Below are 57,671 nucleotides of genomic sequence, written 5' to 3' on the forward strand. Positions count from 1 at the left end.
TACATCTGTATTGATCCGGGAGAAATTTATGCGATTAATGCACTTCTGACACAATATAATCAGACGAATGTTGTAGTAAACTCCTATTGTTCTTTTACACCCGGAGGAAATTCTTATCTGTTTCAGGGGACTGCAAGATATGACCAGAACGGAAACGGATGCGATGCCGGAGATCCTTCAAAACCGTTCCAGAAATTTAATCTTGTGAGCTCTGTCGCAGGATTATCCAGTGCTATAGCTAATGGCAGCGGCTCTTATGCAATGTACCTTCCGGCCGGAATCAATATCATTACACCGGTTTTGGAAAACCCGTCGTATTTTACGGTTTCGCCAACTTCAGTAAATATTACATTTCCTAATCAGCCTGCTCCTGTTACTCAAAATTTCTGTCTGGCAGCCAATGGAACCCATCATGATCTTGAAACAGTCATTATGCCTATTACCATTGCGCGTCCGGGGTTTGATGCTCAATATAAAATTATTTATAAAAATAAAGGGACATCTGTACAATCAGGGACGCTGGTATTCAATTACAACAATAATGTAGTGAATTACCTGACTTCAACCGTTGCTCCGAATTCACAATTGCCGGGAGCGCTCAACTGGGGTTTCAGCAATCTTCTTCCATTTGAAACCAGAGAAATAACCGTAAGTTTACGCTTAAATACTCCAACGCAAACTCCGCCTTTGAATGGTGGAAGTATTCTTCTGTACAATGCCCAAATCAATGGAGCAACGGACGATACCCCTGCTGACAATCTGTTTACACTGAATCAAACGGTTGTGAATTCGTTTGACCCTAATGATAAAACCTGTCTGGAAGGAACTTCTATTTCACAGGCACAGGTAGGAAATTATGTTCATTATCTGATCCGATTTGAAAATACGGGAACTGCCAATGCTCAGAATATTGTGGTGAAAGATGTTATAGATACTTCAAAGTTCGATTTATCAAGTTTAGTTTCCCTGAGTGGAAGTCATAATTTTGTAACAAAAGTGAACAGCCCGAATGTAGAATTTATTTTTGAAAATATTCAGCTTCCTTTTGATGATGCCAACAATGACGGGTATGTTTCGTTTAAGATTAAAACCAAATCTACTTTAACGGTTGGTGATACTTTCAGCAACACCGCTCAAATTTATTTTGATTACAATGCACCTATCGTGACCAATACCTACACTACTTCAGTACAAAACACACTGGCAGCCTCTGAAGTGAACCCTACTAAAAATGATTTCAGTATTTATCCTAATCCGGTACAGGATATTCTTTACATTCAGTCTAAAGATGAGGTGATAAAAGCAGAAATCTATGATACCTCAGGAAGAATTCTGAATACTGCAGGAGTAAAAAACAATTCTATCCCTGTTTCTGAGCTGGCGAAAGGAAATTATATCATCAGACTCTCTACAAAAAATAAAGTGATGATGCTTAAATTCATTAAGGCATAGAAATAATGAATCCGATATATTTTAAAAGCTGTGATATTCTCACGGCTTTTTTTGGCTGTCTTTATTATCCATGTCAAGGTTTTGAAACTTGACAAGGATGGGTGGATCAATTTTGGCTAAAGCCGATTGGTATTGATTTTATTATCATTAAGCGGGCTAAAGCCTGCTCTTATTCACGCCATATTTTTGTACGCACAACCATTTATGTAAATAAAATTAACACAAAACAACTATTTAAATAATATAATTAAACAAAACTCAATAAAATCAATTTTATATAAAATAATAAAAACTAAAAAGTAATTATTTTTCATAATATAATTTTTTATATATTTATCAAAACAAATATCACTAAACCATGAAAAATTTCTATTTTTTTGTGCTATTCCTGGCGCAATTACCTGTCACGGCACAGATTGTGAACATTCCGGATCCTCAGTTTAAGGCTTTATTGCTTTCAGGAAACACCAGCAACCATGTGACGCAGAATATGGCCAACAGTTGGACGAATATTGACACCAATAATGACGGTGAAATACAGCTTTCAGAAGCCGCCAACATCAAGAGCATTAATATTTACAGCTATACCAGCGGCACTTTTATTCAGCTCTCTTCCATTGTGGGTATAAAATCATTCACCAATCTTCAAAATCTGGACATATCCGATACTCAGAATCTTCTTTCCGTAGACGTTAGTGGTATGCCAGCACTCCGGTCAGCCACTTTTAATAACAATATCAACATGACTTCTGCTAATTTTGCGGGTTGTCTCTTACTGGAAAACATAGGAGTAAGAAAAGCCAACATCGTCAATCTGGATGTCTCCAATCTTCCGAAAATGAATATTCTGGACTGTACGGGAGGAAAAGTACAAACCATCAATTATTCGGGAAGTACAACCATGAAATCTCTGCTTTGCAGTGACAATAAAATTTCCAGTATTAATCTAAGCCCGCTGGCTGATTTACAAACACTTAATATTTCCGGGAATTTACTGACCACTCTGAATGTAAGTAATTTAACAAAGCTTGAAAATCTGACTTGCTCGGCTAATCAGCTTACCTCCATCAATCTTCAGAATACACCTAAATTGAAATCGCTGGAAGCCAGCTATAATAATCTGTCTACTCTCAGCATACCTCAGAGTCCGCTGTTAAATTATATAAGGGCTATCAACAACCAGTTTACGAGCATTAATCTTTCGACTGTCCCTTTACTACAGGTAGCTGCCCTTAATAACAATCAGCTTACTACACTTGACATAAGCCAGAACACTATTTTGAATTCGCTCAGTATTTCCAACAACAATCTACAGAGTTTGTTTATAAAAAACGGAAGGCTTACAAGCGCGACTTATCAAAACAACCCTAATTTGAGCTATATCTGTTGTGATGATTCGGAAGTGAATAGCATCATCAGTCAGAATGCAACCTACGGATACAATAATGTGGCGGTTAATTCTTACTGCTCCTTTACTCCCGGCGGGACTTTCTATACCGTGAAAGGAAACATCCGATATGATATGAACGGAAACGGCTGCGATCCTGCAGATCTGAATATGGCATTCCAGAAATTTACGATCGCCAGCGGAACCACTACAGGAAGCCTGGTTGCAGACCAAACAGGAAATTATACGATTCCATTACAGGCAGGATCTCACGTTCTGACTCCTATTCTTGAAAACCCGGCTTATTTTACTATTTCTCCACCGTCTTCTACGGTAAATTTCCCGACGCAAGCGAGTCCATTAACCCAGGATTTCTGTATCACTGCTAATGGTTCGCATCCTGATCTTGAAATTGTCATTATTCCACTTGATTCTGCAGTACCAGGATTTGAATCGGATTATAAAATTGTCTATAAAAATAAAGGAACCACCACGCAGTCCGGAACCATAGTATATAGTTTCAATGATAATGTGATGGATTTTATGAATGCTACAGTGACGCCAAATTCACAATCAACAGGAAATCTAAGCTGGAATTTCACAGGACTTCTTCCTTTTGAAACCAAAGAAATCAAGGTTAAATTTGAAATGAATACGCCTACGGATACTCCGCCTTTAAATGATGGTGATATTCTTCATTATACAGCTCAAATCAATGGAGCAACGGATGATACCCCTACTGACAATACATTTACACTGAACCAGACGGTAGTCAACTCTATGGATCCTAATGACAAAGCCTGTCTTGAAGGAACTCTGATCGCAGAAAACCAGGTAGGAGATTATGTACATTATCTGATCCGATTTGAAAACAACGGTACAGCCAATGCAAGAAATATTGTTGTGAAAGACGAGATTGATGCTTCAAAATTTGATATGTCTACGCTGGTTCCTTTAAGCGGAAGCCACAGTTTTGTAACAAGAATGTCCGGAAACAATGTAACGGAATTTATTTTTGAGAACATCCAGCTTCCATTTGATGATGAACACAACGACGGATATGTTTCTTTCAAAATCAAAACAAAATCTACTTTAACGTCGGGTGATATATTCAGCAATACGGCTAAAATCTATTTCGATTATAACGCTCCGATTGTTACCAACACATTTACAACTGCCGTAAGAGGTATTCTGGCCACAGCAGAAACCAAAGCAGATCAAAATAGTATGATGCTTTATCCAAATCCGGTACAGGATATCTTATACATCAAATCTGCTGAAGAGATTATTAAAGTGGAGGTTTATGATGCATCAGGAAGGGTCCTGAATACAACAGGTGTAAAAAACAATTCCATCAATGTATCTGAACTGGCCAAAGGAAACTATATCATTAAGCTGTTTACGAAAGGTAAAACAATGACTCAAAGGTTTATTAAAAATTAAGCTAATAACCGTGATTTATATGGATAGGGCTGTGAAAAATTTCACAGCCTTTTTTATTTCTTACGATCCAAATCCGAAAATAAGTGACACCAAAACGTAAAAAACAAAAGCAAGCAGAGGACATCCAAAAAATGCAGCAACTGTGAATACAAAGATGTAAGTCCCGTAGTTTTTAGCTGACAAAAACATCCTGGTAACCATATTATGAATAAATAAAAGAAAAAAGGCATAAACGACCAGCAAAATATTGGAAAACAGAAGAAAAAGAAAGAAGTCTCCGATATCATTTACCAGATCATCAGAATGTATAAGACTCAAGAATATGGAAGTTACCAAAAGAAAAGCCGAGAAAGAAAGTATTACAGACAACATCTTACTTTTCCAGTTAAGATTATCAGAAAATACGAAATAATACAGATTGGCTGCAGCGAATATAAACAGTATGTAAATGATGAATCCCAGCATAGTTATAAAAACCTTGATTGTAACTTCGTTTACTGTCAGCTAACTATAAAAACCATTAATTTAAAAACAAGAATCATATAATTATTCTTTAATATTATGGTCTTTGATAAAACTTTTATAGCTCTTTTCCCATACCGGAGATTCTTTAAATTCCGCTTTCCTCTGAACGACAAGGGATGCCCCTTCATTAAAAAGTTTTTCATCATTCAACATTTTCACGCCTTTCATGATAATGAGAATCCCATAGGCACTTTCATTATTTTTTATTCTGTCCAGGATCAGATCTTTATTTTGCAGGATCACATGATGGTCTTTCATTTGGGAAATAAAGTTATCAAAGTCAAGATCATCCATATTCTGAAGTGAATTTTTCACCGCTTTTTCATAGACTTCCTGAGAGATTCTTTTTGTTTTTTCTAGTAATGTGACAAGTCTTAGGGTGCTGTCAAAAGTCATTTCACCGGATACATAATCTGCAACATGGTCCATATCATATGCGTTTACGGCAATAATTTCCGCTTCTCCCGGTTTCATAAACCCATCTAACAGAAATTTTGCTGTTTCTTTTTGAGTATGTGTTTTTTCATACTCCTCCAGAATATGAAAAGAAATAATCTTATCCGTTATCCAAAGATCTGCCAGTGCAGCATTATACAACGGACATTTTTTCATAGAAATCTGCTGATAGAGGAAAGACAGGCAATTGCCGCCGCAATCTCTTCCTTCATTGATTTTCTTATTATTTTCAATTGCTTTGATGACAATTTCTTTAGCTTCTTCACTGCAGAATTCGGCTAATGCAAACATGTAAGGAAAATCGGAAGAATCGGTAATATGCTCCTTCATGAACGGTAAAAATTTCGGATCCGGAAACTCTTCAATAGCCCGGTAAGATTGATTCCCAAAGCTTTTAATAAGGTCTATATCATCAGGATTTTTGTATTTCGCAAGATTCACAAGCAGTATCGGTGACTTCGTATCTATTACTATCTTTCTGATTTTCGAATAGGTATCATTATTCGTAGGTAAATCATAGGTTAAAGCTTCCAAAAGATCCTCATTAACAGGACTGGAATTCAGAGCAGCAGATACCATTTCACTGTGAAGATCATCTTTTTCTTTTTCTGAAAAAACATCGCCCACAGAGACTGCTTCAAAAATATAGGCAGGTAAAAGATGTTCACCTACCATACAACCCGTTCTATAAGTTAACTTCTCCTTTGAATGAAGGTTTTTCTTAAAAATGTACAGTATTTTTCCACTTTCTTTTTTATTAGCCAGAACATCAATGGCTGCTACTTTTATGTAAACATTTTTCCCTTTTTCTGCTAAGAATACAAGTTCTTCCGGAGTTGCTTCTTCAAAAAGTGATTTTTCAATCTTTTTTATTTCTTCATCATCACTTGAATAGGCTAATCTTGTTTTTTCGAGAGGTTTAATGATCGTTGCCGTTCTCTTTGAAATCTGGGAACAGGCGCAGAAAAAGAACAGGAATAATAACAGGCTGATCGGTCTTTTCATGGAATGGTTTTGCTAGTTTGCAAATGTAAAAGAATTTTCTTCCAATCTCTTACTTTAATGTAAAACAGAAGGCATTCTGTTCTTTAAAGCTTCCTGAAAAAACTGAATCTGCTCAGGGGTAAGGTTCTGTAGATAAATAGTCCGCTTTCCATTTACCAAAAAGTTCGGATAGGATAATAAAGTAACTGTATTTTTGTGTATGCTGAAAGATCTTAATCCAGTGGGGCTTTTTGTATTCTTTTTATCGAAATAAAAGGTCAGGTTAATAAAACGTGCCGGAATAAAATAAAAGTCTTTCGGGAATAAAAAAACAGAATTTTGATTCAAAAGGATATCAAAACGGCACCAGCGAAAGCTCTTTTTCAAAACCCCTTTATCTGTAACAATCTTTCCATTAATGTTTTTTAATATTCTGGAATCTGGCTGTTTATATTTAGTGATTATTTTTTTATTCTGAAAATAGAAAAAGATTCCCGGTATAATTAGAGATGCAATACAGATGGGAATGAAGTAATCGAAGATATGATCAAACATTAGAAATAAGGTAATCAAATTATTTTTCAAGCCTCCAATTGTCTAGAACTAATGTAATAATCACATCATTCCACATCTCAAAACTTTTAAGCTTTGAACGCACCGGAATAATAGAAGTTTTGATCCATTCATTTCTACCGACAATATACATCATAGCATCATAATGTAGCATTTTATTGAAGGGATTACTTACTTCAAGAGTCATTCCTGTATTTTCCTTCTCTTCAGTATTTTGCAAAAATTCTATTTCTATCGTTTTGGATGGATTTTTATTTTCTCTCACAACCTTCATTGATTCTATTATTCCTTCTTTTATTTCAGCTTCTACAAAAACATGCTCACCGGGATAAATCTGAAGTGTATTCTCTTTTACAAAATATTTGGATTTCTTAACCTCCTGCTGATAAAACCTAACAGAGTCTACAGCCAGTTTTAGGGTAAATGCTTCTCGAGATTCTCTGTCATTTTGAGCAAAACAAATATTAGCTGACAAGCACAGCAACAGGATAATCAGATCTTTTATTTTCATAGCTAATGTTGAAACCCAAATATATAAAATTTCCACCTTTAACTATTATGCTACCGGCAGCCTGAAATAAAAAGTACTTCCCTGATTTGGGGAGCTCTCCACTCCTATTTCGCCGTCCTGTTTTTCTATAAAATTTTTGGAAATAGCCAGTCCCAGGCCTGTTCCGTTCTGATGTTCTCCCGGGACCTGAAAATAACGTTCAAAAATCTGGCGATGGTATTTTTCATCAATTCCGCTTCCGGTATCGGTAATGCTGAACCGGATCATGGAATCTTGTTTTTCCACCTTAATTTCTATGTTTTCATCCTGGAAGGAATGTTTTACCGCATTGGTTAAAAAATTATTGATTACCCATACGGTTTTGTCGAAATCCGCATTGACGAAATCATCTTTGCTTGTAAGGTATTCCGTTTTGATCTGAATATTTTTCTGTTCAGCCAGCTTTTCTACGTTTTTCACAGCGGTCTCTACCATTTCTTTTGGGGAACATTTTTCAACGGTCAGGCGGATATTTCCGGTTTCAACCTGTGACAGATTCAGAAGTTCTCCTGTAATGTTAAGCAAACGCTGTCCGTCGTCATTAATTCCTTTCAACAATTCTTTCTGCTGATCATTCAGTTCTCCAAATTTTTGATTCCCAAGAAGCTGTACACCCATTTTTATGGCAGATATTGGAGTTTTCAATTCGTGTGAAATAGTCGCTATAAAATTCGTTTTAGCAAAATCGAGTTCTTTGAAAGGGGTAATATTTCTCAACAGAATTACTTTTCCGATATATTTTGTCTCTTTTTCTCCGGTTTTTATAATGTTGATGGGAACAATATCCTGTTCAAAATAATTTTCTTTATTGTCACGAACTATTTTGATAGGCTCTTTTACCGGATGGTCAATATTTTTAAGCAGTTCACGCATCAGATCATTATTGACAGCCACTTCATGAGCAGTTTTACCAATAATGTCTTCTTTATGGAGGCTGGTAATTTTCAAAGCTTCATCATTAATCATATAGATAAAATGGTTTTCATCCAGTCCAATAACGGCATCGTGCATATTATTCACCAAAGTTTCAATTCTCTTTTTATCCATTAATTGTTTGGACAGGCTGCTGCTTTCGTATTCCTGAAGTTTTTCCGCCATAGTATTAAAAGAATCCGCAAGACTGTTGAATTCCTCACTGCCTTTAAAATGAACCCTCTCATTATAGTTTTTAGCAGCAATCTGCCGGATACTGAATGTGAGCTGATTGATAGGTTCTGCAATGGTCTGCGGAAGATTAAACAACAGAATAAAAGCGATCAGAAAACATACGGTTCCCAGACTTACGATCCAGAAATTGGCATTTTCGGCAGTAATGATAGCAATATCACTTTTCCGTTCTATCCCTTTCATATTCAGGGACATGATTTTAGATAAATCTTCACGGATCAGTTTCTCTTTTTCCGGAGAAGGATGTTCCAGATAACTTTTGAAATGCAGGTTCAGATTTTGGGTAGCTTCTTTCTCTCCGAATTCTGTGAGGTTTTTTTCCTGCAAATTACTGTTTTTCTGAAAATTGGCAACCGCTACAACGCTGTCCGTACTTATTTTATCCAGAGCCAGCAACATATTTTTAGAAAATTCAAGGCTGTTATAATTGGCTGTGAGGATTTTTTCCGTGTCAGACTTCAGTTTATGGATATAGACGGATCCTATGACCGACATGAGAACGATCAGTAAAAATAAAAGACCTACGCCTAGGGTGAGTTTTGTTTTAAGTTTCATTATTTCTAAGATAAAATAATAATATCTGTCTGTCTTTCATTCAGCCTGTTCATCAGTGTGTAGATCCAGCTATAGCCGGAAAGACGCTGCCACAGCTGTGCATGGGGTTTTCCGATGCAGACGGTTGTGATATTATGGGCAATCACATATTCCAGAATTCCTTTATGAATACTGCTTTCTTTTATACGGACTACTTTAGCCCCTAATTCCTGTGCTAAATTAAAATTATTAATCAAATACCGCTGTTTATCGAGGGCAATTTTTTCAGGATTTTCCGAGGGACGCTGAACATATAAAACCGTCCACGGACTGTTGTAATAACTTGCCAGACGGGCTGTTTTACGGATAATATTTTTAGCAATCTTTTCATTACTGCTGATGCAGGCCAGAAATTTTATAGGTTTAAAATTTTCCGTTTTAATCTCTGTTTCTACTTTTCTTTCCACATGAGCTGCCACTTCTTTTAAAGCGAGCTCCCGGAGCTGCAGGATATGTCCGCTCTGAAAGAAGTTCGTAAGGGCCATCTGAATCTTTTCCTTTTTGTAGATTTTTCCTTCTTTCAAACGGGTCAGCAGTTCATCGGCGGTAAGGTCTATATTCACCACCTCATCGGCAAGAGCGAGAATTTTATCCGGAACACGTTCGGTGACTTCTATTCCTGTTATTTTTTTTACTTCCTCATTCAGGCTTTCGATATGCTGAATGTTCATCGCGCTGATGACATTGATTCCGTTATCCAGAATTTCCAGTACATCCTGCCATCTTTTTTTATTTTTGGAGCCTTCCACATTGGTGTGAGCCAGCTCGTCTACTAAAACAACTTCAGGGTGCTCATTGATGATGGCCTGAAGATCCATTTCTTCAAGATTTTTGCCTTTATAGAAAACCGATCGTCTTGCAATTTCAGGGATTCCGTCTGTAAGGGCTACCGTTTCTTCCCGGCCATGGGTTTCTATATAGCCGATTTTTACATCAATGCCGTTGCGCAGAAGAGACTGCGCCTCCTGAAGCATGCGGAATGTTTTTCCCACACCTGCGCTCATCCCGATATAGATTTTAAATTTACCTTTCCGGGATCTCTGAATCAATTCTAAAAAATGTTTTGCTGATGACATTGATTTCTACTTTTACAGTATTATATTGTTATTTTTTACTACAAAAGGCACAAAGGTTTCTGCTGGTTTGAAATGCATAAGTAAGTTACTACTATTTCTGATATTTTTTCTGCTGAACTATCTTGAACTGCCCCGTCAATTTTTTTTGAATTTTCGACATTCTCCCCTGGAAGGGAATTTCTCTGGGCTCAATCATTATTATTCAGCAATATAAAAATCTTTGATTTTTTAAGAACTTATGTGAGCTTTATCTACTTAAAAACATTCAACTTAAAAAACTTTTGTGACTTTTGTAGTTAATTAATTATTTTTCACTCTTCATTATTCACTTTTCATTTCCTAAAACCATGCTGCCAAACTCGTTGTAATAAAGAAATTCCCTTGTTTCAACTCATCGTTTTTCGCAAAAATGGCATCTTTAGAAGTGAATCCTCTGGCTTCTGTACGGAATATTACATTTTTCAGAATAGCATAATCTACGTTCAGTGAATATCCGAAAGTCTGGAATCCGTTGGGGGTTTTGGTGTTAATAATTACTCCGTTTTTATCATTATAATATTCTACTCTTCCTGCCAGAGCCCATTTGTTGTCTAACTGGTATTTCATCAGGACATTAGGCGTATACCAGATGTTATAGCTGCTGCTTCCTTTTGTTTTCTGTTCGGCTCCGATATCAAAGCCCAGCAAAGCAATAAATTGGTCGGTCAGCTGAAAACTCCCGTAAAGGTCGTGGAAATAGCGCATTCTTTTCTCGTCCTTTGCTTTATCGTTTCCAATGAACGAGCTGCTATTCAGCGTAATTTTTTCTGTCGGTTTGTAAGTCACCTGATGTCCGAAAGAAATGGTTTGATTTCCTTCCGGTTTTGCAATTCTTTGCCAGCCGTTAAGGATCAGTCCGCTTAAAAACCATTTTCCGTTATCTGATGTGTAAGAAACTTTGGCTCCTGTTTCAAAATAAGGAGAGTTGTCGGCGGCAAAGCTTCTGGTAAGGTTCATATTGTCTTTTCCTATGGCGCTTTCCCAGCCGATGTGAGAAGGCATGATTCCGGCATCTAACCAGAGGTTTTTATTTCTTGACAGTCTGATTCCTATGTTCGCTTCATTGACGTAGCGCAGTGCTTCCTGCTCGGCTGCCATATTATCCTGTGCGTAGGTTCCGGCCATTAAGGCTACGTTTGCTCTCAGATTCTCACTTTGATAATTGGCTTTGATCAGTCCTAAATTGAGATTCAATTCGTTATGTCTGTTATAGGAATATAAAAAATTCTGACGGAGATGGTTGGCAGGCTCATTAAAATCATAGGTGTAAAAAAGTTCTGCATAGGCAGAAAAAGTTACTTTATTTTCTGTTTTTAATGAATCTGACGATTGTGCTTTCGGGAAAACTATTCCGAATAATACGGCACATGTAATACTATATCTTTTCACGGTAATTTCTCAGTTATTTTAATTGATCCAAAGCGATATTAAGCTTTAATACATTTACTTTTGAAGGCCCTAAAATTCCTAAAAAAGGTTTTTCTGCCTGGTTTTTTATTAATTCTTTCAATTTTTCTTCAGAAAGATGTCTGACTTCTGCAATTTTTTTCACCTGATACAAAGCTCCTTCTTCAGAAATATCGGGATCAAGACCGCTTCCGCTGGCGGTTACAAGCTCTACAGGAACTTTTGTATTTTCCATTCCCGGATGCTCCATTTTCAGGGTATCTATTCTTTTTTGTACAATTTCAAGGTATTCCTGATTGCTCGGGCCTTTATTGCTTCCTCCGCTTCCTGCTGCATTATAATTAACGGATGAAGGACGGCCGTGGAAATACTTTTCCGATTTAAATTCCTGTCCGATATTCGCATAGAATTTCTGCCCGTTTTGGGTGATGATTTCTGCATTTCCTTTTGTTGGTAATATTTTCGAGCCTCCATACACGATAAGCAGATAAATTCCAACGACAGCCAGCATTACGATAGTCAGTCTGAATGCTGTAACAATATGATTTTTCATTTTTAAAATTTTAATAGAATAAACTAATCACTAAATCGATGATTTTGATTCCAATGAACGGAACAATCACACCGCCCAAACCATAAATCAAAAGGTTTCTTCTCAACAGTGCACTGGCACCAATAGGTTTATAGGCAACACCTTTTAACGCTAACGGAATCAGGAAAGGAATAATCACGGCATTGAAAATTACGGCTGATAAAATAGCAGTTTCCGGGCTGTGAAGATTCATAATATTCAACTTCTGAAGAGAAGGAATAAAAGTGATAAAAAGTGCTGGAATAATGGCAAAATATTTAGCCACATCATTCGCAATACTAAAGGTGGTAAGTGTTCCGCGGGTCATTAGCAATTGTTTTCCAATTTCCACAATTTCGATCAGTTTCGTAGGGTCGTTATCAAGATCTACCATGTTTCCGGCTTCTTTGGCAGCCTGTGTTCCGCTGTTCATGGCAACACCCACATCGGCCTGAGCCAGTGCCGGAGCATCATTTGTTCCGTCTCCCATCATGGCAACCAGCTTTCCTTCCTGCTGTTCTTTTTTAATGTAGTTCATTTTATCTTCAGGTTTAGCTTCTGCAATAAAATCATCTACGCCTGCTTTTTCAGCAATGAATTTTGCCGTCAGAGGGTTGTCTCCGGTTACCATTACCGTTTTCACCCCCATCTTTCTCAGTCTCTGGAAACGTTCCTGAATTCCTGTTTTAATGATATCCTGAAGCTCGATAACACCCCACACTTTTTCATTCACAATAACGACAAGAGGTGTTCCTCCGTTTTCAGAGATTTTGGTAACGGCATCCTGGGTTTCTTTCGGGAAGGTATTCCCGGCTTTTTCAGTCAGTTTTTTTATCGTGTCATAGGCACCTTTTCGGATTCTTGTGTTTTCAAAATCTATTCCTGAGGTTCTTGTTTCAGCTGTAAAATCAATATAAGTAGGATTGGGAACCAGAAGATCTTCCGATTTCAGCTGGCTCAATTCTATGATGGATTTTCCTTCCGGTGTTTCATCCGCTACAGAACTCAGGGCAGCCGCTTTAATGAAGTCAGGCAGCCTGATTCCGTCCGCCGGGTGAAATTCCGTTGCTTTACGGTTTCCGATGGTAATGGTCCCTGTTTTATCAAGCAGCAATACATCAATATCTCCGGCAGTTTCTACTGCTTTCCCGCTTTTGGTGATTACATTTGCTCTCAAAGCTCTGTCCATTCCTGCAATCCCGATTGCAGAAAGCAGACCTCCAATGGTTGTGGGAATCAAACAAACGAAAAGTGATATAAATGCCGCAATGGTAATTGGAGTCTGCGCATAGTCTGCAAAAGGTTTTAAAGTGAGTGTGACGATAATAAAGGTCAGGGTAAAACCTGCCAAAAGTATAGTTAATGCGATTTCGTTAGGTGTTTTCTGTCTTGATGCCCCTTCTACCAGCGCAATCATTTTATCTAAAAAAGATTCTCCGGGTTTGGTAGTGACTTTCACTTTTATTCTGTCCGAAAGAACTTTTGTACCGCCTGTTACAGAGCTTTTATCACCTCCTGATTCACGAATAACGGGAGCACTTTCGCCGGTGATTGCAGATTCATCAATGGTAGCAAGCCCTTCAATGATTTCGCCATCCATTGGGATCTGATCTCCTGTTTCACAAAGAAAGATATCGCCCAGCTTCATCTCAGCAGACATTCTCAGAACGGTTTCTACCTGAAACCCAGGTTTATTATCCAAAACCACTTTGGCCGGAGTTTCTTCACGCGTTTTTCTAAGGGTATCTGCCTGAGCTTTTCCTCTTGCTTCGGCGATGGCTTCCGCAAAATTAGCGAACAGAACGGTGAAAAATAAGATGATAAATACGGTAAAGTTATAAGCAAAGCTCCCCTGTGAACGGTCACCTGTAAGACTGAAAAGACTTACGATAAACATCACGACGGTTCCGACTTCTACCAGGAACATCACGGGATTTTTAAACATAATTTTCGGATTCAGCTTAATAAAGGACTGTTTGATCGCTTCATTCACCAAATCTTTTTGAAACAATGTCTGTGATTGATTTTTCATTTTTTTGAAAGAGTTATATAATTGTAAATCAATGGTAACCATTAAGATCAACTGAAACAGTAAGGAGTGGAAATGGATTATTATTGAAGTGAATGTTTCGATGAGATGTAGACTAGTTTCCCGACCCTTCAATCTTCCTAATGGTTGACTATTGATTTTAATTTTAATGTTTATTTAGAGAAATACTGGATCTGTTCTGCAATAGGCCCCAATGTTAATGCAGGGAAGAAAGACAATGCTGCGATAAGAAGGATCACTGCCAGCGTCATAAAGCCGAAAGTAGCCGTATCCGTTTTCAGGGTTCCTGAACTTTCCGGGATGAATTTCTTCTGGGCCAATAATCCTGCAATGGCTATAGGTCCTATGATAGGAATAAATCTGGATAACAGCAATACAATTCCGGTTGAGATATTCCACCACGGGGTATTGTCTCCAAGCCCTTCAAATCCGGAACCGTTGTTCGCAGAAGAAGAGGTAAACTCATACAGCATTTCGCTGAACCCGTGGAAGCCGGGATTGTTTAATGTTTTGGCTCCAAATTCCGGCAGATAGGCTGTTAATGCCGTTCCTACAAGGATCAGGAAAGGATGGAACAAAGCCACAATCATGGCGATTTTCATTTCTTTGGCTTCAATCTTTTTACCCATAAATTCCGGTGTTCTTCCCACCATCAGACCGCTTATAAATACAGCCAGAATAATAAAGATGAAATAATTCAGGATCCCTACTCCACAACCTCCGTAGAAGCTGTTGATCATCATCGCCAGCAGCTCATTCATTCCTGAAAGCGGCATTGTACTGTCGTGCATGGCATTCACGGAACCCGTTGAAATGATAGTCGTTGCAATACTCCAATATCCTGACGAAGCACTTCCGAAACGGATTTCTTTCCCTTCCATGGCACCAAGACTGCTGTCGGCACCCATCTGTGTGATAAGAGGATTCCCGTTCGTTTCATTGATGATATTCGGAACGGCAAGAACAAGAAAACCTACGGTCATTACAGTGAAAATCACCCATGACAGTTTTCTTTTTTTCAGATAAAACCCTAAAGCAAAAACCAAAGCAAACGGAATAATCATCTGGGTGACCATTTCGGTCATATTTGTTGCATAGTTTGGATTTTCAAGCGGGTGTGCGGAGTTGGCTCCAAAAAAACCGCCTCCATTGGTTCCCAGATGTTTGATCGCTACAAAAGCAGCTACAGGACCTCTGGAAACATCTACTTTCTGGCCTTCCAGTGTTGTAATATGGTCTTTTCCTTCGAAAGTCATCGGACTTCCATTTACAGAAAGGATCAGAGCGACAAGGATGCTTATAGGAACGAGTATTCTGACCACAGATTTAGTAAAGAAATCATAGAAATTCCCTAGTTCTGTCGTGGCTTTTTCTTTAAAAGCTTTGAAAAGAACTGCCATCGCGGCCATTCCGGTTGCTGCGGTTACAAACTGCAGGAACATCAGATAAAGCTGGCTGAGATAACTTACTCCTGTTTCACCTGAATAATGTTGAAGGTTACAATTGACCAGGAAAGAAATTGCTGTGTTAAAAGCAAGATCCGGTGACATATTCGGGTTTCCATCCGGATTTAAAGGCAGCCACGACTGGGTCAGCAGGATGATGAATCCTATAATGAACCAAACCAGGTTAATTGTCAGCATGGCATACATGTTCTGTTTCCAGTTCATCTGACGGTTTGGATTGATCCCCGATATTTTATAAATTAATTTTTCGACAGGTTCAAAAATAGGGTCTAAAAAGGTTTTTTTATACCCAAACACATTAGCAATGTATTTACCGAGAAATACTCCGATCACTAATGTAATTACAAACATGGCAATTACGCCTAAAATTTCTGTTTTCATGACCGATTAAAATTTTTCAGGTTTCAGCAAAACGTAACAGATGTACCCGAAGGCCAGAATGGAAAGGAAAAATAAACTCCACATAGTTTTATATTTTATCAAAAAATTCAACGGATTTATAAAGAAGCCAGAACATCACTGCAAAAAGCAGGATCAAACCAAGAAGCATCATATCATTATTATTAAGGTTAATAGAGTCAGCAGTACATACGATACCAGCAGCAGGCTAAAACCTGCGTGCTCCCGTTTTTTGAACGTTTTCTTTGAAATTGTCATTTTTAAAATATTTTATTCGTGACATATAGGCCAAAAGAAAGTCCAAATTCAAAATAAAACCAATAAGATACTGACAAACAACATATTAATACAAATAACTCAATCTTATAAAAACACGAAAGCCTATCATTTTGATAGGCTGGTTTATTGAAATGATAGGGGTTAGATATTAGATATTAGATGTCAGACATCAGATTTCAGACATCAGACATCAGATTTTAGATTTTAGATTTTAAATATATTGTATGTGAGGATTTTTTGTGGTAGTGGTGGCTTCGAGGACCTCAGCCACCGGGGTATTTGTTGTTTATTTAATATTTCTGGATTTGTGGATGCTAAGTCTGTATTTGGTAGTTTATGGTCTTAAAAGATTAAAAGATTAAAAGATTAAAAGATTAAAACATTAAAACATTAAAACATTAAAACATTAAAATATTAAACCCTCGAAACACGCATCATGAAACCCGAAACATGCCCCCCGGAACATGCCTACCTCAACCCATATTCCTCCAACTTACGATACAGCGTCGCAATACCGATTTCCAGGAGTCTTGCAGCTTCGGCTTTATTTCCTTTTGTGTAATTCAGTACTTTTTGAATGTGTACTTTTTCCAGAGATCTTATGCTTAAAGAATCGCTTTCGGGAATGGCTTTATCTGAATAATGAGGTAGGCTTTCAACATCCAGTGTATTATTTTCCATTAAAATAAGGCTTCTTTCCACCGCGTTTCTGAGTTCCCGGATATTTCCTTTCCAGTCGTTTTTTTCCAGAGTTTTGTAATAGTCCGGGCTTACCTGCAAAGCGGATAGGTGTAATTTTCGGGAGAAAATATCAATAAACCCTTTTGCCAAAATTTTCAGGTCTTCTTTTCTCTCTCTGAGTGGCGGAAGATGGATCTCAAAAACATTCAGGCGGAAATAAAGGTCTTCCCGGAAATGTCCCTGCTTTATTTCATCTTCCAGATCTCTGTTGGTGGCCGCAATCAGCCTGAAATCTGATCTGGAAACTTTTGTTTCACCCATTTTGATAAATTCTCCGGTTTCCAGAACACGAAGCAGTTTGGCCTGCAGCTCTATTGGCATCTCTCCTATTTCGTCTAAAAATAAGGTTCCTCCGTTGGCTTCTTCAATCAGTCCTTTTTTATCTTTTACAGCACCCGTAAAAGCGCCTTGCTTATGACCGAAAAGTTCGCTTTCCAGTATTTCTTTACTGAATGCGGAACAGTTGATGGCTACAAAATTATTTTTATTTCTTTCGCTTCCGTCGTGGATTGCGTTGGCAAAAACTTCTTTTCCGGTTCCGGTTTCTCCTGTCAGAAGAACTGCAGCATCCGTTAAAGCTACTTTTTCGGCCAGCTTTTTAGACTGAAGAATCAATGGAGAAGTTCCGATGATCTGTCCGAATCCTTTTGTGACAGCCGTTTTTTGAACAATTTTAGACCGGTTGTCTTTTACTTTTTCCAGTGCTTTGTATACCAGCGGAATAATCTTCTCGTTGTCGTCTCCTTTCACCAGATAATCATAGGCTCCATTTTTCATAGCCTGCACCGCATCGGTAATATTTCCGAAAGCGGTCATGAGGATAATTTCAAGATGCGGATATTTGCTTTTGACAGAGCGTACCAGTTCTACCCCGAAAGCATCAGGAAGACGGACGTCACATAAAACAACATCAAATTCATACTGCTCCAGCATTGTCATTGCAGACCGTGCTGTAGAAGCTTCTTTGACATTAAAATTTTCTTGGGTAAGGATCATTCCCAGTAATTTCAGGAGCTTGATCTCATCATCAATGATCAGAATGTTTCCGGACATAGTGGTTGTTTTTGGAAAACGTACTGCAAACTTATTGAATTTTTTGAGCAAATGAGTCGTGGGATCAGGAAAATTAGTATTTGTTTTGAGTAAAAGGCGAAAAGATAAATTTGCTTATTTGTTTTTTTTGTTGCTTGTTGCTTGTTATCTGATCCTTGTTGCTATTATTATATTTAAAAGTTTGTATTTTATTTCCTTCCCTTCAACTTCTTCGCATTTTTCGCTTCTTTGCTTTCTTTGCTTTTTAGCCTTTTTACTTTTTCACTTCCCTATAAAACATCTCCAATGAAAGTTATAGACGCAATAGTAACAAAAACCCGCCACTTTCTTCCCCGATTCCTTACATTTGTAATGCATTCGGATCTAAAAGAATGGAATGAGTTAGCTTATGATTGACAAAAGATACAGAGAAACGGTTCATACAGATAAAAACAACTACGAATATATTACGGTAACCCAAGATGAAAACAAGGTAAGAATCTATACGCTGAAGAATGGTTTAAAGGTTTTCCTGGCCCAGAATTTTGATGCTCCAAGAATACAGACTTATATTCCCGTAAGAACGGGAAGCAATAATGATCCTTCTGATAATACGGGACTTGCGCATTATCTGGAACATATGATGTTTAAAGGAACATCGAAGATCGGAACGCAGAACTGGGAAAAGGAAAAGGAACTTCTTGAACAAATTTCATCGCTGTATGAGGAGCATAAAGCAGAGCAGGATCCTGAAAAGAAAAAGACGATTTATAAAAAGATTGATGAAGTATCTCAGGAGGCCAGTCAATATGCCATAGCCAATGAATATGACAAGGCAATCTCTTCTCTGGGAGCCAGCGGAACCAATGCCCATACCTGGTTTGATGAAACGGTTTACAAAAATAACATTCCGAATAATGAGCTTGAAAAATGGCTTAAAATAGAGAAGGAAAGGTTTTCGGAAATTGTACTCCGACTTTTCCATACGGAGCTGGAATCGGTATATGAGGAGTTCAACAGAGCTCAGGATAACGATTCAAGACTTGTGAATTATGAGCTGATGGATGCCCTGTTTCCTACCCATCCCAATGGTCAGCAAACGACGATAGGAAAACCCGAGCATCTGAAAAACCCTTCCATGAAGGCTATCCATAAATATTTTGACGAGTATTACGTTCCGAATAATTATGCTATGGTTTTAGTCGGAGATCTTGATTTTGAAGAAACAATTCAGCTTGTGAATCAATATTTCGGAGCGATTCCTTACAGAGAACTTCCGAAAAAAACACCGGTCATAGAACAGCCTTTAACCGAAATTGTAAAAAGAACGGTAAAAAGCCCTACAACTCCGAGAGTTCAGCTGGCATGGAGAACTGACAACTACGGTACAAGAGAAGCTATGCTGGCCGATATTACAGCTAATATTTTAAGCAACAGAGGCGAGGCCGGACTTCTTGATCTTAACATCAATCAGACTCAAAGAATGCTTTGGGCACAGGCCTTTTCTGTCGGTTTAAAACAATACGGATATTTTTCCATTGTAGCTGTTCCTAAGGAAACTCAGACGCTGGAAGAGGCTACCAATATGGTTCTGGAGCAACTGGAACTGATAAAAAAAGGAGATTTTCCGGACTGGATGCTTCCTGCCATCATCAGCGATTTCAGACTTCAACGTTTGAAAGGTCTTGAAACAGCAGACGGACTGGCGACCAATCTTTATGACACTTATATCAAAGGAAGATCATGGGAACAGGAGCTGAATGAACTGGATGAATATCAAAATTTCACCAAAGAAGATGTGATAGACTTCGCCCGTACTTTTTTTAAAAATAATTACGTTGAAATTGATAAGGAAAAAGGGATCAATGATCAATTGGTGAGAGTTGAAAATCCGGGAATTACGCCTATCAAAATCAATCGTGATGCACAATCTGACTTTTTAAAGGAAATTGTTGCAGAAAAAACGGAAGATATCAAACCGGAATTCATTGATTATGAAAAGGAAATTGTAAAAGATACCATCAAGGATAAGAAGCTGAATTTTGTCAGAAATAAATACAACGACATTGCCCAGGTTCATTTTATTTTCCCTTTCGGAAGTGATCACGACAGGGATCTTGGAATTTCCACACAATTATTGCAGTATCTCGGAACTGAAGATCTTTCCCCTGAAGATTTAAAAAAGGAATTCTTTAAAATCGGGGTCAGCAATGATTTTAAAACCACCAATGATCAGCTTCTGATCTCCCTGAGTGGACTGGAGGAAAATATAGAGAAAGGTATTGCTCTTCTGCAACACTGGATGTATGATGTAAAGCCGGATCAGGATATTTACGGACAATTTGTGGAGACTGTTTTAGAAAACCGTCAGGCTACCAAAAAGGATAAAAACCGGATTATGACCGCCCTTACCAATTACACCAAACTGGGCAGTTTCTCCCGTTACACGGATATTATTTCGAAAGAGGAACTGGAAAGCAGCCGTTCCGAAGTATTTACAGATAGAATGAAAAAGCTTTTCAAATATCCTTATCAGATATTTTTCTACGGAAAAGATCTTGAAACCTTTAAAAAGTACATCGGAAATTATATAGAAAACGAAAGTTTTTCAATTCCCGAGCCTAAACAATATCCTGAGCCTGAAACCAACGGAAATGTCTATTTCACAGGGTATGACATGGTGCAGATGGAGATGAGCAAAGTAGGAAGAGGTCATCAGGTGGATATCTTAAACTTCGGAAAAATCAATGTTTTCAATGAGTATTTCGGAAGAGGACTTTCATCTATTGTTTTTCAGGAGATCCGTGAAAGTAAAAGTCTGGCGTATTCTGCTTATGTTTCTTACGCTGCCAATTCTGAACTGGGCCATCCCGATTACATCACAACTTATATCGGAACCCAGCCGGATAAACTTCAGACTGCGGTAAGTACGATGAGTGAACTTATGAGTGAACTTCCTGAGGTTCCCATCCAGTTTGAAAATGCCAAGAATGCAGCTCTGAAGCAGATAGCCTCTACCAGAATTACCCGGAATAATATTTTCTTCAATACCTTGCGTCTGCAAAAGCTCGGAGTCTATCATGATTTCAGAAAGGATATTTACGGGCAAATTGAAGATCTGAAATTTGAAGATCTGAAGAAATTCTATCAAACAGAAATCCAGCCGATACACTTTAACACAGCGATTATTGGCAAGAAAGAGAATCTGGATATGGATGCAGTGAACCACATGGGAACTTTTAAAGAATTAACGCTGAAAGAGATTTTCGGACATTAAAAATAGAAACCGCTTCTGTAATAGAGGCGGTTTTTTTTATTTGGTTTTATTGGTGGGCATGTGGCTTCGAGAGCCTCAGCCACCAGAATTTCGCACCCCGTACTTCGAATCTCGCATCTCCGGACCCCGAAACTCTAAAATCTAAAATCTACGTCATCATACAATCTCCGTCTCCGTCCTGATATTCCGGATCAAATCCTGGCGGAAGATTTTGTATCAGGCGGGTTTGAAAGAGGTATCTTCGTTCAAAATCCCGTTCATAGATCTTTGGAAATGTTTTAGATTTTGCCAGTTCTTTATTTAAATCTTTCTGATAACTGGTCAAAGCTTTTACTTTATTTTTAACAATAAAATAGCTCAAAAAATCGGCAAAGTGATCCAGGCCGGTCTCACAAAACAGGTATGGAATTTTAAGATACCCATCTCTTAAAAGCAACAGAGAGCAGGCTGTGAGGGTATTATTGTGATCATAAATCTTTACCCAGAAATATTTGAAAATTTGAGCATAGCTTGAGAAAAGATACTGATCTTCTTTTCCTTTATTTTCAAGTACCCAGGGATTTTTTATGAAGACATTAATTTCTTCCGCGTTGCGTCTGCTTTTGAATTTTGAAATAAAAACAGAGCTCTCCGGATCAATCTGGTCCAGGATTTCGAATCTGAATTCAGTTTTTTTGGCTGTGATGTTTTTTAAAGAAATCAGAGAGTTCGCTACCATATCTCCTATTTTGAAAAGAGGAGTCAGTGCTTTTGTTTCCGGCTTTTTCTCAGGAATCATTTTAGAGGCATCTGTCCTGAAATAATACCGTTTTCCCTGTTTGGGATAGGCATAATCGAAAACGCCAAGCATATTATAAAGGGCTTCAGCTTCTTTGGTAAATTCTGTTGCTACAATATTTCCATCAAATTCATCAAATGCTTTATTCAAGAGTTTTTTTGCAATTCTTTTCCCCCGGAATGCCTCACTCACATACAGTGTACTCAGCCATGCGTAACGGAATATTTCTCCATTGATGAAAAAATTATCAGGCAGACATCCCACATATCCGGCCAGTTTTCCTTCATAAAAAGCAAGGATGAGAAGCACCTGATCATCTGAAGCTTTCAGGTTCTTGATTTGGGATTTTGCCCTGTGTTCTGAAATAGGAAGAAAGTCAAAGCCTTCAAAGCCTCCTGACGAGATGAAATCTTCAAGTTGTTTTTTATTAAATGTCTTCAGCTCTGTCATCTTCTCACTATTTTATTTTTGTGTATTATCTTTTTCATTCTGAAATAGGCCATTTCCCTTTTCAATATTTTTTCTCCGCTTTCTCCCATTTCCATTGGAATTCTCTGGAAATTTTTCTCAACGCTGTCGAGTTTTATTCCGGCACATCCAAAGCTGTAAAGAATGTCTTCATTTTTAAACAGTTCATCAAAAAAAGCTTTCTTCACTCCGAAATCGGTGAACGGAAACGCAAAGGTTTCATGTAAGAATCCATTTTCTTTGAGATAGTTGAAAGTCTGGTCTGTTGTTTTCATCTGATCTTCCAGAGACAAATCTCCATATTTAGGATGATCCCAGCTGTGAGCAGCAATTCCATAACCTTTTTCGGTCAGTGTTTTTAATTCTTCAGTACTGAGATAAGGTTTGTACTCTTTTGAAAATGCTTTATAATCCACATCAAGCTTTTCGGCAAGAATTTCCAGAACCTCTTTTTCCTGATAACTGATGTTTAAAATTTTATTTATTAAAAACTCTTTATCTGCTTTATTTTCAAGTGACAAAAGGCTGTAAACTTCATGATTTATAATATGTATTTTCTTAATTCTATCAATCAGCAGGCTTGCCTTACATCTGAACATCATATCTCTGTTATCAATAAAGGCCGGATTTATAAAATTACAGGCATAAATTCCTTTCCGCTCCAGAACAGGAACCGCGACTTCATAAAATTCTCTGAAACCATCATCAAAAGTAAGCAGTGCAATCTTTTTCCGGGGCCTAAAATTCCCCTGGACAAAATCTTTAAATTCCGACCAGCTGACCAACTGGAAGTGTCTGGAAAAACAGTCTAAATCTTCTTCAAACTGCTTTGTATTTTTATAGTTGATAACGTGCTTGATATGGGGCAGATCGTCATCGGAAACACAATGATAAAGGGGTAAGCAGTAGTTCAACGGAAAAGAATCCCCGATATTTTTGTTTTCAAAAGCGGCCAGTAAATTGATGATCTTTTCTTTCATCTCTGTTAAATAAAAAGAATCTATTCAAATGGTATTTAAATAGATTCTTAAAGGTATTACTTTTATGGATTATTTGATCACCTTCATTTCATCAATAAGCCATTTAGAATCAGCAAATTTATCGATAATGAAAAGGATATACTTAGTGTCCACCATTATATTTCGACTGAAACGTGGGTCGTAGTTGATGTCACTCATCGTTCCCTCCCACTGTCTGTCAAAATTAAGACCTACAAGATTTCCGTTGGCATCCAGAGCCGGACTTCCTGAGTTTCCACCAGTAGTGTGGTTGGTAGCAGTGAATCCTACCGGAACATCTCCCGATTTATCTTTATAGAATCCGTAGTCTTTTTTGTTGTAAAGATCAATCAGTTTTTTAGGAACATCGAATTCATAATCTCCCGGAACATATTTCTCGATCACTCCGGCAAGATGGGTCTGGTAACCGTAAGAAACAGCATCTCTAGGGGTAGAACCCTTTACTTTTCCATAGGTTACACGAAGCGTAGAGTTAGCATCCGGGAAGAATTTTCTTTCTTTATCCGTAGCCAGCTGCTGCGCCATAAATTTCTTCTGCAGATCATCAATTTTTCCCTGAAGAGCAGTATATTGAGGATCAGCCGTTTTCATATACGTCTCTTTCATAGAAACATACAGCTGAAAAATAGGATCTTTTTTCAATGTTTTGATCAGTTTGTCCTGATTGGAAAATGCCTTTTCAATATCTCCGGTAAGAGAAGCTCCGTTTACCTGAGCTCTTCCTGTGATAATTGAATTCTTAGACATCTCTTCTATCATCGGGATATTCTGATTCTCTTCTTTGTACTTGTTGAATCCAAGAGGCAGGAACTGAGCACCCGTTTTATTGGCATACAGAGCCAATAGTTTTGCGGTTACTTTAGCATCAAGTTCTGCACTGTAATCTTTATAGAATGATGTTAACTTTGTCTTTAGTTTGGCAAGGTCTTTTTCTTCCATTTTCCCTGCTTCTACAGAGGCAATATAATCGTAGTAATCGCCTGCCAGTTTCAGAGTTTCAGCATTTTTTACGACTTCTGTATAATAGGCATTGTTCAGTGCATAAGGAGCCTGATCGTTATACAGTTTATTCATCTGGTCTAATGTAGCTTTGATCTCAGGGTTCTTAGCGACCAATGAACCTTCGTACATTACTTTTTTCTCTACAGCATTGGATTTTTTCAATCCTTCTACTTCACCGATCCATTTTTTCCAGTAATTGGCTACTGATGCATATTTTGAAGCATATTTGATACGCGTTTCACTGTCTACACGCATTTTTTCGTCTAATGTTTTCAATGCTACATCACGTACGGCAATTCTTGCAGGATCGATATCCGTCATGATCTTTTCTACCGCTACAGCAGGAAGATATTCCGTAGTTTTTCCCGGAAACCCGAATACGAAAGTAAAATCGTTTTCAGCTTTATCCTTAATAGAAACCGGTAAATAATGCTTAGGAACGTAAGGAACATTGTCTTTTGAATATTCTGCAGGCTTGTTGTCTTTACCCGCATAAATTCTGAACATAGAGAAATCCCCAGTATGTCTTGGCCAAACCCAGTTGTCTGTATCACTACCGAATTTCCCAATACTTTGCGGCGGTGCCCCAACCAAACGGATATCTTTGTACGTTTCCGTAGTAAATGCGTAATATTTGTTACCGTAATACATTGATTTTACAACGATAGACTGGTAAGGTTCTATTTTCTGAGTATTTTTATAAACCTCAATATTTTTACTGATCTTTTTAGCCAGTTCCGGCTCTACCAGATTATCGGTACCTTCCAAAATCTGATCGGTAACCTCTTTGATATCTACAATGAAATCTACTTTTACACCAGGATTCGGAAGTTCACCTTCAGGATTTTTAGCCCAGAATCCATTGGAAAGAAGGTCGTTCTGAACGGTAGAATGTGCCTGAATCTGCCCATAGCCACAGTGATGGTTGGTAAGCAGCAATCCTTTCGGTGAAATGATTTCTGCAGTACATCCCCCGTTAAACTGTACTACCGCATCCTTTATGCTCGGCTTCTGAGTATTGAAAATGTCTTTGGCAGAGATCTTCATTCCCAAATCCTTCATTTCCTTTTCATTCAGTTCAGTAGGAATCCACATTCCTCCATATTGTTGTGCAAATGCCATTGCAGCCGGCAAAAGAAATACGGATAAAAGTATCTTTTTTGTCATAATCAAAATTTTGCCCCAATTTACAAAGAATATTGTACATATGCCTTACGTGGGTGAGGAAATGTGGGGTGAGGGGTGAGGAATCAAGAATCAAGAGCCAAGAACCAAGAGTCAAGATTTTAGATACCAGACTTTAGACATCAGATTTCAGACATCAGACTTTTAGGTTGAGGCTGGAAAATGTGAATGGTGAATTTTACTGCGTAAGTGAAATGTGAATTTTAAGCACTGGGAATTACTACTGGGGCTGATATCAGGTGGCTGAGGCTCTCGAAGCCACCGGATACTAGGTTTCAGGTTTGAGACTTTTAGGTTAAGGTTGGAAAATGTGAATGATGAAGTTTGATGTATAAATACAAGGTTTCATTACTACTGGTGGCTTCGAGAGCCTCAGCCACCAGATGTAAGTCAACGTATAACTATCCTTCATTTAATATTTCGGATTCACGGCCCAAGAATATCTCATAATTTCCTCTTATACCCTTTCAATCCTCAAACTCCAAAACTCTCAAACCTGAAACCTCGCATCCTGTACCTCGCATACCATATCCCGCATAAAAGTCATCTCCGAAAACCCGCCAATGGCTCAATTTTTGTTTCTAACAGAGCACTTAAATATCACTATATCTAAATTATTTCATTATGACGAATAGCAAAATATTCATGTTCGCAATGGCATCGGCAGCCTTGCTAGCATCATGTAATCAAAAAGAAAAAACCGTTGAAAATACAGTTGCTACAACAGATTCTGCTGCAGTGCAGACAGCACCTTCGGACAGTATTACCAAAGCAACTCCTACGGCTGCCGGAGATACTTCCGAAAATGCCCTTGACTGGCCGGGAACTTACGACGCTGTAGTTCCATGCGCAGACTGCCCGGGAATCAAGACGTCTCTGACAATCAATAACGATAAAACATTTAGCATTACTGAAGAATATATCGACAGAAATTCGAAAAACCAGGATAAAGGAACTTTTGAATGGGATGCAACAGGAAGTATGATCACTTTAAAAGGAAAAACCGCTAATTATAAGTATAAAGTAGGCGAAAATATTCTGATACAGCTGGATATGGACGGTAAAGAAATTTCCGGTCCGAACAAGGATCTGTATGTTTTCAAGAAAAAATAGAGGCTCAGGCCTTTATTTTTTTGCCTTTATCTTAAAACTGATAGGCAGTAATTTTTGGATCGTTGATAAGACTTCTGACCAACTCATCATGTCTTGTATGCCTGCCTGTAAGTCTCCAGATTATAGAAAGGCTTCCCTGTGTATACTGCATTTTCAGCATAAAATGTTTCAGGTGATGTTCCTTGAATATTTTTTCACAATGTCCTATATCTTCAGATCCCAACACCGTTATTCTATATTCTCTGATCTTATGGCTGCTGTCTATAAAATTCTGAAGATAAATCAATGCACTCAGGATCAGAAGCACCAGAACGGTTCCCAGCAAGGAAAGATAAACATAGCCAGAACCTACAGCCATTCCTATCGAAGCAGTAGCCCAGATGGTAGTTGCCGTGGTGATGCCGTCAATTTTATTATCTCCTTTAAAAATAACTCCTGCTCCCAGAAAACCAATTCCGGTAATGATATTTGCAGCCAAACGGTCCGGATTCTGTACTCCGATTTTAATGGAAAGAATAGTAAAAAGACAGGATCCGAAACAGACCAGAATAAAGGTTCTAAGTCCTGCAGATTTGTTTCTGTATTCGCGTTCCGCACCAATCAGCAGTCCCAGCAAAACTGAGATGAGTATCAGGAGCAGTTCGTTCTGAATCGCATAATGATCCTGGAGAAAATCCATTGTATAAAGTTTATCTGAATAAAATTACAATAAAAAAGCGTATCCTCATACTTTCTGATACCAGACTTTGTACCGTTCAAAATTCCGATTTAAAGGAAAAGTTTTGTAATATTACAGTTTAATATCAATAAAAAGATTCATCATGACTCCTATTTTTTTTGCTACAAAGGAAGAATTCAGACAGTGGCTGGAAAAAAATCACATGAATGAAAAGGAAATTGTGGTAGGATTTTACAAAAAAAGCACTGGAAAACCTTCCATGGACTGGCCGGAATCAGTGGATCAGGCTTTATGTTTCGGATGGATAGATGGAGTAAGAAGGTCTATAGATACTGAAAGCTTTTCTAACCGTTTTACCCCCAGAAAGCCCAACAGCATCTGGAGCGTAATCAATATTAAGAAGGTGGAAGAACTGACGAAAGCAGGCCTTATGAAACCGGAGGGACAAAAGGCATTTGAAGCCAGAAAAGAGGGCAAAACAGGGATTTACTCACATGAGAATGCCCTTCTACTCGATCCTGTGTATGAGCAGCAGTTTAAAGCCCATCAGAATGCCTGGGATTTTTTTGAGAAACAGGCTCCTTCTTATAAAAAAACGATCATTCACTGGCTGATGAGTGCCAAACAGGAAAAAACAAGACTTTCAAGACTGGAAAAAGTGATTCATGAAAGCGAACATTTACGAAGATTAAAATAAATAGACAGTATACTTAAAAAATAATTTATGGAGAAAGAAATTTCACACTTTTGGCTGGGGTATTTTAAAAATGAGGAGGATTTCGATGATTTTGCTGAAGAGAATGAAAGCTATTATACAGAGGAGGAAAACGAAGATTTATATGTCTCCAAATTTGCACAGTCTCAAAATATACAATGGTTTGATTATGATTTTCTGGAGTATGGTTTTGAAGAGGCCAGTTTAGGCATTTATGAAAAATTCGCAGATTATTCTTATGCAGACCAATGGCTTCCGGCTGTGGAACAGAAGATCAACGAACTGGGACTGGAAACTCCGGTGAACGCCATTATTTTTGCAAGCAGACATGTGATCCCAAGACCTGTTTCCGTGAACGATGAGGAGTATGCGCTTTACTACATCGGCGAAATTGAATATAACATCTAGTTTTTGTGAAAAAGACATCAATAAAGGATCATGGAAATCTGCTGAAGGTTTTTATGATCCTTTTAAATTATGACGCAATCCGGAGAGACATAATCATGCTCTGGGCAGATTCTGTTTTGGCCTCAGAAGAGGAATCTGAATATCCGTTTATTGAACTTTCTACCTCTAACAATACACTTGATACCATACAGATCTTAAACAGAAATTCCACCCATGCGGATAGCGAAATCACTTCCAGAGCTGTATTAGGTATTTTGTATCATATGCTTCAGGAAGAAAAGGTGGCTTTAAAAACGGCTTTTGAGGTTGCAACCTCTATTTCTTATGAAAAGCAACTTACCGATGCTGAACAGTTTCTTCTTTATCGTTTTGACGAATATATTGAACTCGGTCTGCATGAAACTAATGAAAAATTAAGGCTTTTCAACACTCATTTTGTGGATTTATTAAGGGTATATCAAGATTTCAGGCTTGAAAACCACAGCAACTGGCCGATTATCAATGAAAAAATGAAAATGGGTCTGGAAATTCAGCTTGAAACTGTCAGGAAAAAATATCCTTACTATTAGAAACCATGACTATTCCGGATCATACAAAGAAGGAAAAAACAAAGGAAATTTATGGAGTATCGGCAGAAAGTCTTATTTTTAAGTAAGTAAAGATTTCTGATATGTACAAAAAACTCATTGCCATCAATTCGGCTGTCGTACTGCTGTTGGCTGCTGTGTATGTTTTGGGATATTATGTGATGAACTATCCTATGCGGTTTGATTTATGGTACCTGTTGAAAGAATGTCAACTCCAGTATCTTATAGCCGTTCTGTGTATTACGGCACTGGCTTCTTATCTGATCAGCAGTCTGGATTTTAAAAAACTGAACTTTAAAAGTAAGTTTTTAAGTGTGTTTCCTGTGGTTAACATTCTGGCTGTGGCATTTTTCGTTTATATAGCCGCCGATGGATTTATAAAAAATAAAAGAAAGCTCACCAATCAGGAAAATTATTACATCCGGGAGGCTAAAAAGGACATCCAAAAAGACCAGATTATGATGAGATACACAGGTGGATTTTCAGTTTCCGGCTATGATCAGAAAACACTCAGCAGAATTGACAGTGTTACCAGAAAATACGGCATTATTTCACAAAATACAGGCTGCACCGTTGATATGACAGATATAAAAGCCCAGGAAAAATATGACGAAATCACCAATCCTTACCTTGAAAAAAGGAATGGGAAAGGCTGGAAAGAGAGAATGAAAAAAGAAATTGATGATGTGAAAAAAACTAAAAATCAGGGAACGGAATAAACAAATTTAAAGATGAATGAAGATCTGCAAAACGAAATTAATCTCCACTCGGCCGGAGCCACAGTACGGCACCGTTCTGATTTTGATCATTTGAAAAGTCATAAAAATGAATTTCAATTAGACAAAGAATTTATCGACAAATGGGTGTTACCATTTTACATGACCATACGCCATACTTCCGGCTTATGGATTGAAGAAATAAAACAACTCAAAGATGAGATCACTGAAGATATTACCGCTGCTCTTCTTGGAGATTTTAACTGGAGAACAAGAACTGTGGGAGCTTATTTTTCTGCTGTAAAAAACTATGAGAGTCAAGTTGACATCATTGGTGTACATCTTCTTAAAAGTGAAGTATGCTATGCAGGCGATCTGTATGCTCTTGTTTTTGCGTTTTATAATAATGAGAAAACTGTTCGGTACCTGAATCAGTATCTTGATTATTATTTACAAAAACCTGAACTTTATTTTGATCAGGAAAGAGTGATGGAAACTGTTGTTTATCTGGATACCATCAATGGCACCCATAATTTTGCAAAGCATCTTATTTACTGGGAAAAAATGCTGGAAAGAAGGAAGGAAATTTCCAAGATGAGGAATATACAAACCGCTAATTTCATTGAAAAGCAGGAAGGAAAAGCCAGAGCTGAAGAATTTCTGGCAGCTGTAAATAATTTTAAATCTCAGTACAATCTAGATACGGAATGGATTAGCGAACAAATTCAACTCTTAAAAGAATTGAGAGACTATTCTATTTAATAAAAAAACCATTGAAAAAAATTATACCTGTACTCGTTTCCTGCTTTTTGCTTGTTTATTCCTGTAAAAAGGATAACATAACTGCTACTGATCAGAAAAAAGATCCACTTACAGAAATAGATATCCAAAAAGATTCGTTAAACAATAAGAGTCTCGGACAACAAATTAACTCTTTTAAAATTGGAAAAAAAACTTCTGATCTGGTTCCGAACGGCTATGATATTCAGTATGATGCGGAAGGTGACCTGAATCAGGATAAGCTTCCCGACATCGCGCTTGTTATTAGGAAGAAAGCAGATACGCTGGCTGGCAGAAAAATGATGATCCTTTTAAAAAATCCGGATCAAACTTACCGCTTGGATAAAATTTCAGACACCGTACTTCCGGATGAATACAACGAGTCCGGATATAAAATGCATGACCCCGAAGATATTTCCATACAAAACGGTGAACTGAGCATTAATTTATATGATACAGGGCCCTACGGAAATCAATTCAGTAGGTTTAAATACCTGAACGGAGATCTTATCCTGACTTATATTGAAACCTATAATATGGGAGCAGGTTCTCATTCTGCGTTGTTTTATACACCGATGAAAGGGAAATTAACCCTTGAAACCTTGAATACTATGGAGGAAGAAATGCCTTCGGAATCTAAAAACTTTCAACTTAAAAGAGAAAGGTATTTATTTGAAAAAACGTCTCCGGATCATGTAATACGAAAGGTTTATGAATCTATTAGTGATTAACAGGCTTTTCCTTTAATAAGCCTATCTCAAAATAGCGAAAATGGGTAATTGATGGGTGTGTATAATTATTCGAATTTTGTTGGAACAGATTTGAAAAGATCTGTATCAAATCAATCGAAAAAAAAACATTAGCATCATGAAAACTCTACATTTCGGACTTTTAGGAAAGGAAAATACGGGTCCTTTTATTGTTACGGCTATTCTTTATAGCATTATTTTATGTCTGCCTTTTATTTATTTTCTGTATCTGAAGGGGCAGCCACATTATTCCAGACATGAAAATATAGATGAGGCAGGAAAAACCATTGTGGTAAAAGACTGGCGGGATGATGCAGAATCCAGACAGTTTATATTGCTTACAAGAGCATCTATTTTCAGTGCCGCTTTATCTTTCGGAGCGCTTGGAGCAGCGGTAAGCCTTATCACGCGGGCAAGAAAATCCAGCGCCTTCAACCCTAAAATAACCATCAAAGAATTAATTTCTATACAGACTATAGGTGCTGTTTTTGCTTTTATCCTTTCTTTGATTTTTATGGGCGAAATGATTGGCGGAACCTTATTCCCCAATGCTGATGAATTTTATTACATTCTCTATATTCCCGCAGCAATGGCAAAGCTTATGGTTTGGTCTTTCCTGGCAGGTTTTGCAGAAAGATTCGTTCCTAATATTCTTGAGAATTTAACCAAAATAAAAGATTCCAATGAGGATTCCTGAAACAATTTGTCTTTTTATTTTGAAAAATATTACAAAACTTGTGTTTCACAGAATATTTATATTTCATATCTTTAGTCAGTATTGATTTTGAATGAATGATCATTCTTAAAAAATACAGATGAAAAAACCAAGAGGAAGGTAAGATGAAGTGGTGAAAAATGATTATAAAAATTTCCTGCATCACACAGAAAATTTTGGAAGGCTAAAGTTTTAGTCTTCTTTTTTTTGGATAATAGAGAAGTGAAAAAGAGTAATAAATCCTTGATTTATCTAACTTATAATACTACCTGATTTCGGAATAATGAACAGCATGATTGATTATTAAAATGTTATCATTTATCGCAAGGGGAAACAAGATTTTTATACTTTTTTGAATGTTTCTAAAGCTAAACAAGGCCACTTCGTTTATTAAAGTAATACAAAAATAGGCTATTACTTAGATTGGCTTTATGTCCTTATGTATCTTAAAAATGAAAAATCATCGTACAAACCTTTCTGTTTAGCTTTTCGATTAGGAAACCTTATTCCGGGTTCAGGTTAAAACAAAAAAAGGTGAGCTTCAAAACTCACCTTCCTTTTTATCTTTTATTTGATTAATGTGCTTCCAGCCAGTTGTTGCCTACTCCCACTTCTACCAATAACGGCACTTGTGTTTTCAGGGCACTTTCCATTTCTTCTTTGATCAGTTTTGACGCTTTTTCAATCTCGTCTACGGGAGATTCAAATACAAGTTCGTCATGAACCTGAAGCAGCATTTTGGTCTGAAGTTTCTGCTCCTGAAGTTCTTTATCAATTTTAATCATGGCCAGCTTTACCACATCTGCAGCACTTCCCTGAACGGGCGCATTCACCGCATTTCTTTCAGCGTGACCTCTTACCACAAAGTTATTGGAATTGATGTCTTTCAGATGGCGTTTTCTTCCTAAAATGGTTTCCACATATCCTATCTGGCGGGCTTTGCTTACCTGCTCTGCCATATATTCCTTTAATTTCGGATAAGTTTCGAAATAGGCTTCGATCATCTGTTTTGCTTCGGTTCTTGAAAGTCCGGTCTGTTCTGCCAGTGCAAATGCTCCCTGCCCGTAGATAATTCCGAAGTTGACGGTTTTGGCCTGGCTTCTCTGTATTTTGGACACTTCTTCCAGAGGAATTTTGAACAGTTTTGCCGCTGTTGATGCGTGGATATCTTCGCCATGCTGGAAAGCTTTGATCATATTATCTTCTCCTGAAATCTCAGCAATCAAACGAAGTTCAATCTGTGAGTAATCGGCAGAAATAATCTTTTTTCCTTCTCCTGAAACAAAAGCTCCCCTGATTTGTTGTCCGCGAAGGGTTCGGATCGGGATATTCTGAAGATTTGGATTTACACTTGCCAAACGGCCTGTAGCAGCGGTAGTCTGCGAGAAATTCGTATGGACTCTGTTGTCCTGCTTATCTATCTGCGAAGGCAATGCATCTACATAGGTAGATTTCAGCTTCTGATAGGTTCTGTATTCCAGAATATGCTTGATGATCTCATGTTTTGAAGAAAGCTTTTGCAGCACATCTTCCGAGGTTGCATACTGTCCTGTTTTTGTTTTCTTGGCTTTAGGATCCAGCTGCATTTTTTCAAAGAGGATTTCTCCGAGCTGTTTCGGGGAATTCATGTTGAATTCTTCTCCTGAAAGTTCAAATATTTTAAGTTCCAGCTGTTTCAAATCATTTTCAAGGTCAACACTTTCCTGAGCCAGCCATTTTTCATCCAGAGAAATTCCGGACAGTTCCATTTTTGCCAGCACCTCCATCAGAGGCATTTCTATATTGAAGAAAAGATCTTCCAGGTTTTCTTTTTTAAGCTGTGGAGCAAACAGTTCATACAACTGGAAAGTTACGTCAGCATCTTCTGCTGCATAGTCGGTTTGCGTTCTCAGGTCCGCATCTCTGAAAGTTCCCTGTTTTTTCCCTTTTTTCCCGATGATGGTTTCAATGGAAACGGGTTTGTAATTCAGATAAACTTCGGAAAGATAATCCATTCCGTGTCTTCCGTCCGGGTTCAGCAGATAATGGGCGATCATGGTATCGAACATGGCCCCTTTCACTGTAATATCGTACTGTTTTAATATTTTATAATCGAATTTTAAATTGTGGGCAATTTTCAATAGGTCCTCTTTTTCAAAGAAAGGCCTGAAAATTTCCAGAGTCTGAAGCACTTCATCTCTATTTTCGGATAAAGGAATATAATAAGCCAGACCTTTTTTATAAGAGAAACTCATTCCTACAAGCTCTGCTTCAAGCTCATTCAACGAGGTAGTTTCCGTATCAAAACAGACTGCTTTCTGTTGTAATAAATTACTGACCAGTACTTTCTGCGCTTTAGGATTGTCCACAAACTGGTACAGATGGTCATTATGCTCTATATTGGATTTGGTGGATGTTGCCTGATCCAGTTCTTCAAAATTAGCAAACAGATCGAGCTGCATAACCTGCCCTTTTATTTCCGTAACTGTTGATACCTGCTTAATCTCAGCCTCACTTACTGCCGCTGTTTCTACAGGTGCGGAAGCAAAAGCTCTGTAAAGGTTTTCATATAATCTCCGGAATTCTATTTCCTCAAAAACTTCTTTTACTTTTTCAAAATCCGGTGTATCCAGATCGTACTGCTCCTGATGGAATTCTACGGGAGCATCACAGATAATGGTAGCCAGTTTTTTGGATAAAATCCCTCGTTCCGCAGAAGCTTCCACCTTTTCTTTAAGCTTTCCTTTCAGCTTATCGGTATTCTGAAGTAAGGTTTCTATATTCCCGAATTCTTTAAGGAATTTCATGGCTGTTTTTTCTCCTACACCATCCAATCCCGGGATATTATCTACCGCATCTCCCATCATCGCAAGGAAGTCTATAACCTGTTTAGGATCTTCAATTTCGTATTTTGCTTTTACTTCATCTACACCCAGAATTTCTATATCACCTCCCTTTAAGCCCGGTTTATAGATCTTGATTTTATCGGTAACGAGCTGGGCAAAATCTTTATCCGGCGTCACCATGAATGTGGTATACCCTTCTTTTTCTGCTTTACACGCAATCGTTCCTATGACATCATCTGCTTCATAACCTTCTACCCCCAAAATCGGAATATGCATAGCCTGCAGGATTCTGTGAATGTATGGAACTGCAATTTTAATGGCTTCAGGAGTTTCACTTCTGTTGGCTTTGTATTCTGAATAGTCGTCAGTTCTTACGCTGGCCTGTCCTACATCGAAAACAACTGCCAGATGGGTTGGTTTTTCTCTTCTGATTAATTCAATCAAAGAATTGGTAAAACCAAAAATAGCAGAAGTATCCAAACCTGTGCTGGTAAGTCTCGGATTTCTGATCAATGCGTAATATCCTCTGAATATCATTGCATAAGCATCAATAAGGAAGAGTCTTTTATCGTGTGTTGCGTCCATAATATCTATAATGAACAAATATAAGAAAATAGGAATATTTTTAGAAGGAATGAGAGAGGAATTGTGAGTTTTTGGGATGGGATGCGGAATGCGGGTTTCGGGGTGCGAGCTATGGGTTTGAGAGTCGGAGCGTTTTAGGGTTTGGGGGTTGTAGTGAGATTATATGAATGTCTGCAATTTGATACTAACTAAAATATATATTTAATGCAGAAATTTTACATAAAAGTCTTATGTTTGTTATCTGCTATCTAAAATCCGGTGGCTTCGAGGGCCTCAGCCACCGGGTATTGGTCGCCAGTAGTAATTTTCAGCTTTTAAAATTCACATTTCACTTTCGAAGCAAAATTCACCACTCACATTTTCCAACCTCAACCTAAAAATCTCACGTCTGACATCTGCTCTCTAAAATCTTGATTCTTGCGTCTTGGCTCTTGATTCTAAATGACAAACTCACACTCATCAGTCATAAAAAAACAGAACAACATTGCTGCTGTTCTGTTTGGTTGTTATTTTCTTAAAAGACTTGGGTCTGATTAATGCCCTGATGAAGGCCACATTCCACGGTATTCTGAGTTACCAAGCGTGATTACTTCAGCGCTTACTACGAAGCTGATCAGCATACTGTTGCTGTCTACTGCATCGAAGTCTACTTCGTGCTGGATTACATATCCGTTTTCCCACTTCAGGGTAGTTAATGTACCTTCTTCGTGAGATTTATTGAAAGTAACCTCACCTGTTGTAGGCTTGTATTTTCCGTTTAATAAGCTTTCCAGGATATCAGATTTTTCAGTAGCTTCTACTGTCACTTTGATAAGAGCGTTGGAAGGATCTGATGCTACACGTCCTGAAACGTCTGTAGATCTTGATACGCTATAGTTAAGCTTTAATAATTTTTGTCCTTCTCCGTTGTTGAATTTTAAGATTCCTCTTGAGTTTGCTGCCATGATTGGTGAATTTTAATTGTGTTATATATATTGTGAATAGTGATTGATTACAGAGCAAAGATAAACTCGATAAGGGTACGGAAAAAGTTTTTGAATGCAAATCTGAAATATTGTAGTAATTCTACGATTTGATGTCGTAATTCTACGACTTTTGATTTAACATAATGGTTTAAATGCTTATTTGGAAGGAGTTTAATGATAATAGTTCCGGTGCTTTCAAGTTATTATTTTACACGAATAAGAGAAATATAATATTTCTATTTTCAATAAATCTCAAGACTAAATTAACAAGTAAAAAATTTAATCTACGGGAGTATTTGCAACTACACTACTGCCATTAGGTTCTGCTGCCAAGTCATTTGCCATCCCTCCTGCCAGTGCGGCTCTTGCCTCCTCAGAAAATATGGTTCCTATAAATGGTATTAAAAATAATCCTCCCTGTATAGAGTTTGATTTTAGATTTCCAAGACTTGATTTTAAGTTTTCAGCAACGGCAGTCCTTCCATCATCAACCATACTCGGAGTCATTCTTCCATTATTATAAAATCTTATAGAATTTTTCCATTCCGGGTACTTACCGCTATTTAAATCATTTAACAATTGTTTGGCCAGAGGATTATTTCTGAGAACCGGCCGACTGAGACCGTCTAGTTTATCCAACTGCTGCATTAAATCTTTATTCTGAGCATAAATAGTATAAGAAGTTACAACATTCGTTACTTTACTAAGAACCGTAATGTTATATTTTCCACCGCTTTTTTCCACTTTAAGCAGATCCTCTGAATCTTGTGTAAAGTCATCAGGCTTAGCAGGAGCTCCCCAATACTTGTTTTCATCAATATCAGTTTCTTCGGGTTTTCCGGTTTTCGGATCAATGATGTTTTCCTTATGATTATTCATATTATCATAAGTAACATTATCCTTTAAATCACCATTATTCTCATGTCCCCATCTTATTCCTCCTCTAAGTCCGTAGTTTATACTACTGAAAGCAAGAAACCCTACGCCAAACCTTCCCACTGTCATCCAGGCTTTCATCCCTATAGATGCTGTCCCAAATCCGGCAAAAGCACTTGGAAGAAAAAATCCGGCACCAAATGAAGCAACGACATTAATTCCCAGTTCCCATTTATTCTTTGTAGCGATAGAACTTGCGGCCGCTTTTGCAGATGCTTCATCAAAAAATGGGGTAAGAATACCGTCTTTTTTACATTTTAAAATGGAGGAACGGGTAATGGCTGAAGCTCCATTGATTTTTACACTGTTGTGTGCCAAGAACCACTGCCCTCCATTTAAAGGATCTGTACATTTATGATTTACCGCAACTACAGCTGCAACAACTCCCGAAGCCAATAAAACACCTCCAGCAGCTAAAGCAACCCAGCCTAAAGGGTTTGATAATAGTAACGCTCCGACGATAAGACCTGCACCAAAAGCTAACAAGGTACCAGCTAAATTTGCAGGTGATTTACATGTAAATTCAACCATTATATTCTTATCATCAACTGTGAGTAAAGGTTGTTTAGTATTTTGATAATAAACATCCGCCGTTTTTCTACTGAAAGAAAATTTTTGCGGCTCCGAACTTAACTGGTAAGTACACACTGCAAAAACTTTATCTTGTGGAATATATGAAACTGCCATAATCTTTTTTTAACATTTAATTATCAACTTTTCTAACAGTAATTTTTCTCATTTGGCTTGATTAATCCAGATCTAATAAACATCTCTTTTTTACAGGGAGAATACATAAAACAATCCAAACAATAAGGTCAGTAGTCCTAAAGCTAACAGTATAAAAGGCAACCAGGAAACAAATAAAATACAGTAATCTATACCCTTTTTGATTTTCTTGCCTTTTAATACTTCTGTTACCTCTTTCTGTAGGTTTTTTATATTACTAACCTCCTCTTCAGTGATTTTTTGAAGACTCACCCAAACAATCCAATAAACATATTCTTTGTTTTTTGTGTTTATTCTCAACAAATGCCCCATTGTTTTATGGGTCAACAGATAAAAGTTATAATCAATCACATCTCCTTCTTCTATTTCTATATTCCGGCTTTCATTTATATTTATAGTATTCTTTACTACATTAAATGAAACTAATTTTGTAAACTTTAAATTGATATAGAACATCATCAAAGTAAGTAAAGACAATCCAAATATCAGAAAATAGGTTTGGTTAACAGTATAACTGAATTTTTGAGCAAAATAAACCAATACGATTACCAGTATTCCCATTCCCAGCATAGAAAGGAGTAAAACTTTAAAATTTGCGATTCTATATTGCTTCTGCATATTATAATTCTACTTTTTTAATTTTATATTCAGTAATGATTTCAAAATTGTTTTTTACTTTTTCAGCTATTGAGGCTTTTCCTTCTGTCATAAAATTAGATTTTTTATCTATTGTATAAGTAATTCGATAGACAAAATCAAATTCAGAATAGCTATACTTAATGGTAGGCTTATAAATCTGATCATACATTCCTTTAAGACCTTCTTCGGACAAATCCTTTCTATTAAGCGTTCCTACAAGACGAAAAGTAGCTGAATTTTCATCTTCATTTACCATTGATTTTACAATATCCGTAGATAGCTCTACATTCGGGAAAATCTGTGAGAACTGATGCACTGTATAATCTTCCAGCCCTGCTCCTTGATAAGCTCTGAAAAATATATGATAAAAAAGGTTTTTATCCAGCATTCCCGCAAAATTTTCTTCTTTCAGAAATTCTTTATTTCCGGTATCAACAACATCTTTTGCCTGAGCAGGAGCCTGAGAAGACAGTTGCTTAAACATATCATCATTGGCCAGTCCAAAATCTCTAAAATGTATCCATCTTTTTTCTATATCATCCCTATTATAAACTTTATCAACCTTACCCGATTTCAATATTTCAACAATAACCGGACTTTTTATTTTTTCGAATTTGTGGGAAAATTCAAAACCTTTCTCAAATACGACCGGATCTACACTAAATGTAAAATCGGTTACACTGATATCAAAAATAGGACTATGATCCACTTTTTGAACTAAAAATTCAAGATAGGTATTGGCAGACATCGTAATCACCTCATTATTAACTCTGGAAATATTCAGCTGCTCGCAACGATACCTTGATTTAAGATTAAAATCAAGATCTTTAACATTCTGATTTTTATGAAGAACATCTTTAAATGATTCTGCATTTATAATTACATGACTAAGTTGTATAGGCAGCTTATCACCAATGATTAAGCTTGCTATGCCGCTATGGGAATTATGAAAGGCTTTTAAATATTCAGTTTCAATTTCATATTTCTTCGCAATGGATTCTAAAGTATCCGATTCCTTGATCTCATATCTAATTACTTTCATATAATTAATTTATCTCTACCTGTGTTCCGGTTATTTTCGTATTCCCCTTAAAATTAGCTGTAGCACTTCCCGCCTTAATATCCACTTCAGCACTTGTAATCGAAATTTTAGTTCCTGTGATGACAATCTCGCTGCTTCCTACTTTGAGTGTTATTTTATCAATGCCTGTTAAATCAATAACTCCGGCATTATCCATTTTAAATACACTGTTTTCGCCGCCAACGGCTACTTTGTGAGTATTTCCAACATCAGTGGTGTGATCACAGCCTACTTCCAGCTTTTTATTATTTCCAACTTTGTCTATTTTATCGTTGCCTACCGTTTTCGTGCTGTCATTATTGGCGTTATGGACTACGTTTCCAGCACCGTCAAAAAACATATTGGCTCCTCCCTGATCCTTCAGATTCATAGAACCGGCTCCATTGTCATATTTCAATTCGGCCCCGCTTCTTCCGCTAAAGCTCATCACATTATTTCCCGTTCCTCCGCCTGCTCCAATGCTGCCGTGAAACATTCCTCCCATCACAAAAGGACGGTCAGGATGCTGATGAACAAAATTAACGATCACCTGGTCTTCCACTTCAGGAACAGACATAAAACCTCTGTTTTTGTTTACTTTATCACTGCTTCCTGCATCAGGAGACATAACACGGATAAATTCTGTGGTATCCTGCCCTCCCTGCCAGTCAAACTGAACTTTTACACGTCCCTGATTTAAAGGGTCTGTATTGGAAATTACCTTAGCAAACTGTGGCTCTGCCTTCGGGTTTTCAAACTCCGGGCGGGGAATATATCCTGTATCTGCCGCAATAGCTTCAAAAGTACCTTCATAATACCCTCTTGCATCGACTTCATGGGTAACTCCAATAATCATTAATTTGGTAAAATAGGAAGTATCATTGGTGTCTGCTTTACGCATTTCGATATCCGCAGTACATCCGGGATACAGGAACGGAACTGTTGTAGCTCCTGAGGTAATGAAAACCTCGGATGCCTTGCTTCCGGCTGTTCCTTTCTGTGATGCATCAATATCCATAAAAGAAGTCGCTTTAATCGGAGCAACTCTTAAAGATGGGGTCTTAAAGGTTTTCTCTGAGATTTCATAAGCGCGTTTGGCAATATCTGAAGTATGACTGATTTTTGAGTTTCCGGTAGTCAGCTTTTCATTTTTACTGCTGTTGTAGCCGTAAAAACTTGGGCTTACGTGCTGGGCTTTCATCTTGATGGCAATATCGCTGACACTGCTTCCGTAGGTAAGTTTTACAGGTTTTTCCTGAGGCGGAAGTTTTCCGAAGTGGAGTACTTCGCCATCGTAATAAAACTGTTCGCCGTATGCTTCTGCAATTCTGGCCAGATAGTTATAGTGGGTTTCTTCGTATTGTGAGCTGTAGGGAACATTTCCATGCTGAGCATCTACTCTGAAATCGAATTTATTCTGCCCGAGTCCTTCTTTTATTACATGGTCTGCAATACTGTTTAAACTTACTTCCTGCCCTCCTCCGAAACTCTGGATATGAGGCGCTGCATCCAGCAGTACTGTAGGACTGAAGCCGCTGAGAACAATATTTCCCAGACTTCCCTTTTCCTGACTGAAACCGACTTCTGTAATGACTCCGACGAAATTACGCTCGGGTCCCTGTTCAATATCTTTATATTTAAATACGACTGTAATTCTCTTTCCTAAAAAATTCTGGGCTTCCTGCAGATTGTGATTTTCTGCACCACCCAAAGTATCATGGGCAAGCATCAGACTGAATTCATGATGCTTTGAAGCATTCTGTACCAGCCTGAAATGTTTGAAATGCTTAATGATCTGACCCTCTACCACAATATCAAGTATCACTACACGGTTTATCCCAGCAATATAGCTTTCCGGAATTGCCTGTGCATTGTGTATTTTAGAAGTGGGTTGTTTGGACCATACTTTATTTTCGGTAACAGAAGGGTTGTTGGGTACCAGCGTTTGATTCATAAACATTTTTGAATCCTGTGCTGCACCGGAGTATATTTCCTGAGCTTTCTTCGCTGATTTTTTAACCGCTTCGTCAGCTTTCTGGAGCTTATCATCTATTTTTTGTACCGCTATATTTTCAGCTTCTTTCAGCCTTTCTGTGCCCTTTATATTCTGCATTCCTCCTTTTGGAGTTTTTCCTTTTATCGATTGATCATCCTTAAACATAGTGTGTTTTTTTTTGCTTAAATTAAATAATAAAATTGAATAGCATTCCAAAGACTTACTGTCATGAAAAATCATGTTGTTCTTTCTTATCTGTCTTACCTGAAAGAAGTTGGGTAAGATCAGTATTCTGGCTCTTTATAGGTAAAACGCCAAAAACAGAATAGTATATTCTTACGAATACACTATTCTGCACCAATTTATTTTTACTAAGAGATTGTTCAGATTATTTACCATCTGAAGGCCAAAGCCCGTCGAACTTAGAATTACCGTAGCTGATTCCTTCCGCACTTACTACGAAACTGATCAGCATGCTGTTTTCATCTACTGCGTCGAACTCTACCTGGTGCTGGATTACGTATCCGTTTTCCCAGCTTAAAGTGATAAGTGTACCTTCTTCGTGAGATTTGTTGAAAGTCACCTCTCCTGTTGTAGGTTTGTATTTTCCGTTCAGTAAGCTTTCAAGGATATCAGATTTTTCAGTAGCTTCTACTGTTACTTTGATAAGGGCATTGGAAGGGTCTGATGCTACACGTCCTGAAACGTCTGTAGATCTTGATACACTGTAGTTCAGTTTTAATAATTTCTGACCTTCTCCTCCGTTGAATTTTAAGATTCCTCTTGAATTTGCTGCCATGATTTGTAAATTTTAATCGTTAATATTTTGTGATTGGGTGATTGATTACATAGCAAATATATAACGTCCTCTTATCATAAAAAAGCATTTGAATGTAAATCTGAAAATTTGTAGTAATTCTACGATTTGATGTCGTAATTCTACGACAATAGATTTAAAACACTAAACTAAACAAATGATTATCAAATATTTAAAATAAAATAAAGAACAATAAATTCAATCATTTTTTACACCTAAAAGAGAAATATGTTGACTTTTTTCAAGTCCATTCAGGAGTTATTTAACGGGTAAGAAAGATCATAATATCCACAAAAAAAGCCGTACTTTTTGTACGGCTCTATTATTTATTTTTCAAATTTATTGCTGCATTCGTCCTCCTTCTTTTATGGATCGGGAAAGGATCTTATTCTTTTTCAGAAGAAAATCCGGCATAAGATCGGTAGGCAGATAAAGAGGGCTTTCTCCTTTTGTCTGCAGTTCATCTATAATACCCGGATTCCAGGCAAGAATCTCATTTACCTGTACCTTCAGCTCATCGGCAATAACATCTAAATTAAATCCTGCATTAATCTCTGTTTCCTGAAGTGATACTCCATTATTCTTACGGTTTCCCGCTTCTGTAAAGAAAACCTTATTAAGCCTTGAAGAATTATAATTGCTTAAAACACTTTGCAGTTCTCCTGTAGCATAACATGCATTCAGGTATTTTTTTACATGATTAATGGTTTCTGCGGGAAGATATTGAGAATAGATATGATACTGTGTAGAGCCTGCTGCCTGCATAGCTTTGGCAATATTCCCCTCACCGCAGTTGTAAGCTGCCACTACGGTAATCCAATCGCCATATTTTCTATAAAGATTCGCAAGAGAGATCGCGGCGGTTTTAGTACTTTTATACACATCTGTACGTTCCTGTTCGGTAAGACCATACTGATTGGCATGTGCAGTCATAAACTGCCACATTCCTACGGCTCCTGCTCCCGATGTGATATTCCTGTTGAAATGAGACTCAATCAGGGCAAGATTTCTTAAATGTTTGGGAATACCTTTCTGAACCAATGAATATTCTATGAATTCAACGATTTCCTTATTGGCATTGATGATGTTATTGTACCTTTTCACACTGCTTTCCGAGGTATCGGAAGCGGCTAGAAACTGTCCGTTCATCATTACAAAAGTCCCTGCCAGCATGAGTACTGTAAAGATATTTTTAAATAGGGTTTTCATTGTATAATGTTTTTAAGGTAAAGAAAGCTGATAAGCTGATGGCTAATGGCTAATGGCTAATGGCTGATAGGCAAATTTACTTATTTACTTATTAGCTTTCTTTGCATTTTAATCTACTTTCCAGCTCAATTTTTCCTCTTCTGTATTCCAGTCTACATGAATGGTCTGGCCGGATTTTACTTCTTCGCGCACGATCATTTTTGAGATCGGCCTGGCCAGCTGTGCCCGGATAACTCCGGAAATCTGTCTTGCTCCATATTTACTGCTGAAGCCACCTAATGCAAGGTTTTTTACGGCTTCGTCGCTGATTTTTAAAGTCATTCCAAGTCGGGTAAGTGAGGTATGGAGTGATTTCAGCTGGATATTGAAAATTCTTTCTGCGATAGATTCCGTAATAGGAGCAAAAGGAATAATTTCTGTAATTCTCGCTAAAAATTCAGGTCTGAATCTTCCTGAATTAGACATGATCTGCATCAGTGATGAGGATTCCGGAACTTTTCCTTCCTCAAACTGTTTTACAATCTCTTCACTTCCGATATTGGAAGTAAATAATATCAGTGCATTGCTGAAGTCTCCTTCTTTTCCTAATTTATCATGAACTTTCCCTTCATCCATAATCTGTAAAAATACATCGAAAACAGAGTGATGGGCTTTTTCAATTTCATCAAATAAAACAACGGTATAAGGCTGCTGTCTGATTTTATTAACCAACATACCTCCTTCTTCATATCCTACATATCCCGGAGGCGCACCGTATAGTAAGGCTGCGGAATGTTCTTCTTTAAATTCGGACATATCAAAACGCACCATCGCTTTCTCGTCATTGAAAAGAAGTTCTGCCATAGATTTGGCCAGCTCCGTTTTTCCTGTTCCGGTAGGCCCCAGAAGGAAGAAGGACCCGATAGGCTGTCCCGGTTTGTTCAGTCCGCTTCGGTTTTCAACAATAGCATCGGAAAGGATTTTCAAAGCATGATCCTGCCCTACGACTCTGTTCAGTAAAAGGGATTCCATATTCAGGAGTTTTTCTTTTTCCTGAGCCTGAATCTTTCCGATCGGGATATTGGTTTTGGCTGCCATTACTGCCGCCAGTTCCAAACGGTCTACTTTTTCTCTTTTTTTAGCGGCATGCTCTAAAAGTTCCGTGTAGGTATCATCAATAATTTTATGAATCTGGTCCACAGGCATGGAGTTGTCTATAACCGGCTGTTCCTGTAAAGATCCCCAAAGGATAGGACTTATTTTATCCCTCAGAAGATTATAATTCCAGATCAGCTCATTAGCCTGGTCTTTGGTATCGGTAAATTCTTCTTTTAAAATGGCTTCATAGGTTTCTTTCCAGCTTGCGAGTTCTTTTTCAGACAGCTCATCCAGCATTTTTATGGCAGCCATGGTTCTGTCAAGTAAATCTATAGCGGCATCCGGCAGTTTTTTACCTTTTGCATATCTTTTCGCAAGACGTACACACTCGGAAATAGCTGTTTTTTCTACTTCAATGCCGTGATGCTTTTTATAGCCTTCCAGTAGGACATCAATCATTTTCACACAGGTCTGTTCATCCGGTTCATTAACGGTGAGCACTTCAAAACGGCGGTTAAAAGCCTGCTCCGGCTCAATGATTTTTCTATATTCCTCCTGGGTGGTTGCTCCGATTACGGTAATCTCACCTCTTGCAAGCTCCGGTTTAAGAAGATTGGCTACGTTTCCGATGCTTCCTTTCGGATCAAGTAAGGTGTGAATTTCATCAATGAAAAGAACAGCTTTTTCAATCTTCTTACATTCATTGATGACTTTTTTCAAACGGTCTTCAATTTCTCCTTTATATGAAGTTCCGGCCAGCAAAGCGCCTGTATCCAGTTCAAGGAGTGTAGCATTCTTAAGCATTTCAGGAACATTTCCTTTGGTAATTTCAATGGCAAAACCTTCTACCAATGCTGTTTTTCCTACTCCGGGCTCCCCTATGATGATTACATTCGGTTTACTTCTTCTGCAAAGGATTTCAACAAGCATTCTTAGTTCTTTGTCTCGTCCTATAATGTTTTCAAGATCTCCTTTTCTTGCCTGTGCAGTTCTGTCTACACAATAGCTTTTAATAGAAGGAAATGATGAGTCTGTAAAATCTGATCCGTTTGAAAAAAGAGATGAAAAATCACCGTCTTCGGATACCGCAAAAGGAGTATCCTTTCTATATAAATTGAATATTTCATGTTCTCTCAGCGGAAGTGATTTCAGCTGCTGCAGCGAAAAAACGACCTGAGGTTTTACAATCGCGGTAAGAATACATATGGGCGTGATTTCGTCCAATCCAAGTTTCAGACGGATATCATCTGCTTCTTCTATAAGGGTGTCTATGGCTTCATCCTGACGTACTTCATCCGGAAGATGTGCCGTTTTCGGGTAATCCTCAATGCGAACATCTGCCCATTCATAAAAATAGCCGGGATCTTTATCAATGCTTTTAAGGAATTCATTAAGGCCTATATCTTTATGCATTAAAGCCTGCAGGATATGCGGGCCTCCGTATGTTCCATTATAATTCTCTTTTGCTATAGACTGAGCAATGTGAAATAGCTGTTTTACGGTTTCGTTGGTTACTAGTACTCCCATTTATAATTTTTCTAATATTAATATGTCTTGTGTTCTTTTTTACTTTTTCAGATTATTTGGTGTCATCTGAAAAGGAAATCCATTCTTACAAATATATCTTTTTTATGCAAAATGTATGTAGGGATAAAGATAGGTAATTCTTTGATTAGAGAAGTAATAAGTTTTTAAGAAAACAGGCTCATCATCCTACAACATTTTTGGTTAAAAAAGACTGTCTTTTAAGGGACAGTCTTTTCTTTATGAATGTTGATGTGTAATAGTGTCTTTTCAAATTGGGTTCTGTTCCTGAGGAATATCGCCCGGATCAATAGCTTTAAATCTATTCTTTCTATTATATTGAAGTTTACCTGATGATTTTTCTGTTCTCTGAATTTCAAGAATTCTTTCAGATTCACTTCATCATGGGTAAACTTCAATAGTAATATTTTGTGATGTGGTGATTGTTGAACAAATATAAAACAGTAATTTGTTTATTAAAAATATTTTATCAAAAATTTTAAAATTTGTAGTAATTCTACGACTTTAGATTTAAGAATCCTCCATATACGCCATTACAAAAGGGTTTTTACCTATCCGATTATTTAAACAAAAACAATAATTTTACACTTATTTGAGAAATAGACCTGATTTTTGGAGTTGGATGGAGAATTTTTTTGGGTGCAGGATTCGAGATGTGGGGTGCGAGTTTGAGTGTCGGAGGGTTTTAGGGTTATAGAGTTGTAAATAATGAAATGAGAAATGTGAATTGTGAATTTAAAATAATCAATGAAAGATAGGTCTCCAGTGGCTTCGGGAGCCTCAGCCACCGGAGATTAGTCGCCAGCAGTAATTTCCATCTCATAAAATTCATATTTCACATGCACGGCAAAATTCACCATTGGCCAATTCAACATACATCCTACTTCCTTTCTTCCACAAAAAAAAGCAGAAGTGATACTCCTGCTTTTACTATGTTTTAGTGACTGATTAATGTTTTGTGTATTCCGGTTCCTCAACGGTCTGAGTGGTTGGCATAAAGTATTCATTAAGCCAATAGAAGGTCTGTCCGTTCTGCTGGATCTTCACTGCAGGGTTGTTTCTGTGGGAAAGCATTCTTTCAGCAAGATTTTTATAGCTTTTGAAATGTCCTCTTACCGTTTCCTTCTGAACGATTTTAGACTTTTTCCAGCCTTTCAGCTTGTATTTTGACATCAGTTCATCTTCTGAATTATCAAATCCTGTACTCAATCCTACGGCATAAGACATTGGCTTCTCGTAAAGCTCAGACTTATCAAGGAATTTTAAAGTAGGGTTGTATTTTTTCAGAAGTCTTATATATTCTTTGATGGCTCTGGACTGGTTAAAATCTGCTCTGTCAGGCTCTGTTTTCATATACACTTCGGTATAGAAATTCTTAAGGTTATCATATTCGGTTTCAGAAATAAGAATTCCTTTTTCAATACCCGGTTTGAAATCTTTCAACTCTTTCGGAATGTAACCTTTCACAAGGAACGGATTTCCATAATTGATCAACTGTGCCGCAATTCCAGCAGAAACCGGATTGGTAAGCCCCGGGAACAGATATTTATATTTCAGATCCACGTCTGTTCTTCCTGCTCCTACAGAAGAGTGGAAATAGTCATTCAACGACTTATCTATGGTCTGATTATCTAATGTAACCTGAGCAATAAGGCTGTCTACAGATTTTTTAAGATAACCAGGCGTTGCAACATCTCCTTTTTTAGGGAAAATAACAAATCCCTGAGACATACTTTGCTTTGGATAATCTAATGAGAAGAATCCGGCATCTCCTTCTACAAGGCTAAAGTTATTTTTAGTAAGAACATCATTCTGGTTGATGATCTTCTGCTTTTTAAGTTCTGCAATATTTTTTGCGGTATTGGTCACCACGTTTTCAGCCATCAGTACAAAATCATTGTAGGTATCAGATGATCTTGCGCTGGTCTGGAACATAATTAACCTAGCCTGCGCCTGAGTCAATGAGCTGATTACGTTGTACATGTTTCCGCTCTGGCTGGAAGAAGTTCCTACAGTTACCACAATATTGGTTTCATCAGGAACATTGGAAAGAAGATTTCCGGCAGCAAAAAGCGCTTCGCCTACCGGCTGATATCCACTGTTACTTGCACAGTTCATTTCATTCGTTCTATCATCAATAAATGATGTAATTTTGCTGTAATCGGTACTTAAACCGGAAACCAGAACATTCTCTCCGCAAGGATTATTTTTATATAAAACAACGCCATATTTTACCCCGTTAAAATAAGAAGGCTTTTCAAATCTAAGCTGAAGATCCTGAAGAAGGGATTTTACGATAGGAGCATACGGTGCATTGGGAGCACTTACATCCAGGGCAAAAACGATGTTGATATTTTTATCTCTTTCCGTGATTTCTCTGTAACGGTCGAAAATAATCTTATCACCCAGAACATTGAAAATATAGTTTTTACTGTAATCCAGGATATTGGTAAAATACTTTGTTTTGGAGTCCGGAGTCGGAGCTTCATTTAAAGCCAGGCTTACAGGATAGATATTTTCAAGTGGAGTTCTTTTATTGGTATCAGTAAGGAGAATAGCTGTTCTGCTCTCCGAATCAGCTGCCCCGGGATATCCTTCATGTATTCCTAAAGTAGACTCTGTAACTTTTGTATCATTTTTAATTTTTACGGCAGAACGCTCTCCCCATGCAGAGATCACGTTGGCATTCACCCATCCGTAAAGATTGGTGCCGATACTGTCTATATCAATCGAAGGTTTCTTACCTACCAGAAAACGCTTATTGTTTTCCGCCTGTTTATAGACGTACACCATCTGTCCGTTTGGAATTTTGACATTGGCAGTTTCTATAAGGCTTGGTGAATTGAACACCATGATAGAGTCGTTTTTATAGTACCTTTCCGCACTTCGGATCACTTCGCTGTTATTCGGAACTACGGCTACTCTTACCGGATAACCGGTCTTTTCGCTTTTCAAAGAATTATTCCATAGAAGAAGATCCGATTCCGGAATCCATCCGTATGTTTTTATGGATTTTGACGAAACCTTTTTCATTAAAGCATCCGGAACGTATTCCGCTACTTTCACCATTCCGTCTCTATGTTTCAGAACCATTAAAGGCTCAAGGAATTTAACTTCTTTGTAAGACTTTTCGTCGCTTTTATCAAGATAGGCCGTATTTCTGGATCTGTCTGAAATTACAATCCATGGCACTGATTTTTTTGGATATCCATTTACGACAGGCGAGTTGTCTACCTGTCCATACTGAGAAGGTTCAGGTGTTCTTTTAGATGGCAGCTTCACCTGACAGCTCGTTATTAAAACTGATAAACCTATATAATATGCTGCTAGAGGAAATTTATTTTTCATCCTATTTTATTTTAATGATTGGTGTATCCGGGAATCCGGATCTTATTATTTGCTTTGGTTGATGTCCACTTTCGTTACACAGTTCTGCTTATCATCTAAGTTCACTTTTACGGTCTGGATCACCACGTTTTTATCAAACTGAAGTCCTGCACAATACATGTAGAAGTTATTGGCTTTGCTATCGCTCACCTTTACTACTGTATTTTCGTTGTTACACAGATAGGTATTCAGCAGATAATTATAATGCATATTAAAGCTGTTTCCGTTAGCAATCTGCTGCAAATGGTATTTAAAATCGTCGTCAATTTTCTTGTAAGAATCTTCTACAGGGATTTCATCTTCCTCCAAAGCATTGTAAGCCGGAAGGATTCTGATATTGTGATAGATAGGCTCCTGACTTTCTTCTGTAAGTAATGCCACACGGTAATCTCCAGGTTTTTTATAGGAATAGAATGCCAGTCTGTCTTTGGAATCTGTGTTTCCTGTTTCTCCGAATTTCCATGCAAATTGCGTAGCCTCCGAAACCGCTCTGAACTGTACGTTTTCATACTGTCTGGCTTCACTCTGCGCTTCAATAGTCGTAATAGATTTTATAGTATCTTTTGACTTCTGAGTTCTCGCAGATACCATTACCGGAAAGGTTTTGGTATACTTGTTATCAATGATCAGACTTACCGAATAGTACCCCGGTTTGTTGTAAAAGTGAATCCCTGTGCTTTTGTCGGAAGTAGTTCCGTCTCCAAAGTTCCATCTTTTTGTTTTGGCAAACTGGGTTTTGTCCTCAAATAAAAGAGTATCTCCTACAGCTAATGAGGATGGGTAGACAACTCCTACAATATCATCGGCAGAATGGATGACTTTCTTCTGCAGCCATAGCGCAACGAGGGCCGCAATGAGCAGCGTTGCGATAACACCAATAATAATGTTCTTCTTGTTTTTTTGAAAATAATTCATAGTTAAGTGATTGTGATGTGTTTTATTCCTTTAATGTTTATTTTTCTGAATTACTGGGTTCTTGCCCTTAATTCGTTTTCTCTTTCATAAAGACGGTTCTGTTTGTCTTTAAAGCCTATTCTGCACTCCTCCACCTCTTTTTCAAATCTCTTTACATCTTCTGTGGTGGTTGAAATAACTTTTTTATCGTCAAAATACATTTTATAAAATTTGGCAACCTGCGAATATCCGTCTTTACGAATATCTATGACCTCATTTCCGTGAAAATAGCTCGCCAGACCATTGATTCCATTATAGATATTATTCTCTACAAATGGCTCCGGTGATTTATCAGAAATTCTGCTGATCATAGCATAGGTACTGTCCATTTCTGGTTGTATTAATTTTTGCCGGCTATCAAATTCCTTTTTTTGTTCAAGGCTCTGTAATCCTTTTACATCTTCATCTGAAAATGGAGAATCGAAACCTTTCAAAAAGATGATTCCCAGGAATATCATAGCGGCTAAAAGCATCAGTATTAAATAAAGAAACTGATAATGTCTTTCTTTTTTAGATAATGTAATTTGACCCTGCATAATCTTTCTTTTTTGGTTATCGTCTTCTACCTCCTGTGAAATTTCTCGTAGGATCTTTTCTAAGCTGTTTATTGGCATTTCCTACTTTTCCAATACAGTCCTCAAGATCTCTGAGGATGGTTCTCTTTCTGTATTCCACTGCTGTAATATCATTCTTTAAATTCAGCATAGGAGCTATCTGCTTCATTAAAACAGCATAGTGCTTGAAATTATCGGCACTGTCTTTTCCCATTATGTTTTTGGCATCCCTTACATCATCCATAATACTGGTTCTGAGAAATACTTCATTCTGAACTTTACCGGCATTCAGCTGATTCATTTTATCATAGATATTATCTACGTGAGACTTAAGAACATCTCCACGGCGCATCAGTTCTTTATAGGCATCCGCATCTCTGGTGATTTTTTCCCGTTGAATATTATAGCTTTTAAAAAAGAGAAATAAGCACAGAAAAGAAACCGCCGCCAGAACGGCGAAAGACAGAATAAACTTCCAAATGCCTACTCTGACATCAGATTTGTTTAATTTTTTTTCCCTAGTAGAAGACATATATTTGCGATTTGTTTGGCCTGTGAAAATATAAAAAAAAATTTTTATGCACAATACGTATTTTCCCCACCCCAGTTTCGTGAAAACCCTATTTAACCTAAGTTTAATTTCCACTTTCATAAGTTTTTCCTAAATTAGGCCTCTGGATTTTAAATATCCTACACCAAACCTATATTAAACGTGAGTAAACTATTATCAAATACAGTACGGTTTTCTATAGCGGACAGTGATTTTTATTTCAAGAAAATCATGATTAAAACGCTTATGGAAAATCCTTTCTATATGCTTCTGAATGACTGCAACAACGGGCATGAGCTTGTGAACAGGATTTACAGAAGACAGGAAGATGTGTTTATTATAGAACTCTTTATGCCGGTATTAAGCGGAATTGAAGCAATTAAATACATCAGGAAAAACAACACTGAAACTCCTATCGTTACTTATTCCAGCACTTATCAGGAAGATATGGCTGAGATTCTTTCCAAAATCCCCAATATATATTACTGCCAGAAAAAAAGTACCATTATAAAAGACCTTATTAAAGGCAGTATTGCCTCTGATAGCTTTGATTATGAAAAGTACTCCAAAGAATGGGAACAGCAGCCACTCGCCGTACAAAACTACATGGAAAGGCAGAAAAAAGGCCAGGAAGAGCTGACTCCTACTGAAATCCAGCTGATGAAATTCTGCTATGAAGGCTACAGCAATAAAGAGATCGGTGAAAAACTAAATCTCAGTACACGCACCATTGACACCTATATTAACCGGCTTACGGAAAAGCTGGGACTGAAGACAAAACTGCATCTCATTCGGTTCTGCGTGGAAAACGGCTACTACAATTCCAGCATGTAGCGAGATTTAACGTAATATTAATATAGGGTAAACATGAAAACTCCAACTCTTTAAACAAAATTTTTTTGCCACTAATTTGCTAGTATTCAATTTTTTTAACTAAATTTGCACACCTAAAATTTAAAATTAAAAAAGGAAATGACAAAGGCAGAATTGGTAAACACCATCTCAAATAAGTTGGGAACAGAAAAGAATGAAACACAGAAAGTTGTAGAAGCTTTTATGCAGGAGATCAGAACTTCTATGTATAATGGGGATAACGTTTATCTGAGAGGTTTTGGATCTTTTATCATTAAAACAAGAGCTGCTAAAACAGGAAGAAATATTTCTAAGAACACTGCAATTGAGATTCCTGCTCACAACATTCCTGCTTTCAAACCTTCAAAATCTTTTGTAGAGAAAGTAAAGACTAAAGTCGCAGTAAAATAAAAAATTAACTGAATATTAACTAGTTACTAAAAAATTAAAATTATGCCAAGCGGAAAGAAAAGAAAAAGACACAAGGTTGCAACTCACAAAAGAAAGAAAAGAAGAAGAGCAAACAGACATAAGAAAAAATAATCTCTTTTTCTCGAGATTTACAATATAATAATATAGTTGGTGTTTTTAATTATTTAAAGTTCACCGACTATATTTTTGTTTGCAACGATAAGATTCCCGGGAACATACGGCGGCTTTTACGGATATTGAAAAAAGATATACCATTTTTCATTCTAAATCCTTATATTTAGTTTTATTTATCTGCTAAAAAACATGCCGGTTTCTTATAATCTTAATAATTTTTATCTTATAACAAAATGAAGAAAGAACTAATAGTTTCGCATGAAGATGATCTTACAAAGATTGCACTGCTGGAAGACGGAAGACTATGTGAACTTCATGAGCAAGAGGACAAAAGTGAATTTATAGTTGGAGATCTGTTTGTAGGAAGAGTAAAAAAACTGGCACCCAATCTGAATGCCGCATTCGTCAATATAGGATATGACAAGGATGCATTTCTGCACTATCAGGATCTGGGACCACAATATCTTACCTATAAAAAGTTTTTAAAAGATACAATTTCTAAAAAACAGAGCACTTCAAGCTTAAAAAATTTCGAGATTCAACCCGAAATTGACAAAAACGGAACCGTAGACAAAGTTATTGTAAAAGACGATCTCGTTCTGCTTCAGATTACCAAAGAACCTATTTCTACCAAAGGGCCCAGGATTTCTACGCAAGTTTCCCTGACCGGCCGTTTTCTGGTTCTGATCCCTTTCGACAATAAAGTTTCCATTTCCAAAAAAATCAGGACTGCTGAGGAAAAAGAAAGACTGAAAACCCTTATTGACAGCATTAAACCTGAAGGTTTTGGAGTGATCATAAGAACTGTAGCGGAAGGAAAAAAAGTAGCGGATCTTCACAATGACATGAATCAGCTGATCCAGAAATGGGAAAGCACATTCAAAAACATTCAGAAAAGTAAAGTTCCGGCCAGAGTTTTAAGCGAGGAAGACAAAGCTTCAGCTATATTAAGGGACAATTTCAACCAGGATTTCGTGAGCATCATCTGCGACGACGAACAAATGGTGAATGAAATGACCAACTACGTAGAAGTTATAGCTCCGGAAAAAAAGAATATTGTTCAGTTTTACGATTCTCACATTCCTCTTCTCGAATATTACAACGTTGAAAAACAACTCAAGCAGAGTTTTGGAAAACACGTTAATATTCCAAGTTCAAAAGGTGCTTACCTTGTTATTGAGCACACAGAAGCGCTTCACGTTATTGATGTGAACTCCGGAAATAATATCACTACCGGAACCGCCGTTAATAAAGAACACGCTCTGAAAGTAAACAAAATGGCAGCCACCGAGATTGCCAGACAGCTTCGTCTCCGGGATATGGGAGGCATCATTGTAATAGACTTCATCGATATGCAGAACCCTGATCACAGAAGGGACCTGTATGAACATCTGAAAGAAGAAATGAAACGTGACAAAGCCCGTCACAAAATTCTTCCACCGAGCAAGTTTGGACTTATCCAGATCACCAGACAAAGAAACCGCCCGGAAAAACAGATTGAAACCAAAGAAGAAAACCCGAACAAAGACGGAGAAATAGTAGCTCCGATTGTTATCGTGGAAAGAATGGGTGAAACACTCAGAAGTATACTGCAGAAAGAAAAAGGAAAAGTTTTCCTGCATGTACATCCATTCGTGGAAGCCTACCTTACCAAAGGCATCAAAAGTATCCAGATGAGATGGTTCATTAAATACAGAAAATGGGTAACCATCATCCCAAGAGATTCTTTTAAATATTTAGAATACAAAATTTACAATTCGAAAAAAGAAGAATTGATTGAATTTTCTAATTAAGACAAAATTTAAACCTCCAGCATAAAACTGGAGGTTTTTTTATATATTTGCTCGAAATTACATGAAATAAATTCTATTTTACTGTAATCATTAACACAAAACTTCAATGTAAATGAAAAAAAAATTATTTCTTGTGCTGCTTATGGCAGTGCAAACTTCCTTTGCCCAAATTATTTCCAAAGACCCTACTTTTGCTTCAAACGGAGTCGCTGAAATTCCCAGTAATTCGATAGGTAACGCCTATCAAATGGTTCAAAATTCTAATGGCGAAATTTATTTCACTTATAATGTAGACGTTGCTTCAGGAGTCACCCATGGATTTGTATCCAAACTTACGCCTAACGGAACCCCGGATTCTTCTTTCGGAAACAATGGAACCGTTCAGCTGTCTTCCGAACCTTACATGAATCAGATAAAATTACAGGCCGATGGGAAATTGTTAGTTTTTGGTTTATTAAACAATGCTCAGGTATTAAGAATGCTTCCTAATGGCCAGCCAGATCCTACTTTTGGGACCAATGGTGTTTCGCCGGAAATATATGCAGATCACGATGACTTCTGGAATTCCTATGAATTTATTTTACAGAATGGAAAAATAATTGTACATGGCATCAGAAGGATTGGTCAAAATCAGCATCACGCTATCTACAGACTGAATTCCAATGGAAGTATAGATCAGACTTTCGGCAGCAACGGATACGTGACTACGCAGGGAAAAATCACAGGCAGAACTTTCGTACTTATTGACAGCCAGTCCAACATCATCAGTTTCAGTGACAACATCAGCGTTATTGAAAAATTTGATTCCAATGGACAGCCGTTGACCAGCTTTGGAAATAATGGCGTGGCACAAATCAGCATTAACGGTTCACCAGTAGGCGATGTCAGCACTGCAATGATAGACAGTAGCAACCGAATTCTTTTCTCAGTAAACGGGATTCACGACATTTTCAGAATCAATCCGAATGGAACCCTTGATACTACATTTAATTATGATTTATATAACGAGCTTGCCTTAAATTCAGGTCCGGATATTTTCAGCATTAATGAAAAAAACGGGTATTATTATATTGGCGGAAATGCGGGAAATACTTCATTCAATACTAATTATTTTATTTCAAAGCTCAATCAGAATGGTTCGGTAAATTCTACGTTTGGTCATTATATAGAATCCAACTTGGCCGATCCTCCGCATCTTACTCCACCTTTATCAACAATAGGCGAAATGATCGTTAATAACAATAACATAATCGTAAAAGGAAATAACCGTATCGCCAAATATCTGTTTAGCAATGCTACATTAGCCACAACCGATGTTTCAAAATTCAATGATGATATTTCTTTTGAAAATCCGGTTAAGCAAAATCTGGTTTACCAATCAAAAGAAAAAGTAAGCCAAATTGAAATTTATTCGATTGACGGAAAAATAATAAAAACACTGCACGGCAGCAATACTCATGTTTCAGAATTAGTAAAAGGAACTTATATCGCAAAAGTCACTTTCGAAAATAAAAAAGTGGTGACTAAAAAGCTCATCAAGAATTAATTGAATATCTTAACTAATAAAAACTTCAACCTCCGGACTGTGTCTGGAGGTTTTTTCGTTAAATTGCTTTTAAAATAAGCAGATGAAACATTTACTTATACCATCAGTTCAATTAACCATCATTGTCATGGCAACTTTCACAAAATGGTGGCTCGTGCTTCCTGTTGACGGCGGCAACACATCCATGTCAGGATTTCCTTTTCCTTTTATTGCTGACGGTTGGCATACATCATTATCTTACCAAATTTTCATCATTGAATTTTTAGCAGACTTCCTTATACATCTTTCACTTTGGACATTGATTTTATTTCTGATCAATAAATATCTCTTCACCGTAAAAATTCCAAAAGTTTTAAATACTATCATTTGGGGGCTGGTCATTATCATTTCAGGATTAGCCATTTTTATTGCTGCAATGCCAGACCAGGTCATTAAGCTGAAAAGAGATTGGGAAATACAAACTTTACTGAATTCAGGATATCATTTTAATTGGCAAGAGCAGCAGCGGCAATAGAAATCATTTTACAACAATAAACAACAACAATACACTACAACAATGAGTAAAGAACACCACTACAAAACAACCATCAACTGGACGGGAAACAAAGGAACAGGAACCAGCAGCTACAGAAATTATGAAAGAAGCCACACCATCAGCATTGAAAACAAAGCTGTTATTGAAGGTTCTTCCGATCCGGCCTTCCGTGGAGATAAAACAAAGCATAAT

The 57,671-nt window shown here is 37.5% G+C and carries 44 protein-coding genes (2 of these 44 running past the window's edge); 17 read left to right on the forward strand and 27 right to left on the reverse strand.

Going from position 1 to position 57,671, the window contains the following annotated elements:
• Positions 1-1,452: the 3' portion of a T9SS type A sorting domain-containing protein gene (locus ACM46_RS18760; protein WP_083997458.1), read on the forward strand. It extends 1,134 nt beyond the left edge of the window; 1,452 of the gene's 2,586 nt are visible here — the last part of the coding sequence; the start codon falls outside the window, past its left edge; the stop codon is at positions 1,450-1,452.
• Positions 1,453-1,810: 358 nt separating this feature from the next.
• Positions 1,811-4,282, forward strand: a complete 2,472-nt coding sequence (locus ACM46_RS18765) for a DUF7619 domain-containing protein (RefSeq protein ID WP_048508201.1) — start codon at positions 1,811-1,813, stop codon at positions 4,280-4,282.
• Between the two features lie 60 nt (positions 4,283-4,342).
• On the opposite strand, the gene ACM46_RS18770 is transcribed toward ACM46_RS18765, so the two are convergent.
• From ACM46_RS18770 to ACM46_RS18825, 10 genes are all read right to left on the reverse strand, one after another.
• Positions 4,343-4,747 carry a hypothetical protein gene (locus ACM46_RS18770; RefSeq protein WP_048508202.1) on the reverse strand — a complete coding sequence of 135 codons (405 nt, stop codon included), beginning with the start codon at positions 4,745-4,747 and terminating at the stop codon, positions 4,343-4,345.
• An 81-nt stretch (positions 4,748-4,828) separates the two neighbouring features.
• Positions 4,829-6,268 (reverse strand): hypothetical protein, encoded by a 1,440-nt coding sequence (locus ACM46_RS18775; protein WP_048508203.1) that lies wholly within the window; start codon positions 6,266-6,268, stop codon positions 4,829-4,831.
• Between the two features lie 553 nt (positions 6,269-6,821).
• The gene (locus ACM46_RS18785; RefSeq protein WP_157859464.1) at positions 6,822-7,367 is read right to left on the reverse strand and encodes a hypothetical protein; all 546 of its coding nucleotides are present in this window, start codon (positions 7,365-7,367) and stop codon (positions 6,822-6,824) included.
• Between the two features lie 9 nt (positions 7,368-7,376).
• The gene (locus ACM46_RS18790) at positions 7,377-9,092 is read right to left on the reverse strand and encodes an ATP-binding protein (protein WP_048508206.1); all 1,716 of its coding nucleotides are present in this window, start codon (positions 9,090-9,092) and stop codon (positions 7,377-7,379) included.
• Positions 9,093-9,097: 5 nt separating this feature from the next.
• On the reverse strand, positions 9,098-10,207 hold the full coding sequence (locus ACM46_RS18795; protein ID WP_048508207.1) for a histidine kinase: 1,110 nt from the start codon (positions 10,205-10,207) through the stop codon (positions 9,098-9,100).
• A 339-nt stretch (positions 10,208-10,546) separates the two neighbouring features.
• A complete protein-coding gene (locus tag ACM46_RS18800) occupies positions 10,547-11,635 on the reverse strand; it encodes a porin (RefSeq protein WP_117614452.1) in 1,089 nt (362 codons plus the stop codon).
• A 13-nt stretch (positions 11,636-11,648) separates the two neighbouring features.
• Positions 11,649-12,206, reverse strand: a complete 558-nt coding sequence (kdpC, locus tag ACM46_RS18805; RefSeq protein WP_048508208.1) for a K(+)-transporting ATPase subunit C — start codon at positions 12,204-12,206, stop codon at positions 11,649-11,651.
• A 10-nt stretch (positions 12,207-12,216) separates the two neighbouring features.
• Positions 12,217-14,256: a potassium-transporting ATPase subunit KdpB gene (kdpB, locus tag ACM46_RS18810; RefSeq protein WP_048508287.1), complete on the reverse strand. Its 2,040-nt coding sequence runs from the start codon at positions 14,254-14,256 to the stop codon at positions 12,217-12,219.
• Positions 14,257-14,426: 170 nt separating this feature from the next.
• Positions 14,427-16,121, reverse strand: coding sequence for a potassium-transporting ATPase subunit KdpA (kdpA, locus tag ACM46_RS18815; protein ID WP_048508209.1), 1,695 nt, complete (start codon positions 16,119-16,121; stop codon positions 14,427-14,429).
• A 765-nt stretch (positions 16,122-16,886) separates the two neighbouring features.
• Complete coding sequence (locus ACM46_RS18825; protein ID WP_048508288.1) at positions 16,887-18,212, reverse strand: sigma-54-dependent transcriptional regulator; 1,326 nt, start codon at positions 18,210-18,212, stop codon at positions 16,887-16,889.
• Positions 18,213-18,600: 388 nt separating this feature from the next.
• Here ACM46_RS18825 and ACM46_RS18830 point away from each other — a divergent pair, with 388 nt between their 5' ends.
• Positions 18,601-21,468, forward strand: coding sequence for a M16 family metallopeptidase (locus tag ACM46_RS18830; RefSeq protein WP_048508211.1), 2,868 nt, complete (start codon positions 18,601-18,603; stop codon positions 21,466-21,468).
• Positions 21,469-21,616: 148 nt separating this feature from the next.
• Here the strand turns inward: ACM46_RS18830 and ACM46_RS18835 are convergent, their stop codons facing one another.
• The 3 genes from ACM46_RS18835 to ACM46_RS18845 all read right to left on the reverse strand — a co-directional run bounded on the left by ACM46_RS18835 (position 21,617) and on the right by ACM46_RS18845 (position 25,902).
• Positions 21,617-22,696, reverse strand: coding sequence for a GNAT family N-acetyltransferase (locus ACM46_RS18835; RefSeq protein WP_048508212.1), 1,080 nt, complete (start codon positions 22,694-22,696; stop codon positions 21,617-21,619).
• Complete coding sequence (locus ACM46_RS18840) at positions 22,693-23,694, reverse strand: polysaccharide deacetylase family protein (protein WP_048508213.1); 1,002 nt, start codon at positions 23,692-23,694, stop codon at positions 22,693-22,695. Before ACM46_RS18840 ends, ACM46_RS18835 begins: the two co-directional genes overlap by 4 nt.
• Positions 23,695-23,763: 69 nt before the next feature.
• Entirely contained in the window at positions 23,764-25,902 is a 2,139-nt protein-coding gene (locus ACM46_RS18845) for a S46 family peptidase (RefSeq protein WP_083997459.1), read from the reverse strand.
• 642 nt (positions 25,903-26,544) lie between these two features.
• On the opposite strand from ACM46_RS18845, the gene ACM46_RS18850 reads away from it, so the two are divergent.
• Positions 26,545-27,033 (forward strand): copper resistance protein NlpE, encoded by a 489-nt coding sequence (locus ACM46_RS18850; protein WP_048508214.1) that lies wholly within the window; start codon positions 26,545-26,547, stop codon positions 27,031-27,033.
• A gap of 31 nt (positions 27,034-27,064) precedes the next feature.
• Here the strand turns inward: ACM46_RS18850 and ACM46_RS18855 are convergent, their stop codons facing one another.
• Complete coding sequence (locus ACM46_RS18855; protein WP_048508215.1) at positions 27,065-27,712, reverse strand: MgtC/SapB family protein; 648 nt, start codon at positions 27,710-27,712, stop codon at positions 27,065-27,067.
• 142 nt (positions 27,713-27,854) lie between these two features.
• Between ACM46_RS18855 and ACM46_RS18860 the strand changes: the two genes are divergently transcribed.
• The 7 genes from ACM46_RS18860 to ACM46_RS18890 all read left to right on the forward strand — a co-directional run bounded on the left by ACM46_RS18860 (position 27,855) and on the right by ACM46_RS18890 (position 32,364).
• A complete protein-coding gene (locus ACM46_RS18860) occupies positions 27,855-28,409 on the forward strand; it encodes a YdeI/OmpD-associated family protein (protein WP_048508216.1) in 555 nt (184 codons plus the stop codon).
• Positions 28,410-28,436: 27 nt separating this feature from the next.
• Positions 28,437-28,835 (forward strand): immunity 22 family protein, encoded by a 399-nt coding sequence (locus ACM46_RS18865; RefSeq protein ID WP_048508217.1) that lies wholly within the window; start codon positions 28,437-28,439, stop codon positions 28,833-28,835.
• 5 nt (positions 28,836-28,840) lie between these two features.
• Positions 28,841-29,404 carry a hypothetical protein gene (locus ACM46_RS18870; RefSeq protein WP_048508218.1) on the forward strand — a complete coding sequence of 188 codons (564 nt, stop codon included), beginning with the start codon at positions 28,841-28,843 and terminating at the stop codon, positions 29,402-29,404.
• 101 nt (positions 29,405-29,505) lie between these two features.
• Positions 29,506-30,141, forward strand: a complete 636-nt coding sequence (locus tag ACM46_RS18875) for an FEKKY domain-containing protein (RefSeq protein WP_048508219.1) — start codon at positions 29,506-29,508, stop codon at positions 30,139-30,141.
• 12 nt (positions 30,142-30,153) lie between these two features.
• Complete coding sequence (locus ACM46_RS18880) at positions 30,154-30,900, forward strand: DUF6000 family protein (protein WP_048508220.1); 747 nt, start codon at positions 30,154-30,156, stop codon at positions 30,898-30,900.
• 11 nt (positions 30,901-30,911) lie between these two features.
• The gene (locus ACM46_RS18885; protein WP_131707627.1) at positions 30,912-31,649 is read left to right on the forward strand and encodes a hypothetical protein; all 738 of its coding nucleotides are present in this window, start codon (positions 30,912-30,914) and stop codon (positions 31,647-31,649) included.
• 136 nt (positions 31,650-31,785) lie between these two features.
• Positions 31,786-32,364: a hypothetical protein gene (locus ACM46_RS18890; protein ID WP_048508222.1), complete on the forward strand. Its 579-nt coding sequence runs from the start codon at positions 31,786-31,788 to the stop codon at positions 32,362-32,364.
• 593 nt (positions 32,365-32,957) lie between these two features.
• Here ACM46_RS18890 and polA read toward each other — a convergent pair.
• The 13 genes from polA to tssO all read right to left on the reverse strand — a co-directional run bounded on the left by polA (position 32,958) and on the right by tssO (position 52,189).
• Positions 32,958-35,792, reverse strand: a complete 2,835-nt coding sequence (polA, locus tag ACM46_RS18895) for a DNA polymerase I (RefSeq protein WP_048508223.1) — start codon at positions 35,790-35,792, stop codon at positions 32,958-32,960.
• A 533-nt stretch (positions 35,793-36,325) separates the two neighbouring features.
• Positions 36,326-36,736, reverse strand: coding sequence for a type VI secretion system tube protein TssD (gene tssD, locus ACM46_RS18900; RefSeq protein ID WP_173426501.1), 411 nt, complete (start codon positions 36,734-36,736; stop codon positions 36,326-36,328).
• Between the two features lie 300 nt (positions 36,737-37,036).
• Complete coding sequence (locus ACM46_RS18905) at positions 37,037-38,380, reverse strand: hypothetical protein (protein ID WP_048508225.1); 1,344 nt, start codon at positions 38,378-38,380, stop codon at positions 37,037-37,039.
• A gap of 90 nt (positions 38,381-38,470) precedes the next feature.
• Positions 38,471-39,037, reverse strand: a complete 567-nt coding sequence (locus ACM46_RS18910) for a hypothetical protein (RefSeq protein ID WP_048508226.1) — start codon at positions 39,035-39,037, stop codon at positions 38,471-38,473.
• A gap of 1 nt (position 39,038) precedes the next feature.
• Positions 39,039-40,100 (reverse strand): LysM peptidoglycan-binding domain-containing protein, encoded by a 1,062-nt coding sequence (locus tag ACM46_RS18915; RefSeq protein ID WP_048508227.1) that lies wholly within the window; start codon positions 40,098-40,100, stop codon positions 39,039-39,041.
• A gap of 4 nt (positions 40,101-40,104) precedes the next feature.
• On the reverse strand, positions 40,105-42,279 hold the full coding sequence (locus tag ACM46_RS18920; protein WP_048508228.1) for a type VI secretion system Vgr family protein: 2,175 nt from the start codon (positions 42,277-42,279) through the stop codon (positions 40,105-40,107).
• Between the two features lie 223 nt (positions 42,280-42,502).
• A complete protein-coding gene (gene tssD / locus ACM46_RS18925) occupies positions 42,503-42,913 on the reverse strand; it encodes a type VI secretion system tube protein TssD (RefSeq protein ID WP_048508229.1) in 411 nt (136 codons plus the stop codon).
• Between the two features lie 357 nt (positions 42,914-43,270).
• On the reverse strand, positions 43,271-44,140 hold the full coding sequence (locus ACM46_RS18930) for a lytic transglycosylase domain-containing protein (protein ID WP_048508230.1): 870 nt from the start codon (positions 44,138-44,140) through the stop codon (positions 43,271-43,273).
• A gap of 108 nt (positions 44,141-44,248) precedes the next feature.
• On the reverse strand, positions 44,249-46,744 hold the full coding sequence (locus tag ACM46_RS18935) for an ATP-dependent Clp protease ATP-binding subunit (protein ID WP_048508231.1): 2,496 nt from the start codon (positions 46,742-46,744) through the stop codon (positions 44,249-44,251).
• Between the two features lie 966 nt (positions 46,745-47,710).
• A complete protein-coding gene (gene tssR / locus ACM46_RS18945; RefSeq protein WP_048508233.1) occupies positions 47,711-50,110 on the reverse strand; it encodes a type VI secretion system protein TssR domain-containing protein in 2,400 nt (799 codons plus the stop codon).
• A 45-nt stretch (positions 50,111-50,155) separates the two neighbouring features.
• Positions 50,156-51,064, reverse strand: coding sequence for a PKD domain-containing protein (locus ACM46_RS18950; RefSeq protein ID WP_048508234.1), 909 nt, complete (start codon positions 51,062-51,064; stop codon positions 50,156-50,158).
• A gap of 50 nt (positions 51,065-51,114) precedes the next feature.
• Positions 51,115-51,639, reverse strand: a complete 525-nt coding sequence (locus tag ACM46_RS18955; protein WP_048508290.1) for a type VI secretion system transmembrane protein TssO — start codon at positions 51,637-51,639, stop codon at positions 51,115-51,117.
• A gap of 16 nt (positions 51,640-51,655) precedes the next feature.
• Positions 51,656-52,189, reverse strand: coding sequence for a type VI secretion system TssO (tssO, locus tag ACM46_RS18960; protein ID WP_048508235.1), 534 nt, complete (start codon positions 52,187-52,189; stop codon positions 51,656-51,658).
• A 249-nt stretch (positions 52,190-52,438) separates the two neighbouring features.
• Here tssO and ACM46_RS18965 point away from each other — a divergent pair, with 249 nt between their 5' ends.
• From ACM46_RS18965 to ACM46_RS18990, 6 genes are all read left to right on the forward strand, one after another.
• Positions 52,439-53,041, forward strand: a complete 603-nt coding sequence (locus ACM46_RS18965) for a response regulator transcription factor (RefSeq protein WP_241486055.1) — start codon at positions 52,439-52,441, stop codon at positions 53,039-53,041.
• A 138-nt stretch (positions 53,042-53,179) separates the two neighbouring features.
• Positions 53,180-53,470, forward strand: coding sequence for an HU family DNA-binding protein (locus tag ACM46_RS18970; protein ID WP_002984212.1), 291 nt, complete (start codon positions 53,180-53,182; stop codon positions 53,468-53,470).
• 368 nt (positions 53,471-53,838) lie between these two features.
• Positions 53,839-55,398 (forward strand): Rne/Rng family ribonuclease, encoded by a 1,560-nt coding sequence (locus ACM46_RS18975; RefSeq protein WP_048508237.1) that lies wholly within the window; start codon positions 53,839-53,841, stop codon positions 55,396-55,398.
• A 112-nt stretch (positions 55,399-55,510) separates the two neighbouring features.
• Positions 55,511-56,944: a T9SS type A sorting domain-containing protein gene (locus ACM46_RS18980; protein ID WP_048508238.1), complete on the forward strand. Its 1,434-nt coding sequence runs from the start codon at positions 55,511-55,513 to the stop codon at positions 56,942-56,944.
• 82 nt (positions 56,945-57,026) lie between these two features.
• Positions 57,027-57,458, forward strand: coding sequence for a hypothetical protein (locus ACM46_RS18985; RefSeq protein ID WP_131707628.1), 432 nt, complete (start codon positions 57,027-57,029; stop codon positions 57,456-57,458).
• Between the two features lie 42 nt (positions 57,459-57,500).
• Positions 57,501-57,671, forward strand: partial view of an OsmC family protein gene (locus ACM46_RS18990; RefSeq protein ID WP_048508240.1) — the beginning only. 300 nt of this gene lie beyond the right edge of the window; 171 of the gene's 471 nt are visible here — the first part of the coding sequence; its start codon is at positions 57,501-57,503; the stop codon falls past the right edge of the window.

The sequence above is a fragment of the Chryseobacterium angstadtii genome (genome assembly GCF_001045465.1).
GTDB classification, from domain to species: domain Bacteria; phylum Bacteroidota; class Bacteroidia; order Flavobacteriales; family Weeksellaceae; genus Chryseobacterium; species Chryseobacterium angstadtii.

Coding starts and splice junctions, on each gene's coding strand:
- ACM46_RS18840 (WP_048508213.1), bottom strand. CDS start 23,694: ATGAAAGAAAAGATCATCAATTTACTGGCCGCTTTTGAAAACAAAAAT.
- ACM46_RS18950 (WP_048508234.1), bottom strand. CDS start 51,064: ATGAATTATTTTCAAAAAAACAAGAAGAACATTATTATTGGTGTTATC.
- ACM46_RS18965 (WP_241486055.1), top strand. CDS start 52,439: ATGATTAAAACGCTTATGGAAAATCCTTTCTATATGCTTCTGAATGAC.
- ACM46_RS18875 (WP_048508219.1), top strand. CDS start 29,506: ATGTACAAAAAACTCATTGCCATCAATTCGGCTGTCGTACTGCTGTTG.
- ACM46_RS18910 (WP_048508226.1), bottom strand. CDS start 39,037: ATGCAGAAGCAATATAGAATCGCAAATTTTAAAGTTTTACTCCTTTCT.
- ACM46_RS18860 (WP_048508216.1), top strand. CDS start 27,855: ATGACTCCTATTTTTTTTGCTACAAAGGAAGAATTCAGACAGTGGCTG.
- ACM46_RS18790 (WP_048508206.1), bottom strand. CDS start 9,092: ATGAAACTTAAAACAAAACTCACCCTAGGCGTAGGTCTTTTATTTTTA.
- ACM46_RS18955 (WP_048508290.1), bottom strand. CDS start 51,639: ATGCAGGGTCAAATTACATTATCTAAAAAAGAAAGACATTATCAGTTT.
- ACM46_RS18915 (WP_048508227.1), bottom strand. CDS start 40,100: ATGAAAGTAATTAGATATGAGATCAAGGAATCGGATACTTTAGAATCC.
- ACM46_RS18880 (WP_048508220.1), top strand. CDS start 30,154: ATGAATGAAGATCTGCAAAACGAAATTAATCTCCACTCGGCCGGAGCC.
- ACM46_RS18845 (WP_083997459.1), bottom strand. CDS start 25,902: ATGACAAAAAAGATACTTTTATCCGTATTTCTTTTGCCGGCTGCAATG.
- ACM46_RS18980 (WP_048508238.1), top strand. CDS start 55,511: ATGAAAAAAAAATTATTTCTTGTGCTGCTTATGGCAGTGCAAACTTCC.
- ACM46_RS18930 (WP_048508230.1), bottom strand. CDS start 44,140: ATGAAAACCCTATTTAAAAATATCTTTACAGTACTCATGCTGGCAGGG.
- ACM46_RS18830 (WP_048508211.1), top strand. CDS start 18,601: ATGATTGACAAAAGATACAGAGAAACGGTTCATACAGATAAAAACAAC.
- ACM46_RS18985 (WP_131707628.1), top strand. CDS start 57,027: ATGAAACATTTACTTATACCATCAGTTCAATTAACCATCATTGTCATG.
- ACM46_RS18765 (WP_048508201.1), top strand. CDS start 1,811: ATGAAAAATTTCTATTTTTTTGTGCTATTCCTGGCGCAATTACCTGTC.
- ACM46_RS18835 (WP_048508212.1), bottom strand. CDS start 22,696: ATGACAGAGCTGAAGACATTTAATAAAAAACAACTTGAAGATTTCATC.
- ACM46_RS18825 (WP_048508288.1), bottom strand. CDS start 18,212: ATGTCCGGAAACATTCTGATCATTGATGATGAGATCAAGCTCCTGAAA.
- kdpA (WP_048508209.1), bottom strand. CDS start 16,121: ATGAAAACAGAAATTTTAGGCGTAATTGCCATGTTTGTAATTACATTA.
- ACM46_RS18890 (WP_048508222.1), top strand. CDS start 31,786: ATGAAAACTCTACATTTCGGACTTTTAGGAAAGGAAAATACGGGTCCT.
- ACM46_RS18935 (WP_048508231.1), bottom strand. CDS start 46,744: ATGGGAGTACTAGTAACCAACGAAACCGTAAAACAGCTATTTCACATT.
- ACM46_RS18795 (WP_048508207.1), bottom strand. CDS start 10,207: ATGTCATCAGCAAAACATTTTTTAGAATTGATTCAGAGATCCCGGAAA.
- tssO (WP_048508235.1), bottom strand. CDS start 52,189: ATGTCTTCTACTAGGGAAAAAAAATTAAACAAATCTGATGTCAGAGTA.
- kdpB (WP_048508287.1), bottom strand. CDS start 14,256: ATGAAAAATCAATCACAGACATTGTTTCAAAAAGATTTGGTGAATGAA.
- ACM46_RS18855 (WP_048508215.1), bottom strand. CDS start 27,712: ATGGATTTTCTCCAGGATCATTATGCGATTCAGAACGAACTGCTCCTG.
- ACM46_RS18850 (WP_048508214.1), top strand. CDS start 26,545: ATGACGAATAGCAAAATATTCATGTTCGCAATGGCATCGGCAGCCTTG.
- ACM46_RS18865 (WP_048508217.1), top strand. CDS start 28,437: ATGGAGAAAGAAATTTCACACTTTTGGCTGGGGTATTTTAAAAATGAG.
- ACM46_RS18975 (WP_048508237.1), top strand. CDS start 53,839: ATGAAGAAAGAACTAATAGTTTCGCATGAAGATGATCTTACAAAGATT.
- ACM46_RS18775 (WP_048508203.1), bottom strand. CDS start 6,268: ATGAAAAGACCGATCAGCCTGTTATTATTCCTGTTCTTTTTCTGCGCC.
- kdpC (WP_048508208.1), bottom strand. CDS start 12,206: ATGAAAAATCATATTGTTACAGCATTCAGACTGACTATCGTAATGCTG.
- tssD (WP_048508229.1), bottom strand. CDS start 42,913: ATGGCAGCAAATTCAAGAGGAATCTTAAAATTCAACGGAGGAGAAGGT.
- ACM46_RS18970 (WP_002984212.1), top strand. CDS start 53,180: ATGACAAAGGCAGAATTGGTAAACACCATCTCAAATAAGTTGGGAACA.
- polA (WP_048508223.1), bottom strand. CDS start 35,792: ATGGACGCAACACACGATAAAAGACTCTTCCTTATTGATGCTTATGCA.
- tssR (WP_048508233.1), bottom strand. CDS start 50,110: ATGAAAAATAAATTTCCTCTAGCAGCATATTATATAGGTTTATCAGTT.
- ACM46_RS18920 (WP_048508228.1), bottom strand. CDS start 42,279: ATGTTTAAGGATGATCAATCGATAAAAGGAAAAACTCCAAAAGGAGGA.
- tssD (WP_173426501.1), bottom strand. CDS start 36,736: ATGGCAGCAAACTCAAGAGGAATCTTAAAATTCAACAACGGAGAAGGA.
- ACM46_RS18770 (WP_048508202.1), bottom strand. CDS start 4,747: ATGCTGGGATTCATCATTTACATACTGTTTATATTCGCTGCAGCCAAT.
- ACM46_RS18905 (WP_048508225.1), bottom strand. CDS start 38,380: ATGGCAGTTTCATATATTCCACAAGATAAAGTTTTTGCAGTGTGTACT.